The organism is Rhizobium sp. Root482, assembly GCF_001426565.1.
Classification (GTDB): Bacteria; Pseudomonadota; Alphaproteobacteria; order Rhizobiales; family Rhizobiaceae; genus Pararhizobium.
Map to the genome: position 1 here is coordinate 115434 of NZ_LMFA01000022.1, position 56448 is coordinate 171881.

Annotated in this window: 52 protein-coding genes (2 of these 52 running past the window's edge); 31 read left to right on the forward strand and 21 right to left on the reverse strand. The window is 62.8% G+C overall.

Annotation, left to right across the window (positions count from 1 at the left end):
* The 3 genes from ASD31_RS16650 to ASD31_RS16660 form a co-directional block, all read right to left on the reverse strand.
* Nucleotides 1–1112 carry the 5' portion of a PLP-dependent transferase gene (locus tag ASD31_RS16650; RefSeq protein WP_056336123.1) on the reverse strand. 58 nt of this gene lie to the left of the window's left edge, so only the first 1112 of its 1170 coding nucleotides appear in the window; its start codon is at nucleotides 1110–1112; its stop codon lies off the left edge, out of view.
* On the reverse strand, nucleotides 1109–1828 hold the full coding sequence (locus tag ASD31_RS16655) for a FadR/GntR family transcriptional regulator (protein ID WP_056336127.1): 720 nt from the start codon (nucleotides 1826–1828) through the stop codon (nucleotides 1109–1111). The genes ASD31_RS16650 and ASD31_RS16655 overlap by 4 nt, the downstream gene beginning before the upstream one ends.
* Nucleotides 1829–1995: 167 nt before the next feature.
* Nucleotides 1996–2982: a LysR family transcriptional regulator gene (locus tag ASD31_RS16660; protein WP_082520618.1), complete on the reverse strand. Its 987-nt coding sequence runs from the start codon at nucleotides 2980–2982 to the stop codon at nucleotides 1996–1998.
* A 106-nt stretch (nucleotides 2983–3088) separates the two neighbouring features.
* Between ASD31_RS16660 and ASD31_RS16665 the strand changes: the two genes are divergently transcribed.
* The 5 genes from ASD31_RS16665 to ASD31_RS16685 are packed head-to-tail and all read left to right on the forward strand — an operon-like array spanning nucleotide 3089 to nucleotide 8727.
* Complete coding sequence (locus ASD31_RS16665; RefSeq protein WP_056336130.1) at nucleotides 3089–4729, forward strand: N,N-dimethylformamidase beta subunit family domain-containing protein; 1641 nt, start codon at nucleotides 3089–3091, stop codon at nucleotides 4727–4729.
* Between the two features lie 16 nt (nucleotides 4730–4745).
* Complete coding sequence (locus ASD31_RS16670) at nucleotides 4746–6110, forward strand: aspartate aminotransferase family protein (protein WP_056336132.1); 1365 nt, start codon at nucleotides 4746–4748, stop codon at nucleotides 6108–6110.
* Nucleotides 6111–6119: 9 nt separating this feature from the next.
* Nucleotides 6120–7052 (forward strand): 3-keto-5-aminohexanoate cleavage protein, encoded by a 933-nt coding sequence (locus ASD31_RS16675; RefSeq protein ID WP_056336135.1) that lies wholly within the window; start codon nucleotides 6120–6122, stop codon nucleotides 7050–7052.
* Between the two features lie 11 nt (nucleotides 7053–7063).
* Nucleotides 7064–7702, forward strand: a complete 639-nt coding sequence (locus tag ASD31_RS26825; RefSeq protein ID WP_244483876.1) for a GNAT family N-acetyltransferase — start codon at nucleotides 7064–7066, stop codon at nucleotides 7700–7702.
* A gap of 2 nt (nucleotides 7703–7704) precedes the next feature.
* Nucleotides 7705–8727 carry a histone deacetylase family protein gene (locus ASD31_RS16685; protein ID WP_056336140.1) on the forward strand — a complete coding sequence of 341 codons (1023 nt, stop codon included), beginning with the start codon at nucleotides 7705–7707 and terminating at the stop codon, nucleotides 8725–8727.
* A 51-nt stretch (nucleotides 8728–8778) separates the two neighbouring features.
* On the opposite strand, the gene ASD31_RS16690 is transcribed toward ASD31_RS16685, so the two are convergent.
* From ASD31_RS16690 to ASD31_RS16705, 4 genes are all read right to left on the reverse strand, one after another.
* Entirely contained in the window at nucleotides 8779–9855 is a 1077-nt protein-coding gene (locus tag ASD31_RS16690; protein ID WP_056336144.1) for an alcohol dehydrogenase family protein, read from the reverse strand.
* A gap of 11 nt (nucleotides 9856–9866) precedes the next feature.
* Nucleotides 9867–11243, reverse strand: a complete 1377-nt coding sequence (locus tag ASD31_RS16695) for an aspartate aminotransferase family protein (RefSeq protein WP_056336148.1) — start codon at nucleotides 11241–11243, stop codon at nucleotides 9867–9869.
* 47 nt (nucleotides 11244–11290) lie between these two features.
* On the reverse strand, nucleotides 11291–12787 hold the full coding sequence (locus tag ASD31_RS16700; protein WP_056336152.1) for an NAD-dependent succinate-semialdehyde dehydrogenase: 1497 nt from the start codon (nucleotides 12785–12787) through the stop codon (nucleotides 11291–11293).
* Nucleotides 12788–13114: 327 nt separating this feature from the next.
* On the reverse strand, nucleotides 13115–13612 hold the full coding sequence (locus tag ASD31_RS16705) for an Lrp/AsnC family transcriptional regulator (protein ID WP_056336155.1): 498 nt from the start codon (nucleotides 13610–13612) through the stop codon (nucleotides 13115–13117).
* 105 nt (nucleotides 13613–13717) lie between these two features.
* Here ASD31_RS16705 and ASD31_RS16710 point away from each other — a divergent pair, with 105 nt between their 5' ends.
* From ASD31_RS16710 to doeB, 10 genes are all read left to right on the forward strand, one after another.
* A complete protein-coding gene (locus ASD31_RS16710) occupies nucleotides 13718–15103 on the forward strand; it encodes a PLP-dependent aminotransferase family protein (RefSeq protein ID WP_056336158.1) in 1386 nt (461 codons plus the stop codon).
* A gap of 119 nt (nucleotides 15104–15222) precedes the next feature.
* On the forward strand, nucleotides 15223–16008 hold the full coding sequence (gene ehuA / locus ASD31_RS16715) for an ectoine/hydroxyectoine ABC transporter ATP-binding protein EhuA (protein WP_056336161.1): 786 nt from the start codon (nucleotides 15223–15225) through the stop codon (nucleotides 16006–16008).
* Between the two features lie 61 nt (nucleotides 16009–16069).
* Entirely contained in the window at nucleotides 16070–16924 is an 855-nt protein-coding gene (ehuB, locus tag ASD31_RS16720; protein ID WP_056336164.1) for an ectoine/hydroxyectoine ABC transporter substrate-binding protein EhuB, read from the forward strand.
* Nucleotides 16925–17176: 252 nt separating this feature from the next.
* Nucleotides 17177–17836 carry an ectoine/hydroxyectoine ABC transporter permease subunit EhuC gene (gene ehuC, locus ASD31_RS16725; RefSeq protein ID WP_056336167.1) on the forward strand — a complete coding sequence of 220 codons (660 nt, stop codon included), beginning with the start codon at nucleotides 17177–17179 and terminating at the stop codon, nucleotides 17834–17836.
* A 2-nt stretch (nucleotides 17837–17838) separates the two neighbouring features.
* Complete coding sequence (ehuD, locus tag ASD31_RS16730) at nucleotides 17839–18501, forward strand: ectoine/hydroxyectoine ABC transporter permease subunit EhuD (protein WP_056336170.1); 663 nt, start codon at nucleotides 17839–17841, stop codon at nucleotides 18499–18501.
* A complete protein-coding gene (gene eutA, locus ASD31_RS16735) occupies nucleotides 18498–19271 on the forward strand; it encodes an ectoine utilization protein EutA (RefSeq protein ID WP_056336173.1) in 774 nt (257 codons plus the stop codon). The genes ehuD and eutA overlap by 4 nt, the downstream gene beginning before the upstream one ends.
* A 4-nt stretch (nucleotides 19272–19275) precedes the next feature.
* The gene (gene eutB, locus ASD31_RS16740) at nucleotides 19276–20280 is read left to right on the forward strand and encodes a hydroxyectoine utilization dehydratase EutB (protein WP_056336176.1); all 1005 of its coding nucleotides are present in this window, start codon (nucleotides 19276–19278) and stop codon (nucleotides 20278–20280) included.
* On the forward strand, nucleotides 20277–21266 hold the full coding sequence (gene eutC / locus ASD31_RS16745; RefSeq protein ID WP_056336179.1) for an ectoine utilization protein EutC: 990 nt from the start codon (nucleotides 20277–20279) through the stop codon (nucleotides 21264–21266). Before eutB ends, eutC begins: the two co-directional genes overlap by 4 nt.
* A 32-nt stretch (nucleotides 21267–21298) precedes the next feature.
* Nucleotides 21299–22492, forward strand: coding sequence for an ectoine hydrolase DoeA (doeA, locus tag ASD31_RS16750; protein ID WP_056336182.1), 1194 nt, complete (start codon nucleotides 21299–21301; stop codon nucleotides 22490–22492).
* A 7-nt stretch (nucleotides 22493–22499) separates the two neighbouring features.
* Nucleotides 22500–23504, forward strand: a complete 1005-nt coding sequence (gene doeB, locus ASD31_RS16755; protein ID WP_056336185.1) for a N(2)-acetyl-L-2,4-diaminobutanoate deacetylase DoeB — start codon at nucleotides 22500–22502, stop codon at nucleotides 23502–23504.
* A gap of 54 nt (nucleotides 23505–23558) precedes the next feature.
* On the opposite strand, the gene ASD31_RS16760 is transcribed toward doeB, so the two are convergent.
* Nucleotides 23559–24062 (reverse strand): pyridoxamine 5'-phosphate oxidase family protein, encoded by a 504-nt coding sequence (locus tag ASD31_RS16760; RefSeq protein ID WP_056336187.1) that lies wholly within the window; start codon nucleotides 24060–24062, stop codon nucleotides 23559–23561.
* A 33-nt stretch (nucleotides 24063–24095) separates the two neighbouring features.
* The gene (locus tag ASD31_RS16765) at nucleotides 24096–24656 is read right to left on the reverse strand and encodes a DJ-1/PfpI/YhbO family deglycase/protease (RefSeq protein ID WP_056336190.1); all 561 of its coding nucleotides are present in this window, start codon (nucleotides 24654–24656) and stop codon (nucleotides 24096–24098) included.
* Nucleotides 24657–24780: 124 nt separating this feature from the next.
* Between ASD31_RS16765 and ASD31_RS16770 the strand changes: the two genes are divergently transcribed.
* Together ASD31_RS16770 and ASD31_RS16775 are read left to right on the forward strand one after the other, a co-directional pair.
* Nucleotides 24781–26013: a putative DNA modification/repair radical SAM protein gene (locus ASD31_RS16770; protein WP_056336193.1), complete on the forward strand. Its 1233-nt coding sequence runs from the start codon at nucleotides 24781–24783 to the stop codon at nucleotides 26011–26013.
* On the forward strand, nucleotides 26013–27557 hold the full coding sequence (locus tag ASD31_RS16775) for a UdgX family uracil-DNA binding protein (protein ID WP_082520603.1): 1545 nt from the start codon (nucleotides 26013–26015) through the stop codon (nucleotides 27555–27557). Before ASD31_RS16770 ends, ASD31_RS16775 begins: the two co-directional genes overlap by 1 nt.
* On the opposite strand, the gene ASD31_RS16780 is transcribed toward ASD31_RS16775, so the two are convergent.
* Nucleotides 27531–28778: a M24 family metallopeptidase gene (locus ASD31_RS16780; RefSeq protein ID WP_056336196.1), complete on the reverse strand. Its 1248-nt coding sequence runs from the start codon at nucleotides 28776–28778 to the stop codon at nucleotides 27531–27533. The two genes, ASD31_RS16775 and ASD31_RS16780, sit on opposite strands and share 27 nt — an antisense overlap.
* 137 nt (nucleotides 28779–28915) lie before the next feature.
* On the opposite strand from ASD31_RS16780, the gene ASD31_RS16785 reads away from it, so the two are divergent.
* Nucleotides 28916–30103 carry an acyl-CoA dehydrogenase gene (locus tag ASD31_RS16785; RefSeq protein ID WP_056336198.1) on the forward strand — a complete coding sequence of 396 codons (1188 nt, stop codon included), beginning with the start codon at nucleotides 28916–28918 and terminating at the stop codon, nucleotides 30101–30103.
* Nucleotides 30104–30123: 20 nt separating this feature from the next.
* The gene (locus ASD31_RS16790; protein WP_056336201.1) at nucleotides 30124–31308 is read left to right on the forward strand and encodes a CaiB/BaiF CoA transferase family protein; all 1185 of its coding nucleotides are present in this window, start codon (nucleotides 30124–30126) and stop codon (nucleotides 31306–31308) included.
* Nucleotides 31309–31496: 188 nt separating this feature from the next.
* Here ASD31_RS16790 and ASD31_RS16795 read toward each other — a convergent pair whose 3' ends face one another.
* Both ASD31_RS16795 and ASD31_RS16800 read right to left on the reverse strand, forming a co-directional pair.
* Nucleotides 31497–32954, reverse strand: a complete 1458-nt coding sequence (locus ASD31_RS16795; protein WP_156392695.1) for an NAD-dependent succinate-semialdehyde dehydrogenase — start codon at nucleotides 32952–32954, stop codon at nucleotides 31497–31499.
* 138 nt (nucleotides 32955–33092) lie between these two features.
* Nucleotides 33093–34361: a 4-aminobutyrate--2-oxoglutarate transaminase gene (locus ASD31_RS16800; protein WP_156392696.1), complete on the reverse strand. Its 1269-nt coding sequence runs from the start codon at nucleotides 34359–34361 to the stop codon at nucleotides 33093–33095.
* Between the two features lie 252 nt (nucleotides 34362–34613).
* On the opposite strand from ASD31_RS16800, the gene ASD31_RS16805 reads away from it, so the two are divergent.
* The 3 genes from ASD31_RS16805 (at nucleotide 34614) to ASD31_RS26940 (ending at nucleotide 36081) form a co-directional block, all read left to right on the forward strand.
* Nucleotides 34614–34859, forward strand: coding sequence for a type II toxin-antitoxin system RelB/DinJ family antitoxin (locus ASD31_RS16805; protein ID WP_056336208.1), 246 nt, complete (start codon nucleotides 34614–34616; stop codon nucleotides 34857–34859).
* A 39-nt stretch (nucleotides 34860–34898) separates the two neighbouring features.
* Nucleotides 34899–35705: a MerR family transcriptional regulator gene (locus ASD31_RS16810; RefSeq protein WP_056337198.1), complete on the forward strand. Its 807-nt coding sequence runs from the start codon at nucleotides 34899–34901 to the stop codon at nucleotides 35703–35705.
* A gap of 253 nt (nucleotides 35706–35958) precedes the next feature.
* The gene (locus tag ASD31_RS26940) at nucleotides 35959–36081 is read left to right on the forward strand and encodes a hypothetical protein (protein WP_274534273.1); all 123 of its coding nucleotides are present in this window, start codon (nucleotides 35959–35961) and stop codon (nucleotides 36079–36081) included.
* Here the strand turns inward: ASD31_RS26940 and ASD31_RS16815 are convergent.
* Together ASD31_RS16815 and ASD31_RS16820 are read right to left on the reverse strand one after the other, a co-directional pair.
* A complete protein-coding gene (locus ASD31_RS16815; RefSeq protein WP_056336210.1) occupies nucleotides 36078–37478 on the reverse strand; it encodes a sensor histidine kinase in 1401 nt (466 codons plus the stop codon). The two genes, ASD31_RS26940 and ASD31_RS16815, sit on opposite strands and share 4 nt — an antisense overlap.
* The gene (locus ASD31_RS16820; protein WP_056336213.1) at nucleotides 37478–38152 is read right to left on the reverse strand and encodes a response regulator transcription factor; all 675 of its coding nucleotides are present in this window, start codon (nucleotides 38150–38152) and stop codon (nucleotides 37478–37480) included. The genes ASD31_RS16815 and ASD31_RS16820 overlap by 1 nt, the downstream gene beginning before the upstream one ends.
* Before the next feature lie 78 nt (nucleotides 38153–38230).
* Between ASD31_RS16820 and ASD31_RS16825 the strand changes: the two genes are divergently transcribed.
* The 4 genes from ASD31_RS16825 to ASD31_RS16840 all read left to right on the forward strand — a co-directional run bounded on the left by ASD31_RS16825 (nucleotide 38231) and on the right by ASD31_RS16840 (nucleotide 42512).
* Nucleotides 38231–39298, forward strand: a complete 1068-nt coding sequence (locus ASD31_RS16825) for an ABC transporter substrate-binding protein (RefSeq protein ID WP_056336215.1) — start codon at nucleotides 38231–38233, stop codon at nucleotides 39296–39298.
* Nucleotides 39299–39552: 254 nt separating this feature from the next.
* Nucleotides 39553–40497 carry a Bug family tripartite tricarboxylate transporter substrate binding protein gene (locus ASD31_RS16830; RefSeq protein ID WP_056336217.1) on the forward strand — a complete coding sequence of 315 codons (945 nt, stop codon included), beginning with the start codon at nucleotides 39553–39555 and terminating at the stop codon, nucleotides 40495–40497.
* Entirely contained in the window at nucleotides 40494–40985 is a 492-nt protein-coding gene (locus tag ASD31_RS16835; protein WP_056336219.1) for a tripartite tricarboxylate transporter TctB family protein, read from the forward strand. The genes ASD31_RS16830 and ASD31_RS16835 overlap by 4 nt, the downstream gene beginning before the upstream one ends.
* Before the next feature lie 9 nt (nucleotides 40986–40994).
* Entirely contained in the window at nucleotides 40995–42512 is a 1518-nt protein-coding gene (locus ASD31_RS16840) for a tripartite tricarboxylate transporter permease (protein ID WP_056336222.1), read from the forward strand.
* Nucleotides 42513–42934: 422 nt separating this feature from the next.
* On the opposite strand, the gene ASD31_RS16845 is transcribed toward ASD31_RS16840, so the two are convergent.
* Entirely contained in the window at nucleotides 42935–44002 is a 1068-nt protein-coding gene (locus ASD31_RS16845; RefSeq protein ID WP_056336224.1) for a DUF475 domain-containing protein, read from the reverse strand.
* Nucleotides 44003–44427: 425 nt separating this feature from the next.
* Here ASD31_RS16845 and ASD31_RS16850 point away from each other — a divergent pair, with 425 nt between their 5' ends.
* Nucleotides 44428–45375 carry a DMT family transporter gene (locus ASD31_RS16850; RefSeq protein WP_056336235.1) on the forward strand — a complete coding sequence of 316 codons (948 nt, stop codon included), beginning with the start codon at nucleotides 44428–44430 and terminating at the stop codon, nucleotides 45373–45375.
* Nucleotides 45376–45380: 5 nt separating this feature from the next.
* Here the strand turns inward: ASD31_RS16850 and ASD31_RS16855 are convergent, their stop codons facing one another.
* The 5 genes from ASD31_RS16855 to ASD31_RS16875 all read right to left on the reverse strand — a co-directional run bounded on the left by ASD31_RS16855 (nucleotide 45381) and on the right by ASD31_RS16875 (nucleotide 51740).
* Complete coding sequence (locus tag ASD31_RS16855; protein ID WP_056336239.1) at nucleotides 45381–46292, reverse strand: SMP-30/gluconolactonase/LRE family protein; 912 nt, start codon at nucleotides 46290–46292, stop codon at nucleotides 45381–45383.
* Nucleotides 46293–46435: 143 nt separating this feature from the next.
* The gene (locus ASD31_RS16860) at nucleotides 46436–48037 is read right to left on the reverse strand and encodes an ABC transporter ATP-binding protein (RefSeq protein WP_056336249.1); all 1602 of its coding nucleotides are present in this window, start codon (nucleotides 48035–48037) and stop codon (nucleotides 46436–46438) included.
* Between the two features lies 1 nt (nucleotide 48038).
* A complete protein-coding gene (locus ASD31_RS16865) occupies nucleotides 48039–49169 on the reverse strand; it encodes an ABC transporter permease (RefSeq protein WP_056336252.1) in 1131 nt (376 codons plus the stop codon).
* Entirely contained in the window at nucleotides 49162–50085 is a 924-nt protein-coding gene (gene oppB, locus ASD31_RS16870; RefSeq protein ID WP_056336255.1) for an oligopeptide ABC transporter permease OppB, read from the reverse strand. Before oppB ends, ASD31_RS16865 begins: the two co-directional genes overlap by 8 nt.
* A 56-nt stretch (nucleotides 50086–50141) precedes the next feature.
* Nucleotides 50142–51740, reverse strand: a complete 1599-nt coding sequence (locus ASD31_RS16875; RefSeq protein WP_056336258.1) for a peptide ABC transporter substrate-binding protein — start codon at nucleotides 51738–51740, stop codon at nucleotides 50142–50144.
* Between the two features lie 638 nt (nucleotides 51741–52378).
* Here ASD31_RS16875 and fba point away from each other — a divergent pair.
* The 4 genes from fba to ASD31_RS16895 all read left to right on the forward strand — a co-directional run bounded on the left by fba (nucleotide 52379) and on the right by ASD31_RS16895 (nucleotide 55687).
* Entirely contained in the window at nucleotides 52379–53425 is a 1047-nt protein-coding gene (gene fba / locus ASD31_RS16880; RefSeq protein ID WP_056336260.1) for a class II fructose-bisphosphate aldolase, read from the forward strand.
* 50 nt (nucleotides 53426–53475) lie between these two features.
* Nucleotides 53476–54243, forward strand: coding sequence for an SDR family oxidoreductase (locus ASD31_RS16885; protein ID WP_056336263.1), 768 nt, complete (start codon nucleotides 53476–53478; stop codon nucleotides 54241–54243).
* Nucleotides 54212–54763, forward strand: a complete 552-nt coding sequence (locus ASD31_RS16890) for a gluconokinase (RefSeq protein WP_056336267.1) — start codon at nucleotides 54212–54214, stop codon at nucleotides 54761–54763. Before ASD31_RS16885 ends, ASD31_RS16890 begins: the two co-directional genes overlap by 32 nt.
* An 84-nt stretch (nucleotides 54764–54847) precedes the next feature.
* Nucleotides 54848–55687 (forward strand): fumarylacetoacetate hydrolase family protein, encoded by an 840-nt coding sequence (locus ASD31_RS16895; RefSeq protein WP_056336272.1) that lies wholly within the window; start codon nucleotides 54848–54850, stop codon nucleotides 55685–55687.
* Nucleotides 55688–55747: 60 nt separating this feature from the next.
* On the opposite strand, the gene phnF is transcribed toward ASD31_RS16895, so the two are convergent.
* Nucleotides 55748–56448, reverse strand: partial view of a phosphonate metabolism transcriptional regulator PhnF gene (gene phnF, locus ASD31_RS16900; RefSeq protein ID WP_056336275.1) — the 3' portion only. The gene runs 37 nt beyond the window's last position; the window shows 701 of its 738 coding nt (coding positions 38–738); its start codon lies beyond the right edge, outside the window; the stop codon is at nucleotides 55748–55750.

Consider the following 56448-nt stretch of genomic DNA (forward strand, 5'->3'; position numbering starts at 1 on the left):
TCCAGGCCGACATGGAGCCGTACCGACCGCGAACTGATGCCGAAGGCGACCGCGGAATTGGGTTGTGCTTTTTGCGAAAGGACGACATCGCCGGGCACGATCAGGCTTTCATGCCCGCCCCAGCTGACGCCCAGCCTGAACAATTTCAGATGATCGGAAAACTTGCGGATATCGATGCCGTCCCGGAAGATGAACGAGAACAGGCCGGATGTGCCGGTAAGGCCGGGCGCCAGCTGGTTGGCAAGGCCCGGATGGCAGACGGTCTCGACCGCCTCATGTGCCTGCAGCCGCCGGGCGACGGCCAGTGCCGATTGTTCATGCGCCTTCATGCGGATCGGCAGGGTGCGAAGCCCACGGATCAGAAGCCAGGCATCGAAGGGCGAAAGCTTGCCGCCGAGATAGGGATAGGCCTCCGCGCGGATGCGGCCGATCAGTTCCTTCGATCCGGCAACGACGCCGGCGACGACGTCGCTGTGGCCGCCGAGATATTTGGAGGCCGAATGCAGGACCAGATCGACGCCGAGCGAAATCGGCTGCTGGAAGATCGGGCTCGCCCAGCTGTTGTCGATGGTGGTGATGACGCCGTGGCTGCGGGCGAGCGCCGCAAGGGCCGCGATGTCATGGGTTTCCATGACCCAGCTCGTCGGGCTTTCCAGATAGAGCAGCTTTGCGCCGGGAAGGGCGCGCGCGACCTCTTCCTCGTCGCGGCCATCGACATAGGTGACCTCGATGTTCATGCGCTTGAAGAAGGTGCCGAACAGGCGGAAGGCGTCTGGATAGAGATGCCTGACGGCGACGATCCGGTCGCCCGGTCCGACGAAGGACAGCACCGTGGAGGAAATGGCCGACATGCCGCTGGCAAAGCCGATCGCGTCTTCGGCACCTTCCAGCTTCGCCAGCATCTCCTCGAACATGCGCACGGTCGGGTTGAGGCCGCGCGTATAGATCGGCCGGATCTTTTCGCCGCGATAGGAGGCGATCATGTCGTCATAATCGGTGAAGGTGAACAGCGAAGTCTGTACGATCGGCGGCACCACCGCGTCATAGGCATTGCCCACGTCATGGGTGACGATGAGGGAGGCGTCGTTGAACGGATCGAACCCGTTGCTCATCTGGACATGTCCTTGATGTCTTCCTCGACGATGGCGAGGATTTTCAGTGTTTCGGCACGCGCCGATTCCGGATCGCCGGCGGCGATGGCATTGAATAGCGTACGATGGAAAGGAAAGGAGCGACGGGCAAAGTCGGCCCGGTTGAAGGGCTGATCCCAGAACTGCTCGAAGGCGCCGCGCATCTGCTCCAGAAGCTGCTTGAACAGTGGATTATGGGTGGCGTCATAGATGGCGAGGTGAAAGGCGAGGTCTTCCGGGCCGGATGTGCCCTTGGCGATCTGGACGCGTTCCATCTCGGCGAGCTTCTCTTCGATGACCGTGAGGTCATGTGCCGTGCGCATGCGGGCCGCAACCATGCCCGCCTCCGCCTCGATGCCGCGCCGGACTTCGAGCGTCTTCAGCAGCAGGTCGCGCAGATGGGCGGTTTCCAGAGAGAGCGGCATGTGGATGGTGGTGCCGGAGACGGCGCGCAGCAGATAGGTGCCGCTTCCCTTGCGGGCCTCGACGACGCCGAGCGCCTGGAAATGGCGGATCACCTCGCGAATGGTGGATCGCCCGACAGCCAGCGTTGCCATCAGCTCACGCTCGGCCGGAAGCCTGTCGCCGGGCTTGAGGCCCGAGCGCTGGATGTAATCGGCAACCGCCGCCGTAACCTGGCGCACCCGGTCGGCGGGCGGCAGGGGCCGGAGGACTGCTCTTGCATCCTGATGGTTCATCACTGCGTCCATCTCACACCATAATTGGTCTGACATCCGAGCAATAATGCAAATTGAGGCAGGTACGTCAAGCGGCCAGGAGCGGATGATTCGACCATCGACGGACGACAATCTCGATCAAGGGTCGCGCAATCGCCTCGATCGGATACATTCACACGAAGAATGACTTATTCCCGTCCGGACTCGGCGGTGGCAAGGTTTTGGGGGTAGGTTCGTTGTGACAGCGGAACGGTATCGATCGCTGCCAGCAGCCGCTCGATCATCAGTGTTTCCGCCAGGCTGCGCCGCGCCGCCGGCCTGGTGACGAGATAAACGTCGGCAGCCGGCGGATCGTCATAGGGCGGCAATTGCCAGAGCTGGCCGGCGTCGATATCGGCGGCCACGACATGGATCGGCAGGGGCCCGAAGCCGAGGCCGACCTTGATCAGCCGGCGGACTTCCTCCAGATTTGTGAAGAGCCCCAGTACCTGCCCATTGAAATTTTCCCGCTGTCTCAGGCGCGCGACCGGTGACAGCGCGTCGCCGAGCCGGTCCGTCTTGAAGGATACATAATCGAGGCCGGCCAGGTCGGACATCCGTGTTTCGCGCTGCCCGAAAAGCGGGTGGCCGGGCGCGCAGAAAAAGCCGAAATATTCGCGGTAGAGCACGGTGTAGCTCAGGTCTGGATGCTTTTCATGGGCAAGGCAGATGCCGAGGCAGGACTGTCCGGACAGCACGGATTCGATTACCGACTGGCTGGCGGAGACGGTCGTCGAAAAGCTGACGCGCGGGAGCGCCTTGTGGAAATCGGCCAGGAAACGATCGAGGAACGGGCATTCTATGTGGCTGGCAAAGGCCATCTCGACATGGCCGGTCACTAGGTCCGGATCGTCCTTGACGAGATCGGGAAGCCCGGTGACGATGGTCAGCATCGCCAGGCATTCGCCATAGAGCCGCTCGCCGGCCGGCGTCATGCGGAAATGGCTGGAAGACCGGTCGATGAGACGGCAGCCCATATGGGTTTCCAGCCGTCGCAGCGCGTTGCTGATCGTCGGTTGCTTCAACAGAAGTCTGTTGCCGGCGGCCGTGAGGCTCTTCTCCTCGACGATTACCGTGAAGGTGCGCAGGAGGTTCCAGTCGATCTCCCAGACAAAGCGCCGCCTCGGACCGGTCATCCGCATGCTCCATTCATTTCGTGAATGCTCCACCTTCACCTAGTGTATTTGCCTCGCCCCGTCCATCGTGGTTTGATCGTACCGGCGTGCGAATGCGGGGGACGACGTGACGGACAGGGACCAGGTTTTTCCGGATTTCGGGCTTACCGCCGAGGAACGGCGCCACGCCGTGCGCGGCCATTATTACGAATATCCGGGGATGGACGGCGCCCGTGGCGAAATCTGGTGCTACTCAAAGGCCTATGCCTATGCACGCGGCGCCGTGGTGGACCTCCATATCAGTTCGTCGGCCTCTTCCTGCCAACTGGCCATCATCCGCGACGGCGGCGTCGAGACAAGGGTCTATGGCGCCGACGGCATTGCCACCGCCTGGCAGGATACGCCCGACCAGGTTTCGGTGCTGGGCTGTGGCTGGTCACCGACCTATTCCTTTCGGATCCACGAAAGCTGGCCCTCCGGCGCCTACCGCATCACGCTGACGGCGGAAGGGCGGGACGGCAAGCCGATCACGTGCCATCACCTGATCATCGTGCTGCCGGATGCCGGCCCCAAGCCCGGCCGCATCCTGCAGGTGGCGGCCACCGGAACCTGGGCCGCCTATAATACCTGGGGCGGCTCCAACCATTACCAGGGCATTACCGGTCCGAACCGTGACCAGTTCGCGACCATGGTCAGCATCGAGCGGCCGCTCTGCCGCGGCTTTGTCGTCCTGCCCGAGGACGCGCCGCGGGTGCCGCTGGAGGTCAGCCTGCCGCCCGGAACCGTACCGCGCTATCCGCATATGGAATGGGCCTATGCCAGGGGCTATTCCAAGAAATATGCCTCTTCCGGCTGGGCAAGCTATGACAGCCGGTTCTTCCGCTGGGCGGAGCGCCAGGGTTATGGCGTCGATCTCGCCAGCCAGCACGAACTGCATTTCAATCCCGGCATTCTAAAAGACTATGACTGCGTCGTCTTTACCGGCCATGACGAATACTGGACCTGGGAGATGCGCGACGCCGTCGATGCCTATGTCGATGGCGGAGGTCGCGTCGCGCGCTTTGCCGGCAACTTCATGTGGCAGACGCGGCTGGAGGACGAGGGGCGCAAGCAGATTTGCTACAAATATATTGCGCGCAAGGAAGACCCGGCCTATCGCAGCGGCGACGTCACGCGTGCCACCAATTCCTGGGAGGCGCCGGAGATCGGCCGCCCGGGTGCCGCGACCTTCGGGCTCAATGCCACCAATGGCGTCTATGCCGGCTGGGGCGGTTGCGCGCCGCGCGGCGTGCGCGGATTTCCGGTCTATCGGCCGGGGCACTGGGCCTTTGCCGGAACCGGCCTGTTCTATGGCGATCTGCTCGGCGCCGACAGTCATATCTATGGCTATGAAGTCGATGGACTTTCCTATGAGATGCGCCACGGCCTGCCCTACCCATCCGCCGACAGCGGCGCGCCGGAGGGGCTGGAAATCCTGGCGCTCGGCATGGCAAGCCAGGTGGAGGAAAGCGACATTCTGGCGCCGGAAGATCAGTTCTTCGGCGACGAGGACGGTCGCTTCATCGCCGAGACGCTCTATGGCGAGGCGAGCGACGAGAATATGGAAAAGGTTCGCTACAGCAACGGCATGATCGTCCATTTCAAACGCGGCGAGGGTGAGGTCTTCCACGCTGGAACCTGCGAATGGGTGGCCGGCCTCAAGCGCCGCGATCCGATGGTGGAGCGCGTCACCGCCAATGTGCTGAACCGCTATCTCAACCGATCCTGACACCGAGGCAGACACAATGAACATCCAGACCGGCGAGCGGCCCCCGTCCCATCTCTTTTACGTCACGCGTCTGCGCCGGCCGCTGGTGGAGCGGGCGGAGGACATCTATTTCTGGACGCAGGACGGCCGCCGTTTCATCGATGGGTCGAGCGGGCCGATGGTCAGCAATATCGGCCATGGCAATCGCCATGTCATCGAGGCGATGAAGCGGCAGATGGAAAAGGCGAGCTTCGCCTACCGGCTGCATTTCGAAAATGAACCGGCCGAGGAACTGGCACGCGAACTGGCGGCAAGAATGCCCGGCGATCTCGACCGTATCTTCTTCGTCTCCGGCGGTTCGGAGGCGGTGGAATCGGCGATCAAGCTGGCGCGGCAATGGGCGGTCGCAATCGGTCAGCCGAAGCGCTGGAAAGTGATCTCGCGCTTTCCCTCCTATCATGGCGGCACCATGGGCGCGCTCGGTGTCACCGGCGATCTGGCTTTGACCGAAAGTTTCGCGCCGCAAATCCAGGCCATGCCGGCGATCCCCGCGCCGACGGCCTATCGCGACCGCGACAATCTCTCGATGGAAGAACGCGGCCTGCGCTACGCCGACATGCTGGAGGAAAAGATTCTCGCCGAAGGCCCCGAAAGCGTCGTCGCCTTCATCATGGAGCCGATCGGTGGGGCAGCAACGGCGGCGCTCGTGCCGCCCGACAGCTATTTTCCGCGCATCCGCGAGATTTGCGACAGATATGGCATCCTGCTCATCCATGACGAGGTGATGACCGGGGCGGCGCGCACCGGCCGCTATCTCGGCGGCGATCATTGGAATTGCCGCCCGGATATCGTCACCCTGTCGAAGGGCATCGGTTCCGGCTATGCGGCGCTCGGCGCCATGGCGGCTTCGGCAAAGCTGGTCAAGCCGGTCCTCGACATGGGCGGCTTCCAGCATGGCTATACCTATGCCGGCAATCCGCTCGCCTGCGCTGCCGGGCGCGCCGTGCTGCAGGAGATGGGCAGGCTCGGATGCGAGGCCAATGCCGCCGCCATGGGCGATCTTTTGAAATCCGAACTGGAAGCCCTGTCGAAGCGATTTCCTTTCATCGCCGGCGTGCGCGGCAAGGGGCTGCTGATCGGCTGCGACCTGGTTGCTGATCCGGTAACCTTCGAGCCGCTGCCGAAGGAAAGGGCAACCAATCAGCGTCTGCTCGATATCGCTTATGACAAGGGGCTGATCCTCTATTCCCGCCGGATCCGCGGGGATGGCGCCGAGCTCGACAATCTCATTCTCGCACCGCCGCTGATCGTCACGGCCGAACAGGTCGGCGAGATCGTCTCGATCCTCGGCGACAGTTTCGAGCAGCTGGCGGCCGAACGCGATCTTCCGGTGAACGGTTGAGGATAAGACATGGCAAAGAACAAGGTCATCATCACCTGCGCCGTCACAGGTTCCGTCCACACGCCATCGATGAGCCCCCACCTGCCGGTGACGCCGGATCAGATCGCCGAACAGGCGATCGCGGCGGCTGAAGCCGGGGCGTCGATCCTGCATCTGCATGCGCGCAATCCGGCCGATGGCCGACCGACCGCCGATCCCGCGGTCTTCATGCAGTTCCTGCCACGCATCAAGCAGGCCTGCGACGCCGTCATCAACATCTCCACCGGCGGCAGTTCGCTGATGACGCTGGACGACCGGCTGGCGGCAGCACTCAAGGCAGAGCCGGAAATGTGCTCGCTCAATATGGGCTCGATGAATTTCGGCATTTTCCCGCTCGCCAAGCCCGGCATGGAATGGCAGCACGACTGGGAGCCGCAACTCCTGGAGGCGACGCGTGGGACGATCTTCAAGAATACCTTCGCCGATATAGAGGACATAGTGAAGCGGCTGGGCGAGGGTTGCGGCACGCGCTTCGAATTCGAATGCTACGATGTCGGACATCTCTATACGCTGAAACATTTTTATGATCGCGGCCTGGTGAAAGGCCCGCTGTTCATCCAGTTCGTGCTCGGCATTCTCGGCGGCATCGGTGCCGATCCGGAAAACCTCGTCCATATGAAGCGGATTGCCGACAAGCTATTCGGCGACGACTACCGTTTCTCGGTGCTGGCCGCCGGCGGCAGGCAGATGCCGCTGATCACGATGGGATCGGTCATGGGCGGCAATGTGCGCGTCGGGCTGGAAGACAGCCTGACGCTCGGCAGGGGAGAACTGGCGACATCCAATGCGGACCAGGTGAGCCGTATCCGCCTCATTCTCGAAGCCCTGTCGCTGGAAGTGGCCACGCCGGAGGAGGCCCGCGCCATGCTGGCCCTGAAGGGCGGCGATCGGGTGGCGTTTTGATGGGGGATGTCTTGCAAAAACAGAAGTTTGAGATTCGCCTTGCGATGGCGGAGGATGCCGAGATCATCCATGCCGGCCTGCTGATGATCGCGCGTCATCTGAAGGCGGAAGGCAAGGTCACGTCCACCATCGAGGATATCAGACGTCATGGTTTTGGGCCACAGCCGGCTTTTCAGGTTTTGATCGCGGAGGTAGGGCTTGCTCCCTCTTCTCTCCAGCGGGGAGAAGGTGGCCCGCAGGGCCGGATGAGGGGGGCGATCGGCCCGGAATTTGCGGACATACCCCCTCATCTACCCCTAGGGCCTCTTCTCCCCGATGGGGAGAAGAGGGAGGCAATGTTCGCCGGCATGTGTCTGTTTTTCCCGAGTTTCTCCACATGGCGCGGGCAGAAGGGGGCCTATATCCAGGACATCGTCGTCGACGAGCGGTTTCGCGGCTTCGGCGTCGGCGTGGCCCTTGTTCGCCACACCGCTGCCCATGTGCGGGCAGAGGGCGGAACCTATCTGCGCCTGTCTGTCGATGCCGAGAATGTTTCGGCACAGCATTTCTACGAGCGTTTGGGTCTTTCCTGGTCGCGGGACGAACGTATCCATGCCGCCTACGGCGATGCCTTCGAGGCGCTTGCCGGGCAACACGAAAGCGGGGTTTGAGAATGAAGACGTTTTACGCAAAGGAGCAGAAGCGGCACGATCCCACGATGTTTCTTTCGAGCGGTGCCCAGCAGCCTAATCCGGAAAAGCCGGAACGGGTCGAGCGGCTTCTTCTCGGTGCCAGGGCTGCGGGCTGCGAGATCGTCCGGCCACGCGATCACGGGCTGAGGCCGATCGCCGCCGTGCATTCGCCGGAATATATCGAGTTCCTGCAAAACATCTTCCTGCGCTGGCAGCGGATCGAAGGTGCCTCGCCGGAGGTCATCCCCAATATCCATCCGCTGGCGCGCACCGGCCGCTATCCGGCGTCAGCCGTCGGCCAGGCCGGCTATCACATGGCCGATACCGCCTGCCCGATCTCCGCCGATACCTGGGGAAGCGCCTGCTGGAGCGCCTGGAGCGCGGTCGAGGCGGCCGAGGCGGTGCTGGCCGGCGAGAGGTCGGCCTACGCGCTCTGCCGCCCGCCCGGCCACCATGCCTTTGCCGATGTCGCCGGCGGCTTCTGCTTCCTCAACAATTCCGCCATTGCCGCCCAGCACCTGCTCGGCCACTCGAAACGGGTGGCCATCCTCGACGTCGATCTGCATCACGGCAATGGCACGCAGGGCATTTTCTACGGTCGCGGCGATGTGCTGACCGTGTCGCTGCACGCCGATCCTGTCCGCTTCTATCCCTTCTTCTGGGGGCATGCAGACGAGCGCGGCGAAGGGGCGGGACTGGGTTATAATTTCAACCTGCCGCTGCCGCGCAAGACAGCGGATGCCGGGTTTCTCGAGGCCCTGGAGACCGCCTGCCGACGCGTGGAAGCCTATGCGCCGGATGCGGTAGTCGTCGCACTCGGTCTCGATGCCTTCGAAGGCGATCCCTTCGGCGGATTGTCCGTTTCGACGCCGGGTTTCGCCCGGATCGGCGAAGCGATCGCAAGACTGGGCCTGCCGGCGGTGATCGTTCAGGAAGGCGGCTATCTCTGCGATGAACTCGGCGACAATCTCACCTCGTTCCTGACCGGATTTGCCGGGCAATAACACCGCTGGGCACCCGCGGCCTGCCCGTCAAGCCGGCCGCGGATCCCTGTCTTAGGCTCCGTCCGGAACGACCACCAGCTTGCCGACAAAGCCCTTCTGCATGAAATCTGTCTGGGCGCGGTGAAACTCCGAAAGCGGATAGACGCCGCCGACCAGCGGGCGGATCTGTCCCTTCTCGATATAGCCGACCAGCCGGCGGAAATCGGCGCGGCTGCCCTGGCTTGAGCCGTGCAGTTCCAACTGTTTAAGATACATGGTGCGCAGATCGAGCTGGACCACCGGGCCGGCAATGGCGCCGGCCGTGGTGTAACGGCCTTCGGGACGAAGGATTTTCAGGAGATCATTGAACATCGCGCCGCCGACGAGATCGGCGACGACATCAATCGGCCTGCCCCCCGATGCCGCATGCACGGCCTCGACAAGATCGCCACTACCACGCGTGACGACGGCCTCCGCGCCGATATCAAGCATGGCCTGCTCCTTGCCGGGCGCCGTTACGGCGATCGGCACGGCACCGCGCGCCCTTGCCAGCTGGATGATGCCCGAACCCACGCCGCCGGACGCGCCGGTGACGAGCACGATCTCGCCGGCGCCAAGCCGCGCCCGTTCCAGCATGCGCTCGCCGGTGAGATAGGCGCAGCAGAAGGTGGCAAGCTCGATATCGCTCATATCGGTCCTGACCAGATGGGCGTTCTCTGCCGGCAGCGCCATATAGTCCGCATAGCCGCCATCGCGGCCGTGGCCCATATAGTCGATGTCCGCGAGGCTGTCGTCGTCGCGGTTGTAGATCGAGAAATCGACCATGACTCGCTCGCCGATGCGGGCGGGATCGACACCCTCTCCGACCGCCACGACATGACCGACCGTATCGGTGCCCTGGATGCGCGGGAAGGTGAGCGTATTGCCCTGCCGGCGCCATGTGGACACGGCGGCCGGATCATCCTCGGTGCCATAAGCTCCCTGACGTACCCAGACATCGGTGTTGTTCATGCCGCAGGCGGTGACGCGGATCAGCACTTCGCCGGGTGCCGCGACCGGAACCGGCACGTCGCGGCTATAGACCAGCTTGTCCAGGCCGCCATGTCCTGTCAGACACACGGCGGCCATCGTCGTTGGAAGCGTCGTCATCGGCGCCTCCTTCAGCGCCCGAGCACGGATTCGATCGCGCCTGCCGCCGCCTTGACGACGATATCAGCTTCCTCGCGTGTCAGGCAGAGCGGCGGCGCGAAGCCGAGAATGTCGCCCTGCGGCATGGCCCGGCCGATGACGCCGCGCTCGAGAAGGGCGGCCGAGATCTGCGGGCCGATCTTCTTGCCTGGGTCGAAGAATTTGCGGTCGTCCTTGTCCTCGACGAATTCCACCGCTGCCATCAGGCCGTCGCCGCGAACCTCGCCGACATTCCTGTGGCCGGCGACCGCCTTGGCCAGTTCGGCGCGGAAATAGGCGCCGGTCGTGGCCGAATTTTCCACGAGGCCGAGTTCATCGACGAGTTCCAGATTGGCAACGCCGGCGGCGGCGCAGATCGGATGGGCGGAATAGGTCCAGCCATGGCCGATGGCACCCATCTTGTCGGAGCCTTCGACCAGCACGCGCCACATCCTGTCGGAGACGATCGAGCCGGAGAGCGGCGCATAGGCCGAGGTCAGGCCCTTGGCGATGGTGATGAGGTCCGGCTTCATGCCGTAATGATCGGAGCCGAACATCGAGCCGAGGCGGCCGAAGCCAGTGACCACTTCATCGGCGACGAGCAGGATGTCGTATTTGTCGAGCACGGCCTGGATCTTCTGCCAATAGCCCTGCGGCGGCGGCACGATGCCACCGGTGCCGAGGATCGGTTCGCCGATAAAGGCGGCGATCGTATCAGGGCCTTCGGCAAGGATCATCTCTTCCAGCTTGTCGGCGCAATGCTGCGAGAACTGCTCCTCGCTTTGTCCGCGGTCTTCGCGCCGGAAATAATAGGGCGCCTCGGTATGGAGGATCGGCGCGCGCGGCAGGTCGAACAGATTGTGGAAGAGCTCAAGGCCGGTAAGCGAGCCGGTCATGACGCCGGAGCCGTGATAGCCGCGCCAGCGGGAGATGATCTTCTTCTTCTCCGGGCGGCCGAGGATATTGTTGTAGTACCAGATCAGCTTGATATTGGTCTCGTTGGCATCCGAGCCGGAGAGGCCGAAATAGACCCTGGACATGCCTTCCGGCGCCCGGTCGATGATCATCTTCGAAAGCGTGATTGAGGCTTCCGTGCCATGGCCGACATAAGCGTGGTAATAGGCGAGGTTCTTGGCCTGGTTGGCGATCGCATCGGAAATCTTCTGGCGGCCATAGCCGACATTGACACAATAGAGTCCGGCAAAGGCGTCGAGGCTGGTGCGGCCGTTGGTATCGGTGATGTAGACGCCTTCGCCGCCGCCGATGATCCGGGTCGGTGTCTCGCCGCGCGCATGCGTGCCCATATGGGTCGATGGGTGGAAGAAGTGGTCGCGGTCCCAGGCGTTCATTTCGTTGCTGTGTTCGGACATGATCTATTTCCTTATGCGTGTTCGGATAGTTGGGGCAGCCTGGAGTGTCAGGCGGCCGTGTCGATGCAGAGATATTTGAGTTCGGTGAAGGCTTCGAGGCCGTGACGGGAGCCCTCGCGGCCGACGCCGGATTGTTTCCAGCCGCCGAAGGGAATGGGGCCACCGGTGATCTTTACCCGGTTGATCGCCACCATGCCGTATTCGAGCGCGCGGCCAAGTCGCATCTGCCTGGCGCCGTTCTCGGTGACGACATAGGCGACGAGGCCATATTCTGTATCGTTGGCGCGGGCGATGATCTCCTCTTCCGTATCGAAGGCGGTCACGGCGGCAACCGGCGCGAAGGTTTCCTCGTGCATGATCAGGGCATCGGACGGCACGTCGGTCAAAAGCGTCGGGGCGTAGAACAGCGGTCCGGCCGCGTGGCGCTTGCCGCCCGTCAGGCATTTTGCGCCGCGCCTGATGGCATCGGTCACATGCTCTTCGGCCTTTTCCACCGCCCGTTCGTGCATCAGCGGGCCGATCTCGACATCGGGCTCAAGGCCGGTACCGACCTTCAGCGTCTCGATGCGGGCCTTGAAGGCCGTGTTGAAGGCATCGAGGATCGGCCGCTGGACGAAGATACGATTGGCGGCGAGGCAATCCTGGCCGGAGGTCGCGAATTTGGCGTTAATGGCGATCTCGACGGCCTTGCCGATATCGGCATCGTCGAAGACGATCAGCGGCGCATGGCCGCCAAGCTCCATCACCAGGCGCTTCATGGTCGGCGCGCACTGTCCGGCAATCAGCCGGCCGATTTCGGTGGAGCCGGTGAAGCTCATGGCGCGGACGCGTGCATCCTCGCACATGCGGCCAACGATGGTGGCGGCGTTGCCGGTGAGCACATTGAAGACGCCGGCAGGCAGGCCGGCTCGCTCGCCGAGTTCGGCCAGTGCCAGTGCCGAAAGGGGCGTTTCGGACGAGGGATGGGCAACGACGGTACAGCCTGCGGCAAGGGCGGCGGCTGCCTTGCGGGTGACCATGGCGGAGGGGAAATTCCATGGCGTGACGATGCCCACGACGCCGAGTGCTTCGCGGCGCACGATCATTTCGGCGTCGGGAAGGTGGCTGGTCACGCTCTCGGCGTTCAGGCGCTTGCCCTCTTCCGCATACCATTCGATGAACGACGCGGCATAGGCGATCTCGCCCAGCGATTCCGCCAGCGGCTTTCCCTGCTCCAATGTCATGATCAGCGCCAGATCGTCTTTGGCGGCAAGCATCAGCTCGTACCATTTGCGCAGGATGGCGGCACGTTCCTGTGGCAGCAGGGCGCGCCATTTGGGGAAGGCGTCCGCGGCGGTCTCGATGGCCTTGCCGGTTTCGTCCGCATCGAGCGCCGCCACCCAGGCGACCGGCACGTCGGACGCGGGATCCTTGACCTCGAAGGTGCGGTTGGCGCTGTTTGCCACCCAGCGGCCGCCGACATAGGCGAGCGATTTCAACAGATGCTTGTCCTTCAGCCGTTCAAGGGCGTCGTGACAGGCGGGGCGTGCGAATACGGCGTTCATCCGGTCTCCTCTCGTCCATTTGCAAGGTCTCGCTGATGCGCCCGGTCTCAATTCTCTCCGTCATCCTCGCCCTTGTGGCGGGAATCCAGCAGCGGCGCGTCCGCGCAAGGCTCTTTCACGCGATGGACATCGCGTGGCTGGATTCCTGTGACAAGCACAGGAATGACGGGAGGTAAGTGATGCGACACCCACAGGAGCATCCCGGCACATCAATCGAAACAATTCGATCTGTGCGAAGTCTGACAGCTTCGATGCGAGAGATTGTCTGTTGAGCGGGAGGATCGAAGAGGATTGGTCCAAAAGGGCGGACCGCCGCAGAGGAATCCACTAGCCGGCGTCCGGCGCATCTCCGTCGGAAAGCAGCACCGAGAGCGGCAGGGCGGTCTCCTCCTTCACCGTCTTGGTGACGATGTAGGTGAAGTAGCGGGCGATGCCGAGTTCGCGATCGAGCAAGCCGTCGACCAGCCGCTGATAGGCGTCGATATCGGCGGCCATGATCTTCAGGATGTAATCGACGCCGCCACCGACCGACCAGCAGGCGGTGATTTCGGGGATGCCGGCAATGGCGCGCTCGAAACGGTCGAAATCCGCCTGGCGATGATTGCCGAGCGTCACCTCCATCATGACGCTGGCGACGGGTGCGACGCGCCGCACCGCGATGCGGGCGTGATAGCCGGAGACGATGCCGGCCTTTTCCAGCTTCCTCAGCCGCATCCAGCACGGCGTCGGCGACAGGCCGACCTCCTCGGCCAGCGCCACCTTGGTGATGCGGCCGTCGCGCTGGACGGCTTCAAGGATACGCAGGTCGATGGCGTCGAGCTTCATGCGGGCGGGTGTCCCAAGGTGGAAATCAAGGCAAGACTATGAAAAAGACAAGTGGAATGCAATTTCCGGATTGTCAATTGACATGAATTTAATCACTGTCAAATCATGACAAACTGGCGCCCCGATCCATTACAACTCCGCCGCCCGGCCTATCTGTCGCTTGCCGAGCAGATCGCTCGCGCCATACAGGAGGGCAAGCTGACGAGCGGCATGCAACTGCCGACGCACCGCAAGCTTGCCGACGACCTCAAACTGTCGATCCAGACCGTCAGCCGTGCCTATGACGAACTGATCCGCCGCGGCCTGGTGACCGGCGAGATCGGGCGCGGCAGCTTCGTCCAGACCCACGCCAAGGAGCCGGAGCCGCCCTATCTCCCGGAGCGGCTTGGCGAACTTATCGACTTGTCGATCCTGAAACCCGTCTGCGAGCAGCTCCATCTGGAGCAGATGCGCGAAGCCTTTGGCTGGCTTTCGGAAAACCTGCCATCGAGCTCTGCCCTTTCGTTCCGGCCGAACATGGTCTTCCCCCGGCACCGGGCCGTGGCGACCGAATGGCTGGCCCAGTGCGGGCTCGATGTCTCGCCGCTCAACGTCAACCTGACAAACGGCGCAACCTCCGGCATGACGGTGGCGCTGATGAGCGTCGCGCCGCCCGGATCGACGGTGGCGGCAGAGGCGATCAGCCATCATACGCTGGTGCCGCTCTCCACCTATCTCGGCATTCACCTCGAAGGCCTGCCGATCGACGAGAACGGCATGATTCCCGAGGCGCTCGACGATGCCTGCCGCAAGGGGCCGATCCGCGCCGTCTTCCTGCAGCCATCGGTGGTCAATCCGCGGGCGGCGCTGATGAGCGCGGAACGCAGGCAGGCGCTGGCGGCGGTCGCTGCAAAGCACGATATCGCCATCATCGAAAACGATATCCTCGGCCCCCTGGTGGAAAACCGGCCGCCGCCGGTGGCAGCCTTTGCGCCCGAGCGCACGCTCTATGTCACCAGTTTCACCAAGATCACCGTGCCTGGCCTGCGCATCGGCTATCTGGTCGCCCCCGACCGCTATGTCGCCGCCGTCGCCAACCGTCATCTGGTTTCCAACTGGATGGCAACGCCGGCGATCGCCGAAATCGCCACGCGCTGGGTAAGCAACGGCACGGCGATGGAACTGGTCGATTGGCAGCGCCGGGCGCTTTCGCTGCGCCATGAGATCGCCGCCGAAATGCTGGGCGGGCTTGCCTATCACGCCCACCCCCAGAGCCTGCATGTCTGGCTGCCGCTGTCCGGCCAGCATCGGGAGGAGGGTTTCGTGGCGCAGGCGCGCCTGCGCGGGGTGGCGATTGCGCCCGGCACCTCGTTTCGCACTGCCGACCAGGGATGGGCGCCCGCCGTGCGCATTTCGCTCGGCTCCACATCGGAAGCCGAACTGCGCGCCGGACTCGGCATCGTCGCCTCACTGGCGCAGGGAAATCCTGAAGCTCTGCTGCTGGCGATTTGAGGAATGCATGGTTTTTGGGCAACGTCAGAATAATTGTCATGATATTATTTAGGTAATTGACATGATTTACATGAGTGGTCATCGTTAGGCATCACCGGTCTCAACACGGAGAGACATGCATGCCTTCGCCTATCATCCGGATCGATACCATTACCAAGGCCTATGGGCCGCTGACGGTGCTCGACGGATTGTCGATGGAGGTCATGCCGGGCGAGAAGCTGGCGCTGATCGGCCCCTCCGGCTCAGGCAAGACGACGATCCTGCGCATTCTGATGACGCTGGAAAAGATCAATGGCGGCCATATCGAGGTCGAGGGCCAGCAGCTCTATCATATGGAGAAGGCCGGCGGCCTGGTTGACGCCGACGAGCGGCATCTGCAGAAGATGCGCGAGAAGATCGGCATGGTCTTCCAGCATTTCAATCTCTTCCCGCACAAATGCGTGCTCGACAACATCACGCTCGCGCCGATGCTGACCAAGGGTGTCGCCCGGGCCGTCGCCGAGAAGCGGGCGATGGAGCTTCTCGAGATGGTCGGCATGGCCGACAAGGCCAAGAGCATGCCCGCGCAATTGTCCGGCGGGCAGAAGCAGCGCGTCGCGATTGCCCGTGCGCTGGCGCTTTCGCCGAAGATCATGCTGTTCGACGAAGTCACCTCGGCGCTCGATCCGGAACTGGTCGAGGAGGTGCTGAACGTCATGCGCAAGCTGGCGGCGGAAACCGACATGACCATGCTGCTCGTCACCCATGAAATGGGCTTCGCGCATGATTTCGCCGACCGGGTGCTGTTCTTCGATCGGGGCAAGATCGTCGAGCAGGGCAAGCCGGACGATATTTTCCGCAATCCCAAGCAGGAGCGCACGCAGGCTTTCCTGCGCAAGATCATTGCGGCAGGGCACCGCGTCTGATCGCCCCGGCGAGCGGACAATGCCTCCCATAAAAACGGAAAAATCCAGAGGAGATGGAACGATGAAACTGAAGCATTTGATGATGATGACCGCAGCCGCCTCGGCATTGATGGCGCTTTCGACGGCAGCGCCGGCTTTCGCCGACGATGCGAAGCTGGAAGAATTGAAGGCGCAGGGCTTTGCCCGCATCGCCATTGCCAACGAACCGCCCTTCACCGCCGTCGGTGCCGACGGCAAGGTTTCGGGTGCGGCGCCGGATGTAGCCCGCGAAGTCTTCAAGCGCCTCGGCGTGGCGGATGTCGTTGCCTCGATCTCCGAATATGGCGCGATGATCCCGGGCCTGCAGGCCGGCCGCCATGACGCCGTCACCGCCGGCCTGTTCATGAAGCCGGAGCGCTGCGCCGCGGTTGCCTATTCCGAGCCGGTCCTTTGCGATGCCGAAGCGATGCTGGTCAAGAAGGGCAATCCGAAGGGCTTCAAGAGCTATGCAGACGTTGCCAAGGACCAGTCCGCCACGATCGGCGCGCCGGGTGGCGGCACGGAAGAGAAGCTGGCGCTCGAAGCCGGCGTACCGCGCGAGCGTGTCATCGTCGTGCCGGATGGCCAGAGCGGTCTGAAGATGCTGCAGGATGGTCGCATCGACGCCTATTCGCTGCCGGTGCTGTCCATCAACGACCTGGTCAAGAAGGCCAATGACCCGAATCTCGAGGTCATCGCGCCGGTCCAGGGTGCTCCGGTCTATTGCGACGGTGCCGCCTTCAAGAAGGGCGACGAGGCGCTGCGCGATGCCTTCGACGTCGAACTGGCCAAGCTGAAGGAATCGGGTGAATTCGCCAAGATTATCGAGCCCTACGGCTTCTCGGCCGCCGCCGCCATGTCGACGACCCGCGACAAGCTCTGCGCGGCTGCGCAGTAAAACGAGATGCGGGCGGAGGGTTTGCCTTCTGCCCGCGTTCGATTGACGGAGATCCATCATTCTTCTCCGTCATTCCTGTGCCTGTCACAGGAATCCAGCGGCACAAGTCTTTGGGCAAAGAGTCTTTTGACCCGACGGACGTCGGGTCGCTGGATCCCCGCCACAAGGGCGAGGATGACGGTGAGGAGTGGATGCCTGTGCACATCATCGAACTGTGGCGAATGCTGAACCGGCAAGGATAGAGAAGGCACGATGATCGACTGGTCCGGCTATATAGCGCTCATCCTCGACGGCGCATGGGTGACGATCAAGCTCACCATCATGGGCTCGGCGCTGGCGCTGGTCGTGGCCTTTGCCGCCGGTCTCGGTCGCATGTCGCGCTTTTTCGCGGTGCGGACGCTGGCGACCGTCTATATTGAGTTCTTCCGCGGCACATCGATCTTCGTCCAGTTGTTCTGGGTCTATTTCGTGCTGCCCTTTGCCGGCATCACGCTGACGCCGTTGCAGGCCGGGGTGCTGGCGCTCGGGCTGAATGTCGGTGCCTATGGTGCCGAGGTGGTGCGCGGCGCGGTGCGGGCCATCGGCCGCGAGCAGCACGAGGCCTGCGTCGCGCTCAATCTCGGCCGCTATCACCGGATGCGGTACATCATCCTGCCGCAGGCGCTGCCGCTGATGCTGCCGACCTTCGGCAACAATGCGATCGAGCTTTTGAAAGGCACGGCCGTGGTCTCGCTGATCTCGCTCTCCGACATGACCTTCCAGGCGCAGGTCGTGCGGGCCCAGACCGGCAATACGCTGGTTCCCTTCGCCACTATCCTGGTTCTCTATTTCGCCATGGCCTGGGCGATATCCGCCGGCGTCCGCTGGCTCGAGCGCCGGGCGACGCGCGGTCTTGATGGTGTGAGGGTCTGATCATGGAATGGGATTGGGCATTCGTCTGGCAGATCATGCCGACCCTTCTCGAAGGGCTGAAGATCACCATCATCGCCACGGTTCTGGGCGCGATCGTCGCCGCGGTCTTCGGCATGGTGCTGGCCATCGCCAGGCGTTCTTCCAACCGGCTCGTTTCGCGCAGCGTGGGTTTCGCCGCCGATTTCATCCGCGGCACGCCGCTGCTGGTGCAGCTTTATTTCATCTTCTATGTGCTGCCCGATATCGGCATCCGCCTGTCGCCGTTGACCGCCGGCGTGATCGGGCTCGGCATCCATTACGGCACCTATGCGGCGGAGGTCTATCGCGCCGGCATCGACAATGTCCCGCGCGGACAATGGGAAGCGGCGCGCGCCGCCAATCTCAGCATGCGGCAATCCTGGATCCATGTGGTCCTGCCGCAGGCCATTCCGCCGATGATCCCGGCGCTCGCCAATTATTTCATCGCCATGTTCAAGGAAACGCCGCTGCTTTCGGCAATCACCGTGCTGGAACTGATGAACCAGGCGAAAAGCATCGCCAACAGCAATTATCGCTATATCGAGCCGATCACCATGGTCGGCGTGTTCTTCCTCGTCATCAGCCTGATTTCCGTCGTGGCGCTTCGCTGGCTGGAAGAGCGTTATGCCCGGGTGGACGAGCGATGACCGTGACGATCGACACCGCCTCCCGCGCGCCGCGCCTCGACGACCGGCCGCTTGAAAAGCGCATCGGCCTGATCATCCTTTCGACCGACCACACGACCGAAGTCGATTTCCAGCGCATGGTGGCAAGCGGGCGGATCGGCGTCTATGTCACCCGCATCCCCTATGCCAATCCGGTGACGCCGGAGAACCTCAGGAAGATGCAGCCGTCGCTGACGGCAGCGGCGGCGCTCATCCTGCCCGACGAGCTGCTCGATGTGGTGATGTATTCCTGCACCTCGGCATCGGTCGTCATCGGCGACCAGCAGATCGAGGCGGCGGTCCAGGCCGCAAAACCGGGCGTGCCCGTCGTCACGCCGACGGCGGCGGCGGTCAAGGGCTTGCGGACACTCGGTGCGAAGCGGATTTCGGTTTTGACGCCCTATACCGTGGAGACCAGCCGGCCGATGGCCGAGTATTTCGAGCGGCTCGGTTTTACGATCGATCGTTTCACCTGCCTCGGCCTCACCGACGACCGTGAAATGGCGCGGATTTCGCATGAGGAGATCATCGGCTTTGCCGGGCAAGCCATGGCGCCGGAATCGGACGCGCTGTTCATCTCCTGCACCGCCGTGCGCGCAGCCGAAGTCGTTGCGCGGATCGAGCAGGCGATCGGCAAGCCGGTGGTGAGCAGCAATCTGGCCACCGCCTGGGCCTGCCTCAGGCTCTGCGGCGAGAGGGCGGCGCGTCCTGAACTGGGCATGCTGATGACCCGGCCCTATCCGGAAGGCTGATGGCATGGGCAGGCAATCGATACATATTTTCCTTGATGATATTCGCGCCGCGTCCGCCCGCATTGCCGGGCGTGTCCTGAAGACGCCGATGGTGCAATCGCCCGTGCTCAGCCAGTTGGCCGGCGTTCCGGTTTACCTGAAGCTCGAACATCACCAGACGACCGGCAGCTTCAAACTGCGCGGTGCCACCAATGCCGTCCTGTCCCTGAGCCCGCAGGAGCGAGCGCGTGGCGTCGTCGCGGCCTCCACCGGCAATCACGGCCGGGCACTGGCGCATGCGGCGAAAGCGGAGGGGGCTCTCGCCACCATCTGCATGTCGCGGCTGGTGCCGGACAACAAGGTTTCGGAAATCCGCCGGCTCGGTGCCGATGTGCGGATCGTCGGGCGCTCGCAGGACGAAGCGCAGGAAGAGGTCGACCGGCTGGTTGCCGCAAAGGGCATGGCCATGGTGCCGCCCTTCGACCATCCGGCCGTGATTGCCGGACAGGGTACGCTCGGGCTGGAGATCATGGAGCAATTGCCGGAGGCCGGAACCGTGCTCGTGCCCCTGTCGGGTGGCGGTCTGGCAGCCGGCGTTGCCGCCGCCGTCAAGGGATTGCGCCCAAAAACGAAAGTGATCGGCCTGACGATGGAGCGGGGGGCGGCGATGAAGGCGAGCCTCGATGCCGGCCGTCCGGTGCAGGTCGAGGAACTGCCGAGCCTTGCCGATTCGCTTGGTGGCGGCATCGGGCTCGATAACCGGTTGACCTTTGCCATGTGCCGCGACCTGCTCGACGAGGTCGTCCTGCTTTCCGAAGAAGAGATCGCTGGCGGCATGCGCCATGCCTATGCCGTGGAGCGCGAGATCGTAGAAGGTGCCGCTGCCGTGGGCATGGCCGCCCTGCTTTTCGACCGCATCCGACTGCCAGGACCGGTCGTCGTCATCCTGTCCGGCCGCAATGTCGATATGGAATTGCACCGCCGGATCATCAACGGCGCCGTGTCCCTCACCACGGAGGAAGCCGCATGAGCCGGATGATCATTCTCACCGAAGCCGAGTTGAGAGCCGTCGTAGGACTGGACCGTGAGATCGTCGATTGCATCGAGGACGCGTTTCATGCATTGGCGACGAAGGCCGTCGCCATGCCGCCGATCCTGCGGCTGGATATTCCAGAACATCGCGGCGAAGTCGATGTGAAGACCGCCTATGTGCCGGGGCTTGACGGTTTCGCCATCAAGATCAGCCCCGGCTTCTTCGACAATCCGAAGATCGGCCTGCCGAGCACCAATGGCATGATGGTGCTGCTTTCGGCAAAAACCGGTCTCGTCCAGGCGCTGCTGCTCGACAATGGCTACCTTACGGATATCCGCACGGCCGCCGCCGGCGCGGTCGCGGCCAAGCATTTGTCGCGCGAGGATTCAAGCGTGGCGGCGATCTTCGGCGGGGGCATGCAGGCGCGGCTGCAATTGCAGGCCCTGACGCTGGTGCGGCCGATCCGTGAAGCGCGGATCTGGGCGCGGGATGGTGCAAAGGCGCGGCTGGTCGCGGCCGAGCTTGCGGCAGCGCTCGGTATTCTGGTCGTCGCCCATGCGGACGCGAAACAGGCCGTCACCGGTGCCGATATCATCGTCACCACCACGCCCTCGGACATCCCGATCCTGAAGGATGAGTGGCTGCAGCCCGGCCAGCACATCACGGCCATGGGTTCGGATGCCGAGCACAAGAACGAGATCGAGCCGGCCACCGTCGTCAACGGCTACTACGTGGCCGACAGCGTCGGGCAGACGCGTCGCCTCGGCGAATTGCACCACGCGATCGCCGCCGGCCTCGCAGAGGCCGAGGTGGATTTCCCCGAACTCGGGCAGATCGTCGCCGGGCAGAGGCCAGGGCGCACCGACGCAGACCAGATCACCATCGCGGACCTCACCGGAACCGGTATCCAGGACACCGCCATCGCAACGCTTGCCTTTGCGCGTGCCGGTTCGGCAGGCGCGGGCACCGCATTTGAAAGTTGAGACCGGCATTTGCCGGAGAATGAGGGAGTGACATGACCCAACCGAATCTCAAATTCTCCTTGGGGGAATATGAAGCGCGCCTGAAAAAGACGCGGCAAGCCATGGAGAAGAAAGGCGTCGATCTTTTGATCGTCAGCGATCCCTCCAACATGGCCTGGCTCACCGGCTATGACGGCTGGTCCTTCTATGTGCACCAGGCGGTCATCGTGCCGCCGACCGGCGAGCCGATCTGGTATGGCCGCGGGCAGGACGCCAACGGCGCAAAACTCACCGCCTATCTGAAGCACGAGAACATCATCGGCTATCCGGACCACTACGTGCAGTCGACCGAGCGGCATCCGATGGACTATCTCGCCGCCAAGCTTGCCGAGCGCGGTCTCGACAAGCTGACGATCGGCGTCGAGATGGACAATTACTGGTTCTCTGCCGCCGCCTTTGCAGCGCTGATGAAACATCTGCCGAACGCGCGCTTCGTCGACGTCACCGCGCTGGTCAACTGGCAGCGCGCGGTGAAAAGCGAGACCGAGATCAAATATATGCGCAATGCCGCCCGCATCGTCGAGGGCATGCACCAGCGCATCTTCGACACGATCGAAGTGGGCATGCGCAAATGCGACCTAGTCGCGGAAATCTACGACGCCGGCATTCGCGGCACGGACGGGCCGGATGGCAAGATCGGCGGTGATTATCCGGCGATCGTTCCGCTCCTGCCATCCGGCGTCGATGCCTCCGCACCGCATCTGACCTGGGACGACCGGCCGATGAAGCGCGGCGAAGGCACCTTCTTCGAAATCGCCGGCTGCTACAACCGCTATCACGTGCCCTTGTCGCGCACCGTCTTTCTCGGCAAGCCGACGCAGGAATTCCTCGATGCCGAGAAGGCGACGCTGGAAGGCATGGACGCCGGTCTTGCCGCCGCCAAGCCCGGCAATACCTGCGAGGATATCGCCAACGGCTTCTTCGGCGTCCTGAAGAAATACGGCATCGTCAAGGATAACCGCACCGGCTACGGCATCGGTATCTCCTATCCGCCGGACTGGGGCGAGCGCACGATGAGCCTGCGTCCCGGCGACCGCACCGAGTTGAAGCCCGGCATGACTTTCCATTTCATGACCGGCCTCTGGCTCGAGACCATGGGCCTGGAGATCACCGAAAGCATCCTGATCACCGAGACCGGGGTCGAATGCCTGGCCAATGTGCCGCGCAAGCTGTTCGTCAAGGATTGATACCCAGATGAGCGAGACCGCCTTGCGCCCTTCACCTATTTCGCCCACGGTCGATTTTTCGGCCGAGGGCATCCAGCACGGTTTCCTGAGGCTGCCCCACAGCCGCGACGATTCCGCCTGGGGCTCGGTGATGATTCCGATCACCGTCATCAAGAACGGCGAGGGGCCGACGGCCCTCCTGACCGGCGGCAATCATGGCGATGAATATGAAGGGCCGATCGCGCTGTTCGATCTCGCCCGGACATTGAAACTCCAAGACGTATCGGGCCGCGTCATCATCGTGCCGGCCATGAACTATCCGGCCTTTGTTGCCGGAACGCGCACCTCGCCGATCGACAAGGGCAATCTCAACCGCAGCTTTCCGGGGCGGCCGGACGGCACGGTGACGCCGAAGATCGCCGATTATTTCCAGCGCGAGCTGTTACCGCTCGCCGATATCGTGCTCGATTTCCATTCGGGCGGCAAGACACTGGATTTCCTGCCCTTCTGTGCTGCCCATATCCTGCCCGACAAGGCGCAGGAGCAGAAAAGCTTCGATCTGGTCGAGGCTTTTTCGGCGCCCTATTCGATGAAGATGCTCGAGATCGATGCGGTCGGCATGTACGACACGGCGGCCGAGGAGATGGGAAAGGTCTTCGTCACCACCGAACTTGGCGGCGGCGGCACCGCGACGGCGAAAAGTGCGGGGATCGCCAAGCGAGGCGTCCTCAACCTTTTGCGCCGAGCCGGGATCGTCGCGGGGGAGGCGGAGGTCGTGCCGACCCAATGGCTGGACATGCCGGATGGTGATTGCTTCTCATTCGCCGAGGATGCCGGGCTGATCGAGCCGCTGGTGGATATGGGCGAGGAAGTGGTCAAGGGCCAGATCTTGGCGCGCATCTATCCGCTCGGGCGCACCGGAGCCGCGCCGTTGGAGGTCAGCGCCCGGATGGACGGCATTCTCTGCGCCCGGCATTTCCCGGGCCTGGTGAAAGCCGGCGATTGCGTCGCCGTGCTGGCTGTCGTTCTTTAGGGTATCGTGAACAGCAGGCCTCGCCAGTGTTTCGGCGAGGCCTGCAAGAGACGATCAGTGCGGTAGGGAAATATGGGTGTGTACGCCCAGGTCCGGCTCCTTGCCGGTCAGGTTGGCCTTGGCCATTTCCCAGCCGAAGCGCAGCGTGCTGTCGGTCGATGCCCAGATGGCGACATCATCGAGCCGGAGCCGGAGCATCGTCAGCGACGGGTCGTCCTTGCCGCCCTCGAACCAGGCGGAGACCATCGGCGACCAGAATTTTTCGATATGTTCGCGCGACTTGACCTCGTCGATCGTGCCGGACAGGCAGGCGTGGTAGTCATGGTCCTTGCCGATAATGCAGAAATGCGCCCGGTCGCCGGTCCGCACCGCCTTGACCAGATCGCTGTCGTCCTTCGTATAAAACCAGATGCTGTTGCTTTCCTTTTCAACGAAAGGTGCCATCGGCTGCATGTGCTGCCCGGATTCCTGCACCCCCAGCATGCCGGCATGAACGCCGTCCATGACGTCCCAGAGCTGCTGGAGCGGATCGTTTTTCGTCTTGGAGAGATCGACCATAATTCTTCCTTTCACGGGTGTTGAGAATTGTTGTCAGGCGGCGCGGCGCTCGTGCCGGCCTTCCTCGATTTCCTCTACGGTCTTGTTGACGAAGACGCCGAGATCGCCCGGGTTGCGGGAGGTGACGATGCCCTTGTCGGTGACCACCGGCTCATCCGACCAGATGGCGCCGGCGTTGATCATGTCGGTCTTGATCGAGCCATAGGAGGTCATCTTGCGGCCACGCACGGCATCGGCCTCGATCAGCAGCCAGGGCGCATGGCAGATGGCGGCGATCACCTTGCCGGAGGCGACGAAGTCGCGCACGACCCGCATCGCCTCGTCGTTGGCGCGCAATATATCCGGGTTCATTTGGCCGCCGGGCAGGACCAGCGCATCGAAATCCTCAATCCGGACATCCCCGGCGAGAAGATCGATATCGACCGTGTCGCCCCAGTCCTTTTTGTCCCAGCTCTTGATCGGGTCCTTCTTGATGGAGGCGATCTTGACGTCCGCGCCGCGTTTCGGGAATTCCTCCAGCGGCACGCGGAGTTCCGACCGCTCGTAACCATGGGTCGCCAGGATGAGTATTTTCGCTTTGTCTATGAAAGGCATTGTGCCCGTTCCTTTCGAATTTCCAGGAGAGGGTTCGGGCATACAACGGGCATGTGCGGCAATCGTTCCGATCCTTCCCAATCGGCATTGACGGAAGGCGCGAAAGAACATAACATGAACAATCATGAAGAAATCGCTGAATGAACGACTGGCAATCCTTTCGGATGCGGCCAAATACGATGCTTCCTGCGCTTCGAGCGGAACGACCAAGCGCGATTCGTCAAAGTCCGGCGGGCTGGGATCGACGGAGGGATCGGGCATCTGCCATGCCTATGCACCGGACGGACGCTGCATTTCCCTTCTGAAAATCCTGATGACGAATTTCTGCATCTATGACTGCGCCTATTGCATCAACCGCTCGTCGAGCAATGTCGAGCGGGCGCGGTTCAGCGTCGAGGAGGTCGTGTGGCTGACGCTGGAATTTTACCGGCGCAACTACATCGAGGGGCTGTTTCTTTCCTCCGGTATCATCCGGTCCTCCGATTACACGATGGAGGAAATGGTGCGTATCGCCCGCGAACTGCGGGTGACCCATAAGTTTCGCGGCTATATCCACCTGAAATCGATCCCGGAGGCATCGCCGCTTCTCATCGAGGAGGCGGGGCTTTACGCCGATCGCCTGTCGATCAATATCGAATTGCCGACCGATATGGGCCTCGCTCGCTTCGCGCCGGAAAAGCAGCCGGCCAATATCCGCAAATCCATGGGCGAGTTGCGGCTGAAGATCGAGGCAGCCGAGGACCCCACCCTGCAGACAAAGCGCCGCCAGCGCTTCGTGCCGGCCGGCCAGAGCACGCAGATGATCGTCGGCGCGGACGCCGCGAATGATTCAGTCATTCTCGGCACCAGTGCCCGGCTTTATGGCAGCTATGGTCTGCGGCGGGTCTATTATTCCGCGTTCAGCCCCATACCGGATGCCTCGAAGAACCTGCCGCTGATCAGGCCGCCGCTGATGCGGGAGCATCGGCTCTACCAGGCGGACTGGCTCTACCGGTTTTACGGATTCGGCATCGAGGAAATCACCGAAAGCCAGCCGGACGGGATGCTGGACCTGAAGCTGGACCCGAAACTTGCCTGGGCGCTTGCCAATCGCCATCGTTTTCCGGTCGATATCAATACGGGCGAGCGCGAAATGCTCCTGCGCGTGCCGGGGCTCGGCACGAAAGCCGTCAAGGCCATCCTCTCGGCACGTCGATATCGCCGGCTTCGCCTGGCCGATCTTGCGCGGTTGCATGTGTCGATAAAAAAGGTGCAGCCGTTTATCATCGCCGAGGACACGACGCCGCATCGCCTGATCGATCGCCTGGACCTGCGCGCCCGGTTCGAGCCGAAGCCGGAACAGTTGGCCTTGCTCTGATGCGCAGGGTTTGGCTGGACGGCAAGGGCGATTTCGACGAGTGGCGCATGGCGGCACGCGGCCTGCTTATAAACGGGGTTCCGCCCGATGCGGTCGAATGGCGATTGCGAGACGAGGAGGGAGCGGATCTGTTTGCCGTCGGTGAGGCGGAGACTTCGGTACCGGAACAGGCCGTCGCCCCTTTGCCCTCGCTTACCGTGCCCCGTGCCTTCATGACGCTAGCCGAAGCGGTGATATGCCATTCCGATCCGGCGCGCCTTTCGCTCCTCTACCGTACCCTCCACCGCCTGCAGGGCGAACCGGATCTTCTTGCCATACGTTCGGATGCGGATGTGGCCGCGCTCAATGCGCTGGAAAAATCGGTTCGCCGCGATTGCCACAAGATGACGGCTTTCGTCCGCTTCAAGGAGGTCGATGCGGCGATCGGCGCGACGCGTCGGCGTTTCGTCGCCTGGTTCGAGCCGGATCATCATATCGTCGCGCGTACGGCGCCGTTTTTCCAGCGCCGGTTTACCGACATGGACTGGGTAATTGCCACGCCGAAGGGAGCGGCCGCCTGGGACGGGAAGGTGCTGCATGTCTCCACGGTGCCGGCGGAAAATCCGATGCTGACGGATGCGACCGACGAATTGTGGCGCACCTATTTCGCCAATATCTTCAATCCGGCGCGGTTGAAGGTGAAGGCGATGCAGGCGGAGATGCCGAAGAAATACTGGAAGAACCTGCCGGAAGCCGGACTGATACCGGCCATGATTGCCGGCGCAGAGGCAAGCGTCGTCGCCATGGCCGAGCGCGCGGCACAGGATGCGCCGCTGTTCCACAGCCGATTGCAGGCGGCCGCGAAAATAGCCGAGGACATCGACCGCCCGCCGCCGGGAACCTTGGAGGAGGTTCGCGAGGAGGCTCGGCACTGCACGTGGTGCGCGCTTCATTGCCGGGCGACGCAGACCGTGTTCGGCGAAGGTCCCTCGACCGCCGATATCATGATCGTCGGAGAACAGCCGGGCGACCAGGAGGATCTTGCCGGACGTCCCTTCGTCGGACCGGCCGGCAGGATGTTCGATGCCATTGCGCGCGAAGTCGGTTTCAATCGCGAGGAGGCCTATGTCACCAATGCCGTCAAGCACTTCAAATACGAGCCACGCGGCAAGCGGCGCATTCACCAAAAGCCGAACAAGAGCGAGGTTCAGATGTGCAAATGGTGGCTGCGGCTGGAACTGGACCTGGTAAAGCCCAAGCTGGTCGTGGCGCTTGGAGCAACAGCGCTTTCCGCCCTTACGGACGACAGGCAGCACCTCGCTGATCTGCGCGGCCAGACCATCAAGCTCGCTCCGGATCGTTCGCTGCTGGTCACGGTGCATCCGTCCTATTTGCTCAGAATTCCGGAAGAGGGGCGAAAACAGGAGGAGATGGCGCGCTTCCGCCAGGACATGGCAAGGGTTGCCTTATTCGCCCAAGCAGCGATCCTTGGAAAGGAATTGGGAAGACAGCGCGCACGAGAATCGGAAGGGTCCCGCTCAGATGACATCCAGCCCGTAGGGTAACCGGTTCATGATCTCGTGGCCTTCCGGCGTGATCAGCAACTGGTTCTCGATGATCAGGCCGCCGACGCCATCGACATACCAGGGTGTTTCGAAGGCGAGCACCATGCCGGGTTCCAGCAGCACATCCGATTGCCGCGACAGGAAGGGCCATTCCTCGCTGCCAAGGCTAGCGCCCAGCCCATGGCCGAAATGGCCGCGCGTATAGCCGGGAAAACCGACCTTCGCCATTGCCTCGGTCGTCACCCGATGAACCTCGCTCATCGCCACCCCCGGCTTCAGAAGGGCGAGGCCGGCATGATAGGCACCTTGCAGCGTATCGAACAGACGGGCCTGAATCGGCGTGGGCGTGCCGCAGACGAAGGTCCGTCCGGTGTCGGATGTATAGCCGGCAATCAGGCAACCGACATCGACCTTGATGAGATCGCCGGCTGCGACCACGCCACCTTTCGTCCAGGGGTTCTGGCCGACCGAGATATATTCCCACAGCCCCGTCAGATTTCGGATGTCACGGCGCGCCGCCTCGGCCCGAACACCGCTTTCCCAGGCGGCGGCCAGCGCATCGCGGCTGACGCCGATCGAAACCGTCTCGCGCAGGGCGACGATTCCCGCTTCGGACAGTTCCACTGCCGTGCGCAGATGGCCGATTTCGACCACGGATTTGATCATCTTCAAACGTCGGACGAGATCGGATGCATCGACAAGCTCGGCATCGGGCAAGACCTTGGAAAGGTGCTGGAAATCGATAACGGAAAGACTGTCGAGTTCGACGCCGATCCGCCCTTTCTCCAGCCTGCGCGCGGCGAGAAGTTCTTCGGCAAGACGGAATCCCTCGGAGGCGTCGAATGTTTCGGGGCGCTGGAAGCCGGCAGGCCGGCCCTGCCTTGCCCATGCCTCTCGCAGCAGCGCCTCGGGGGACAGGGCGTCCCTTTCCAGGCCACGGATATCGCCGGTCTCGACCCAGGTCGGATTGATGCGGATATCGGTGATCGGGCTCGTCGCGCGAAACGCCGCCTCGAAAAGATCGGTCACGACGGCTGCCGGCGAAAGGGCCGGATCGGCAGGCACGACAGCCGCTACGGCGCCGGCGCGCCGCCACATCGTCGCCACTCCGGCCGGTGCGCCGGTGGCATAGGTGAAGCTTTCCGCCGACAGAAGAAGGAGTGCGTCGAGGCCCGTTTTCACCATCAGGGAGGAGGCCCGCGCCCGGTCGAGATAGGTCATGCTGTCGTCCTTGTCCCGACCGCACGGATTGCGGGTTCCATTCCCGCAACGCATGATGCAGTGCCACATTTTCGTTTGTATCGCTTTCTCCGGCTTGCCATAACGGGCAGAATAAGGAAAGCGCGGAGGACGACGACATGGCAGGCAGGCAAGAATTCCAGTGGGACGACCCCTTCATTCTGGAGGACCAGCTCTCCGAAGACGAGCGGATGATCCGCGATACGGCTCGCGCCTATGCCCAGGACAAGTTGCAGCCGCGCGTCATCGATGCCTATCGCAATGAGGCAACCGATCCCTCGATCTTCCGCGAAATGGGCGATCTCGGCCTGCTCGGCGTCACCGTTCCGGATACCTATGGCGGCGTCGGCGCCTCCTATGTGGCTTATGGTCTCGTTGCCCGCGAAGTCGAGCGGGTCGATTCCGGCTATCGCTCGATGATGAGCGTTCAGTCATCGCTGGTGATCTATCCGATCCATGCCTATGGTTCCGAGGAGCAGCGGCAGAAATACCTGCCCAAGCTGATCAGCGGCGAATGGATCGGCTGCTTCGGGCTCACTGAGCCCGATGCCGGCTCCGATCCGGGCGGCATGAAGACGCGAGCGGTGAAGACCGATGGCGGCTACCGGTTGAGCGGCTCGAAAATGTGGATCTCCAACGCGCCGATCGCCGATGTCTTCGTCGTCTGGGCGAAATCCGAGGCCCATGGCAATGCTATTCGTGGCTTCGTGCTGGAAAAGGGCATGGCGGGCCTGAGCGCGCCGAAGATCGGCGGCAAGCTGTCGCTGCGCGCCTCGATCACCGGCGAAATCGTCATGGACAATGTCGAAGTCGGCGAGGATGCGCTGCTGCCCAATGTCGAAGGCCTGAAGGGCCCGTTCGGCTGCCTCAACCGCGCCCGCTACGGCATTTCCTGGGGCGTGCTCGGTTCGGCGGAATTCTGCTGGCATGCGGCCCGCCAATATGGCCTCGACCGCAAGCAGTTCGGCAAGCCGCTGGCGCAGACGCAGCTTTTCCAGAAGAAGCTTGCCGACATGCAGACGGAAATCGCGCTCGGCCTGCAGGCCTCGCTCAGGGTCGGCCAGTTGATGGATGCCGGCCGGATGGCGCCTGAGATGATCTCGATCGTCAAGCGCAACAATTGCGGCAAGTCGCTGGATATCGCCCGCGCCGCTCGCGACATGCATGGCGGCAACGGCATTTCGGAGGATTACCAGGTCATGCGCCATATGGTGAACCTCGAAACGGTCAACACCTATGAAGGCACCCACGATGTGCACGCCCTGATTCTCGGCCGCGCCCAGACCGGGCTGCAGGCCTTTTTCTGAGCGTGATCGAGGGAAAGGGCATGGAAACGCCGTTGAAGGGCCTGAAGGTTCTCGAGCTCGCCCGTATCCTGGCCGGTCCCTGGATCGGCCAGACATTGGCGGATCTCGGCGCCGATGTCGTCAAGGTCGAGAGCCCGGCCGGCGACGATACTCGCACCTGGGGGCCACCCTTCATCGAGGCGGAAGGCGGTGGGCATCTGGATGCCGCCTATTTCCACGCCTGCAATCGCGGCAAGCGCTCCGTCGTTCTCGATTTCACCACGCCCGAGGGCCAGGAAGCGGTGCGCCGCCTGGCGGCGCAGTCGGATGTGCTAGTCGAGAACTTCAAGGTCGGCGGGCTGGCGAAATACGGATTGGACTATGAAAGCCTGAAGAAGATCAATCCGCGCCTGATCTATTGCTCAGTCACCGGTTTCGGCCAGGATGGCCCCTATGCGCACCGTGCCGGCTACGATTATATCGTCCAGGGCATGAGCGGCATCATGGACCTGACCGGTGATCCGGCCGGCGAGCCGCAGAAGATCGGCGTCGCCTTCGCCGATATCTTCACCGGTCTCTACGGCGTCATCGCCGTGCAGGCGGCCCTGCAGATGCGCGAGCGCACCGGCCAGGGCCAGCAGATCGACATGGCGCTGCTCGACAGCATGACCGGCGTCCTTGCCAACCAGGCGCTGAATTTCCTTGTTTCCGGGCAATCGCCGCGCCGGCTCGGCAATGCGCATCCGAATATCGCGCCCTACCAGGTCTTTCCCGTCTCCGACGGCCATCTGATCGTCGCGGTCGGTAACGACAGGCAATTCGTCAAGTTCTGCGGCCTGCTCGGGCGCGACGATCTTGCCACCGATCCGCGCTATCTCACCAATGCCGGCCGGGTAAAACACCGCGACAGCCTGACGCCGGACCTTGCCGCGCAAACGGCACGGTTCAGCCGTGACGACCTGCTGGCCGCGCTCGAAGCCGCCGGCGTGCCCGGCGGGCCGATCAACCAGGTTGCCGACGTCTTTTCCGACCCGCAGATCGTCCATCGCGGCATGCGGGTCGATACGCCACATACGGGATCGGCCGGCGGCACGGCCCCTGGGGTGCGCACGCCGCTGGCCTTTTCGGATGCCAAGCTTGCATTGGAACGTGGTGCTCCAAGACTTGGAGAGCATACGAATGAGGTTCTGGCCGAGATCGGGATGGCGCCGGACGCTTTCAAATAATGAGCGTTCGATAGCGGGCTTGGTAAAAAATCGGTGGTCATCCGGTACGCGTAGCAAACCCTGATACATCGCGAAGTCTCGAGACGGCTGGCGCAGATGGGCGGCAGCGATCCGGACATGGAGCCTATTCCCAGACGACGGGCTTGGAACGACGAGGCCTGATATTTCCGGCGATTGCGCCGTTCCCCTCAAATATTCCCCATGCAGAGATATTTCATCTCCAGATAATCCTCGGCGCCGTGGCGGGAGCCTTCGCGGCCGATGCCGGATTGCTTGAGGCCGCCGAAGGGGGCGGCTTCCGATGACATGCGGCCGGTATTGATGCCGATCATGCCGTATTCCAGGGCCTCGGCGACCCGCCAGACCTTCTTCAGTTCGGTCGCATAGAAATAGGCGGCAAGGCCGTAGATCGTGTCGTTGGCCTGCAGGATCACGTCTTCCATCGTCTCGAAACGGATGATCGGCGCAACCGGCCCGAAGGTCTCGTCGCAGGCGACCAGCATGGTCTTGTCGACATTCGCAAGCACCGTCGGCTCGTAAAAGGCGTCTGAAACGCGCTTGCCACCGCACAGAAGGGTCGCCCCTTTTGCGGTCGCGTCGTTCACATGCCTTTCGACCTTCTCCATCGCCTGCTCGTCGATTAGCGGGCCGATGGAAACGCCTTCGGAAAAGCCGTCGCCGACCTGGAGCTTGCGCACTTCCGCCGCCAGTTTTCGGGCAAATTCGTCGTGGACGCGGTCCTGCACATAGATGCGGTTGGCGGAGGTGCAGGTCTGGCCGGCATTGCGGAATTTCGCCTGGATGGCGCCATCCACCGCCGCGTCGATATCGGCATCGTCGAAGACGATGAAGGGTGCGCTGCCGCCAAGCTCGAGACTGACCTTCTTGATCTGGTCTGCGCATTGCCGCATCAGGATGCGGCCGACTTCGGTCGAGCCGGTGAACGAGATCTTGCGGACCCTGGCATTGGTGCAAAGCTCGCGGCCGATCGCATCGCCGCGGGAGGCGAGGATCAGGTTGAAGACGCCTTTCGGGAAGCCGGCGCGGATCGCCAGTGCATGCATGGCGAAGGCCACCAACGGCGTCTGCTCGGCCGGCTTCAGGATGACGGTACAGCCGACGGCAAGCGCCGGCGAGATTTTCCGCGCCACCATGGAGGCGGGGAAGTTCCAGGGCGTGATGGTGCCGACGACGCCGACCGGCTGCTTGATCACCAGCATGCGCCGGTCCGTCGAGGGGGCCGGGATGGTTTCGCCGTAAACGCGCTTTGCCTCCTCCGCATACCATTCGATATAGGCGGCGGCATGTTGGATTTCCGAGCGCGCTTCGTTGAGCGGCTTGCCCATTTCGGCCGTGAGAATGGCGGCAAGATCGTCCAGATGGGCGATGACGAGATCGTGCCAGCGGCGCAATATCTTGCTGCGATCGCCGGCCGGACGTTCAGCCCAGGGGAACTGGGCGGCATAGGCTTCGTCGATCGCCGCGCGAGTCTCACTCACGCCCATGTCCGGCAGGGTCGCAAGCCTGTCGCCATTGGCCGGATTGAGGACGTCGAAGGTCCGGGTGCCGGCAGGAACCGCCGCAGCGACAAGCCCGAGCTTGTGCGGTTCCGTCACGCGGGCGGTCAGCTTTTCGGTAAAGATCATCGGTGATCCTTTCTGGCTTCCCTGAAGGGGCAGGCAGACACGGCCAAGCCGCTGCGTGACAATGCCGGTAGCCGATAAACGCGGCCAGGTCCACCGGATGGGGGAGGGATTATCCGGTGGCCAAGCCTTGTGCCTTCCTCAGCCCCGCGCCTCGACGATCGAAGCTTCGAGGATATCCAGGGCCTCGGCAAAGACCGCGTCCTGGATGGTGATCGGTGCGAGGAAACGGATGACATTGCCGTGCACGCCGCAGGTCAGGAGGATCAGGCCTTTCTCCAGGGCATTCAGGCGCACGCGGTTGGCGAAGTCGGCACTTGGCAGGCCGGTCGCCTTGTCGTTGAATTCGACGGCGTTCATGAAGCCGGGGCCGCGGATATCGACAATTTCCGGAACCTGTTCGGCGATGGCGGCAAGGCGCTGCTTGAGGCGGCCGCCGAGCTGCTCGGCCCGTTCGCAAAGCTTTTCGTCCTCGATGACGTCGAGGACGGCATGCGCGGCGGCAATACCCATCGGGCTGCCACCATAGGTGCCGCCAAGCCCGCCGGGCGCCGGGGCGTCCATGATTTCGGCGCGGCCGGTAACGGCCGCCAGCGGAAAGCCGCCGGCCAGGCTTTTCGCCATGGTGACGAGATCGGCGGCCACATCATGGTGCTCCATGGCAAACAGCTTGCCGGTGCGGGCAAAGCCGGTCTGCACTTCGTCGGCGATCAGCAGGATGCCGTGCTCGTCGCAGATCTCGCGCAACGTCCGCATGAAGGATGTCGGGGCGGGATAGAATCCGCCTTCGCCCTGCACGGGTTCCAGGATGATGGCGGCGACACGGCCCGGATCGACATCGGCGGCAAACAATTTCTTCAGGGCGGTGATCGACTGATCGACGCTGACGCCATGCAACTCGATCGGGAAGGGCGCGTGGAAGACATCGCCCGGCATGGCGCCGAAGCCGACCTTGTAGGGAAAGACCTTGCCGGTCAGTGCCATGCCCATGAAGGTGCGTCCATGAAAACCGCCGCCAAAGGCGATGACCGCCTGGCGGCCGGTGGCGGCGCGCGCGATCTTGACGGCATTCTCGACCGCTTCGGCGCCGGTGGTGACGAAGATGGTCTTCTTGACGAATTTGCCTGGCGTCAGCGCATTCAGGCGTTCGGCAAGATGCACGTAATTCTCATAGGGCACGACCTGGTGACAGGTATGGGTGAACCGATCGAGCTGCGCCTTGACCGCCTCGATGACGCGCGGATGGCGGTGGCCGGTATTGACGACGGCGATGCCGGCGGCGAAATCGATATAGCGATTGCCTTCCTTGTCCCAGATCTCGGCATTCTCCGCCCGATCCGCATAGATTTGCGTGGTCATGCCCACGCCCCGGGAAATGGCTGCATTCTTGCGGTCGGTCAAACTGGTCACGGCTGGCATCCTGAGCGTTGAGAGTGGCAGATTGAGTAAATCCTATATTTTTTCTGTAGGCTTGCAAATTAATTATGGTGATCGAAACTACAGCGCCGTTGATGCTTTTTCTTGTGCCGCATGGAGAGCTGTGGCTACATTGACGCTTGGAGACGAATTCATTGTTCGAATGTCGATTTTTAAGGGTCAGTCACGGCACAGCCGGTCATGATCCCGCCTATTTGTAAAGCGTAGCATTGCAGGAGAAGATGCATGACCGCAGACACCATAATCCGTGCCCGCATCGATTCAGTGACCAAGCAGAAGGCGGTTGCAGCCCTTGAGGCCATGGGACTTTCGGTTTCCGATGCCATTCGCCTGCTGATGCTGCGCATCGCCGAAGAAAAACGTTTGCCTTTCGAATTGAAGGTGCCTGAAACGGCAGAGATGCCCGCTCTTGAACGCCCGACGCGCCGGCTCGATAGCGGCGAGGACCTGTTTCACGACCTGGAACATTGATCGCATGAGGTTTTCGTGCCGCAGCCCGCGAGCGATGCCATGACAATCCGCTACAAGGTCGCCGAGGCGGCCAGGCTCGCAGGCGTTTCCGCCTCGACCTTGCGGCTGTGGGAGGCGCAGGGCCTGGTGGTGCCGGAGCGTTCCGCCACCGGCCACCGGCAATATAGCGAAGGCGATCTCGCCCAGCTGAAGCGCATTGCCTGGTTCCGTGCCGAGCGCGGACTCAATCCGGCCGCCATTCGCGAGGCGCTCGAGGCAGAAGCCGGCGAACCCGACGATCCCAGTTCGCTCCCACCAGATGTCGCTTCAGAGGTTGGCCGCAAGCTTCGGAGCATGCGACATGCGACGGGCAGGACGCTGGAGCAGGTGGCCGGCGATATCGGTATCGCGGCCTCGGTCCTTTCGACGCTGGAACGGACCTCGCAAGGCGTATCCGTCGCGGTGCTGCATAATCTCGCCGCCTATTTCGGGACCACGGTGTCCAGTCTCTCCGGCGAGGACGAGCCGAAGGTGCGGGCGCTGGTGCGTTCGGGCGAATGGCGTGCCTGGCCGCGCACGACGCCTGGGGTCACCGTGCAATTGCTCGCCGAAGGGCACAACCAGATGGATTGCCACCGTTTCGTGCTGGAGCCCGGCGCATCCAGCGAAGGCGCCTATAAGCACGAGGGCGAGGAATTCGTCTATGTCCTTACAGGACGGGTCGAGTTCGTGCTCGATTCCGATCAGTTCCACGATCTCAATCCGGGAGATTCGCTTTATTTCGAAAGCCGCCGTCACCACGCCTGGTCGAACCGGCATGACGGCGAAACCGTGCTCCTGTGGATCAATACGCCGCCAACATTCTGATATGGATCTATTATCAGGAGCGGCAGCGAGTCTATCCGTCGGGCAAGCCCGGTTCGGCCAGGTCGTTGCGCCGCTTTTCAGCCGCCGTGTCCGATAGATTAAAATAATAAACCTACAATATTTCCGGTGTTACTTTTTCGCCATCAATACATCCTGCCATGTTTGCCACGCAGGGCTGCTTTGTTCGTTAGGGGCTTCCTCATGCGCAAATAAAATGCCATCCAGGTTTGGAAACAATCCTATGGAGTTTATCATGTTTTCGCAGCGCAAGCTGTCGAGCCCGTCTGATCGCGGTTTCATCCAGTCGATCTGGAACGCGATCCTTCTCGTTCAGACCCGTGAAACGTCCTCGCTGATGCGCGGCCGCGGCCGCTAAGGCGACCCAAGCGGAAAGACGATCGAGGCTTTCAGGCCTCGTCCGCCCGGACCATCCGCCAGCGAGAGCTGCCCGCCGAACAGGCCGGCGATTTCCTCGACGATCGGCAGACCCAATCCCATCCCGGGGCTCGCGCCCGGTGCTTCGCCGCGAAGGCCGCGCGCGAAACGCTGTCGCGCGGCCGGCCGGTTTTCCGGCGCGATGCCCGGGCCGTTGTCTTCCACATCAAGGCGAACAAACTGATCGTCCACCGCCACGCGAACGGTGACAATGGCGCCGCGACCGGCATAGGCGATGGCATTTTCGATCAGATTGCGTAAGAGTTCGCCGATCAGCAGCGGCTGGGCGCGGATCGGCGCGCTGCCCTCCCCTTCGAAACCGAGATCGACGCCGGCATCGCCGGCGCCGGGCACGTGGTCGGCGGTAATTTCCTGGGCCAGCGCCGCGAGATCAAGCAGCGCCAGCGGCTGCGCTTGCGTCGAGCCGGCCGCGTCGATCTTCGCCATCAGCAGCAATTGCGCCAGGATGCGCTCGGCATGGGCAACGGCTTCGTCGCCCTTGCGTGCCGCCTGCCTCGCCTCCTCCAGCGACGTGGCGCGGGCCGACAGCGCCAGCTGGGTGCGGATGATGGCGAGCGGCGTGCGCAGCTGATGGCTGGCATTGCCGGTGAAATGGCGCAGCGCATCGAGCGCCGATTGCAGCCGCACCATGAAGGAATTGACCGTCTCGACAAGCCCTTCGACCTCGCTCGGCACCGTCTGATCGATCGGGTGCAGGTCGTCCGGATTGCGCTCCGCGATGGCGTCGCCAAGCCGGTAGAGCGGCCGCAGCGAAAAGGTGACGGCGACCCAGACGATGATCGCTGCGCCAAGGATCATCATCAGCAGGCGAAAGGCCGAGCGCAGCAGGATGGCCTGGGTCAGTTGTCGCCGGGCGATCGTCGTTTCGGCGACGGTGACGATGAACGGAACCGAATTGATGCCCGTCGAGGCGGAACGTTCGAGCGCCGCCACCCGGATGGGCTCGCCGCGAAAGGCGGCATCGACAAAGACGGCGGATTGCCCTTTCATGTCGCCGACGGATGGCAGGGTCTGGTAGCCCGTGATGAACCGGCCGGGCGGGCCGTCGACACGGTAGAAGACGCGGTCCTGCGCCGCCGAAGTGAGCATTTCCAGCGCGACATAGGGAATGTCGACCTCGAGCGAGCCATCCTCGGCGACCACCACCCGTTCGGCAATGGCAAGCGCCGAACCGGCCAACACCCGGTCGGAAACCGTGTTCGCCGTCTTCACCGCCTCGCGGTAGGTGTCGATCAGCGCCAGGCTGCCGATGACCAGCGTTGAGATCAGCAGCCAGGCGAGCAGCCTGCCACGCAGCGAATAGGCGGTGCGTGGCATTAGCCGTCCACCCGCTTGTCGAGATAATAGCCGATGCCCCGGGCGGTGCGCACCGTCAGTCCGTGCGGCGCCAGACGCTTTCTTAGCCGGCTCACATATTGTTCGATGGCATTGGCGCTCAGGTCGTCGTCAAAGGCGGTCAGCGACTGGATGATGGCCTCCTTGGCCACCACCTTTCCGGCCCGCATGAACAGGATCTCAAGCAGGCCGAGTTCGCGCGCCGGGATATCGAGAGTGATGCCGCCGGCCGAAAATGTCCTTGAATTCAGGTCGAAGGACACCGTGCCGTAGCTGACGATCGAAGAGCGAAGACCCGCTTGCCGGCGCAACAGGACCCGCACCCGCGCTTCGAATTCACTGATGTCGAACGGCTTGATCATGTAGTCGTCGGCGCCGAGATCCAGCCCCCTGATCTTTTCCTCCTGGGTGCCGCGCGCCGTCAGGATCAGCACTGCCGCCTTGTTTTGCCGCGCCCGCATGGAACGCAGCACGTCGAGGCCATCCATTTCCGGCAGAGTCAGGTCGAGGATGACGAGGTCGAAATTTTCGGTCGCGGTCACGGCATCGGCCGAAGCGCCATCGCTGACGACATCAACCGCATAGCCGCTGCCGCGCAGGATGGCGACGAGCCCCTCCGACAGCGCCCTGTTGTCCTCGACCAGCAATATCCGCAAATCCGTCGCCTCCCTTTTACCAGTCTATCGGGCGTGCCCCGGCTTGTGAACGGGCAAGGGCTGCGGCACTATGGTTTTATGCGCGTCCTTCCCTTCCTCTGCCTTCTTGGCGGATTGTCTCTTCCCGCCAGTGCCCAGGCGGTGCTGTTTCCGGCGCTGTCGGGCGATGCCTCGGCGCAGACCGTCACCGTCTATTCCTCGCTCGACGAGCCCATGGCCCGGCCGATGATCGCCGGCTTCCAGGCCGCCAACCCGGATGTGGCGGTGCGCTACGAGGACATGCTCACCGGCGAGATCTACGACCGGATCGTCAGGGAAACCGATGCCGGGCTGAAGACGGCCGATTTCGCCTTCTCTTCGGCCATGGACCTGCAGGTCAAGCTCAGCAATGACGGCTACGCCCAGCGCAGCGACCTGCCGATGAGCGGCCGCTGGCCGGACTGGGCCAACTGGCGCAACACTGCCTATGCACTCACCTTCGAGCCCGCGGTCTTCGTCTATCACAAGCCGAGCTTCGCCGGGCAGGCACCACCCTCGACGCGGGCCGAGCTTATCGATTATCTCAGGCGCGAGGGAAGTGCTGTCTTCGGCAAGATCGGCACCTATGACATCGAGCGATCGGGCGTCGGCTTCCTGTTCATGGCGCGCGACCAGGAGCAGTTCGGCGATATCTGGTCGGTGATCCAGGCAATGGGCGCCGCCGGCGTCAAGCTCTATTCCACCAGTTCGGCCATTCTGGAGCGCGTGTCCGACGGCCGCTTCGTGCTCGGCTACAATATTCTCGGCTCCTATGCAGCCGACTGGGCCTCGCGCCATCCCGATGTCGGCATCGTGCTGCCAAGGGATTATACCGTGGTTATGTCGCGCATCGGGCTGGTGCCGCAGGCGGCCGCCTCGCCCGATCTCGGACGTCGCTATCTGGAATTCTTCATGTCGAAGGAGGGCCAGACGATCATGGCGCGCGAATTGCAGATTCCGGCCGTCAGCCCGGAGGTTGCGGGCGTCAATACCGCCAATACAATGCGTGAAATGCTCGGCGCCCAGTTGCGGCCGGTTCCCGTCAGTCCCGGGCTGATGGTCTATCTGGACCAGGTCAAACGGGCCCGACTGATCGCCCGCTGGAACGAAGTTTTGCGTCTCCAGTAGACGGCAAGGCAAAATTGGGGGAGATTATTCCGGCAAGGTGCCGCCGATGTCAGGTAGATGTCAGCTTCCTGTGGTGCCTTGTGGTTCTTCATCGCCCGTGGAGGCGGACGATCAAGGCGCATGGGAGGCGTTCATCAGATCCGGAAAGTGGCAGGCCTTGAAGGCCGCCCTATCCGCCGTCAGTGAACCAGTCCCGTCCGCAAAGATGAACATTGCGCGCCGGATCAACCAGCGCGCCTGACGGAGGACTTCCCTTGAAACAGTTTTTTCTGGCATCCATTCTCGCCGGTGCGCTCGCACTGCCGGCCGTTGCCGCCGATTATACCATCATCGCGCCGGCTAACCCGGGCGGTGGCTGGGACCAGACGGCCCGTTCCATCCAGACCGTGATGCAGGAAGAGGGCATTTCCAGCAATGTCCAGGTGCAGAACGTTCCCGGGGCCGGCGGCACGATCGGTCTTGCCCAGTTCGCCAGCCAGTCAAAGGGCAATGCCAATGCGCTCATCGTCGGCGGCTATGTCATGGTCGGCGCCATCCTTACCAACAAGTCGCCCGTCACCCTGAAGGATGTCACCCCAATCGCGCGCCTGACCGGCGAATATGAAGCCATCGTCGTTCCGGCCGCTTCGCCGCTCAAGACCATGGGCGACCTCGTCGAGGCGCTGAAGAAGGATCCGGGCGCCGTTTCCTGGGCCGGCGGTTCGGCCGGCGGTACCGACCATATCGCTGTCGGCCTGATCGCCAAGGCGGCGGGCGTCGATCCCACGAAGATCAATTATATCGCCTTTTCCGGCGGCGGCGAAGCGCTGGCCGCCATTCTCGGCAACCAGGTGACGGCCGGCATTTCCGGCTACGGCGAGTTCGAGGCACAGGTCAAGTCGGGCACGCTTCGCCTTCTGGCCGTATCGAGCGCGGAGCGCCTCGAAGGCATCGATGCGCCGACGATCAAGGAAGGCGGACTGGACGTCGTGGTTGAAAACTGGCGGATGATTGCCGCAGCGCCCGGCCTTTCCGACGAGCAGAAGGCCGCCGTTTCGGCCGATATCGAAAAGCTTGCCAAGTCGGCCGGTTGGCAGGAAACGCTGAAGACCAAGGGCTGGCAGGATACCTATCTCGCCGGTGACGCCTTCGCCGAGCAACTGGCCAAGGATATTTCCTCCACCGAAACCGTCCTCAAGGACATTGGTCTGGTTCAATGACAAAGGGTAACACCCCTTCGAATGAGAGGCGCCGCCCCGACCGGGCGGCGCTTGCCATTGCCGTCTTCCTTGCCGGTCTCGCCGGGCTGATCTTCTGGGACAGTTCGCGGCTCGCCAGGATCAACAGCTATTCCGGCATCGGTCCCTCCACCATCCCCTTCGTGATCGCCTGCGGATTGCTGCTTCTGGCCGCCTGGACTGTCTTCGAGGCATTGCGCGGTGATTTTCCCGAGCGTGAACGGCAGGAAATCGCACCGGTGGTGTGGATTATCGGCGGTCTTGCGGCGCAGATGCTGCTCCTCAAGTCGTTCGGGTTCTCGATCGCGACCGGCGTTCTTTTTGCCGCCGCCGCCGCCGGCTTCGGCAGGCGCAAGCTGTGGTTCACCATACCCGCGGGGATTTTACTCTCTCTCGGAATCTGGCTGCTCTTTGCCGGCCTCCTGCAACTGTCGCTGCCTGCCGGGCCGCTTGAACATCTGTTTTGGTAGGGGCCTGACATGTCGACATTCGAGTTTCTGCTGCAGGGCATCGTCGTCGCCGCTCAGCCGATGAACCTGTTCTACGCCCTGATCGGCGTGACGCTGGGCACCGCTGTCGGGGTCTTGCCGGGTATCGGCCCGGCGCTGACCGTGGCGCTGCTTCTGCCGGTCACCTACAAGCTTGATCCCGGCGGCTCGCTGATCATGTTCGCCGGCATCTATTATGGCGGCATGTATGGCGGCTCCACCACCTCCATCCTGTTGAACGCGCCGGGGGAAAGCGCCTCCATCGTCACCGCGCTGGAGGGCAACAAGATGGCCCGTGCGGGGCGGGGTGGGCCTGCACTGGCAACGGCGGCCATCGGCTCCTTCGTCGCCGGCCTCATCGCTACGCTGGCGCTCGCCTTCGTTGCGCCCTTCGTCGTCAAGCTGGCGCTGGTCTTCGGCCCGCGCGAATATTTCGCGCTGATGGTACTGGCCTTCGTGACGGTTTCATCGGCCTTCGGCGATTCGACCCTGCGGGGGCTGACCTCGCTGTTCATCGGCTTCACGCTCGCCATCATCGGCATCGACCAGTTGACCGGCCAGGCGCGCATGAGCTTCGGCATTCCCGATCTGCTCGATGGCATCGAGGTGACGACGCTTGCGGTCGCGATGTTCGCCATCGGCGAAGCGCTCTATATCGCCGCCCAAGGCGACCGCGGGCCGGACAAGATCGAAACGGTCAAGGGTTCGGTCTGGATGACCGGCCAGGATTGGGCACGGTCGTGGAAGGCCTGGCTGCGCGGAACGGCGATCGGTTTTCCGATCGGCGCGATGCCGGCCGGTGGCGCGGAGATCGGCACCTTCCTTTCCTATGCCGCCGAAAAGCGGCTAACCAAGCATCCGGAGGAATTCGGCAATGGCGCCATCGAGGGCGTCGCCGGGCCGGAAGCCGCCAACAACGCCTCCGCCGCCGGCACGCTGGTGCCGCTCCTGACGCTTGGCCTGCCGACAACCGCGACCGCGGCGATCATGCTGGCGGGCTTCCAGCAATACGGGCTGCAGCCCGGGCCACTGCTGTTCGCCACCAATCCGCAGCTTGTCTGGGGTTTGATCGCCAGCCTGTTGATCGCCAACCTCATGCTGCTGGTGCTGAACCTGCCGCTGGTCGGGCTTTGGGTAAAACTGCTGACCATTCCCAAGCCCTGGCTCTATGCCGGTATCCTGTTGTTTGCGACGCTCGGCACGATCGGCGCCAATCCCTCGGTGTTCGAGCTTGGCATGCTGCTCACCTTCGGCGTGCTTGGCTATGTCATGCGCATCTTCGGCTATCCGATTGCCCCGGTGGTGGTCGGCCTGATCCTGGGGCCGCTGGCCGAACAGCAATTGCGCCGCGCGCTGGCGATCAGCCAGGGCGACGTCACCGTGCTGTTCACCTCGCCGATCGCGGCCGTGCTGCTGGCGATCGCCGCTGCCGCCTTGATCGTACCGCTGATCCTGCGGGCGCGTGGCCGTGGCGAGGTGCTTTCCCAACTGGCGGCAAACGAAGACTGATCTTCTTGATCACGCAATGTAAAAGACCCGGTTGGCGATGCTGACCGGGTCTTTCTATTTGCATGGCTGGGATGAATTCCTGTGCGTTGTAAAAGAGTGGCGGGAGGACCATGTCCTAGTCATCGAACAACATAGGAAAGCGAGTACAAAAGATGTCTGCCCTTCGTAAAACCACCCGAGGCTTTCTAGGCAATGCCATCGCCGTGTTCGGCGCGGCCACGGCCGCCGCCGCGGCTGTCGAGGGCCATCGCCGACCGCTGGATCGCGACCTGCGCACGCTCGGCATCAACCCTGAGAGCTTCCATTCCGTGAGATAATTCCGTCGCGCGTTGCATGACGTTGCAGACGGACCGTTCTTAATGCGTGAAAAACCCGCCGATCCCAGGGATCGGCGGGTTTTTGTCATTTTAGCTATCCAAGCGTCAGACCTGCGCCTTCGCCTCCGCGCGCCTGTTGTGGCGGATCGACGACCAGAGCGAAATGCCGATCAGCGTCGCGCCGCCAAGGCCGGTGATGACCTCGGGAATATGCACCAGCGTCTGGCAATACATGATCACCGAGAGGATCAGGATTGCGTAGAAGGCGCCATGCTCAAGGTAGCGGTATTCGCCGAGCGTGCCTTTTTCCACCAGCATGATCGTCATCGAGCGCACATACATGGCGCCGATGCCAAGACCGATGGCGATGACGAAGAGGTTCTGCGTCAGCGCGAAGGCGCCGATCACGCCATCGAAGGAAAAGCTGGCATCCAGCACCTCCAGATAGATGAAAGCACCGAGGCCCCCTTGCGCGGCGGCGCTCATCGTCCTTTGCGAGGCGTCGAGAATGGCGCCCAGGACCTCGACGGCCAGGAAGGTCAGGAGACCATAGATGGCGCAGTAGACGAAGGTGGTCGATTCCTCGCCTTCGAGAAGCGATGAAAATACCAGGATCAAGGCCAGCACGAACGCGATCTCGACGCCCTTGATGGTGGCAAAACGCGACATGCGCTGCTCCAGGATCTTGATCCAGTGCACGTGCTTTTCATGGTCGAAGAAGTAGTTGAGCCCGACCATCATCAGGAACGTACCGCCGAAGGCGGCGATCGGCAGATGCGCCTCGTTCATGATGCGGGCATATTCATCCGGCTGCGAGGCGGCAAGCTTCAGCGCTTCCCATGGGCCGATGCTGGCCGCGATCGCCACAATGGCAAGCGGGAAGACGATGCGCATGCCGAACACGGCGATGATGATGCCCCAGGTCAGGAAGCGATGCTGCCAGACCGGTGTCATTTCCTTCAGCTTGTTGGCGTTGACGATGGCATTGTCGAAGGAGAGAGAGATTTCCAGCACGGCAAGCACCGTGCAGATGAAGAAGACCGTGGCCATGCCACTGATCGTCCCGGTCGTTGCCCAGCCGAGCCAGGCGCCGAGCGCAAGGCCTGCGGCCGTGACGATGAAGGACCATTTGAAGTAGCTGAGGGTCGATGTTTCGCTGGCTTGTGGTTTCATGTCCGTCCCTCCCGGCCGAAGGCGTGGCGGGGAGGGGCTACACGGGTAGCAAAAATACGCATGCCGGAATTGGCACGCGCTGAACGCATGAGGTGGATTTTCATCTGTTTGTAATCCGCCGGCTTATCTGCTGGCGGTACCGACATCGCGAGAGCGCCGTAAAACTCTCGCCAGAGGGGCCCGGCACCAAGGTTCGCCTCGCGGATCTGTCTTGCCCTTTGCCGCGAGGTCATCGTTTATTTAGCGATGCTGCGGCAAAGGTCAAGGTTGCGCTGCCTTCCGAGCGCCGGAATGCGAGGCTCTTAACCGTAAGTTCCGGCAATCTTCCATCCTATTCTCAACCTTCATCAACCCATCTGCAAACGGGGATGGATCACTGCGGCGGAATATGCGAGTGGCAGGCTTTCCGTCACGAGACCGATGCCATGAACGCCGAAACCATCTCCCCGGCCAGTTCCTCGAATGCCGCGCGCAACGGCGTGCTGATCATGCTGCTCGGCATGCTGATGTTTTCGCTCAACGACGTCATGGGCAAATGGCTGGTGGCGACCTATTCGGTCAGCCAACTGATGACCATCCGCAGTCTGGCAGCGCTTCTGGTGCTTTCGCCTTTCCTCTTCAGGCGCGGCTGGCGCAGCCTCATCCATGTCGATCGGCCCGGCCTGCAGGCGCTGCGGTCGCTGCTCTTTGCCGTCGATGCCTCGGCCTTCTATTTCGCAGTCGCCTATATGCCGCTTGCCGATGCCATGACCTATTGGCTGGCGGCACCGATCTATGTGGCGGCGGCATCGCCCTTCCTGCTGGGCGAGAAGGTCGGCTGGCGGCGCTGGGCGGCGATCCTCATCGGCTTTGCCGGCGTCGTCATAGCGCTCGAACCATCACGCGACAGTTTCTCCCTGCCGGCGCTGATTGCGCTGGTCGGCAGCGCCGCCTTCGCCTTTGCGCTTCTGCTCGGCCGCACGCTGCGCACCACGCCGGATACGACGCTGGTCTTCTGGCAGGTCATGGGCGCGCTGATCTTCTCGGTGATCGGCGTCGGCATCAATCCGGCCGGATGGGCGCCGCTCGATATCCAGGCCGTCCTGGCGCTTGGCCTGCTCGGGGTCGTCGCCATGCTGGCGCATATCTTCGTCAGCCGGGCGCTAAAGCTTGCCGATGCGGCCACCGTCGTGCCGCTGCAATATACGCTGCTGTTCTGGGCTGTGATCTTCGGTTGGATGTTCTTCGGCGATACGCCGCGCATGACCGTCATCGTAGGCTCCGGCCTGATCGTCGCCTCGGGCCTGTTCATCTTCTTCCGCGAGCAGCAGTTGCAGCGGCGCGGCACCCTCTCGGCGCAGGACGATTTTCCGGTGACGGGCGAGCCCCGATAGTTGTTCTAAGGCCGCTGGACGCCGGTGGCGGTGACGAAGACCGAATAGAGCGATTGCGTCGCGGTGATGAAGAGGCGGTTGCGCCGCGGGCCGCCGAAGGTGAGGTTGGACACGGCCTGCGGTATGCGGATCTTGCCGAGCAGGCGTCCGTCCGGGGCAAAGCAATGAACCGCATGGCCGCCGCTCGTCCAGAGATTGCCACTGTCATCGAACCGGAATCCGTCGGGCCGGCCCTCGTCGAGGCGGCAGAAGACGGCGGAATTTATGAGGCGCGCGCCATCGACATCATAGACGCGGATATGGGCGGGCGCCGTGCCATCCGGATTGATGCCGCTGTCGGCCACATAGAGTTTTGTCTCGTCCGGTGAAAAGGCAAGTCCGTTCGGCTGGATGAAATCGCTGGCGACGGCGCTTAGTGCCCCGGTTGCGGGGTCGAGACGGTAGATGCTGCGCTCGGCCTGCTCCGGCACGGCTTTGTAGCCTTCATAGTTGGAGAGGATGCCGTAGGTCGGGTCGCTGAACCAGATGCTGCCGTCGGAATGTACGACGACATCATTGGGCGAGTTGAGCCGCTTGCCGTTGAAACTGTCGGCCAGCACGGTGATCGATCCGTCCGGCTCTGTGCGGGTGACGCGCCTTGTCCCGTGCTCGCAGGAGATCAGCCGTCCCTGCCGGTCGCGGCTATGGCCATTGGCAAAGTTCGACGGCTGGCGGAACACCGTGACAGGGCCGTCCGGCACCCAGCGCAGCATCCGCTGGTTGGGAATGTCGCTCCACAAAAGCTGTTGTGCGTCATCGAACCAGACCGGCCCTTCCGCCCAGCGGCAGCCGGAGTGAAGTTCCTCCAGAGCGGCGTTTGCGATGATCAGCGACCGGAATCTGGGATCATGGATTTCATAGAGCGACGGATCGGACATGGCATTTCCTGTGGAGGCAAATGGACGGCGTTGCGCTCTGCGCAGCCCGGCAGGGCGAGCCGGGCAGCCTAAAGTGCCGGCCGGAAAATCACAAGAACAGGCAAAGGTGGTCGGCCCCGGCGGGTGACGCTGGGGCTTGATGTTCAGGCGGTGAAGGCGGCGCTCATCAGGGCCTGCGTATAGGTCTCGCGCGGCGCCTCGAAGATCGCCTCGGTCTCGCCCTCCTCGACGATCTTGCCGTCCTTCATCACCACCACATAGTCCGACATTGCCTTGATGACCGAGAGGTCATGGCTGATGAAGATGTAGGATAGGCCGTTCTTGTTTTGCAGGTCGCGCAGCAGATCGATGACCTGCCCCTGGACCGACCGGTCGAGGGCGGATGTCGGCTCGTCGAGGATGACCACTTTCGGCTTGAGGATGATGGCGCGGGCAATGGCGATGCGCTGGCGCTGGCCGCCGGAAAATTCGTGCGGATAGCGATTGCGCGCTGCCGGATCGAGCCCCACTTCCCTCAGGGCCTCGATGGCGCGCTTGTCGCGCGCGGCCCGGCTGAGCTGCGGCTCATGGACATAGAGGCCCTCGGTGATGATTTCGCCAACGGTCTGGCGCGGCGAGAGCGAACCGTAGGGGTCCTGGAAGACCAGCTGCAATTCGCGCCGCAACGGACGCATCGCGGCGCGGCCGAAGTCGGAAATATCGGTGGTCTCGAAATTGTAGCGGCCGCTGCTCGGCACCAGCCGCAGCAAGGCACGTCCGAGTGTGGATTTGCCGGAGCCGGATTCGCCGACGATGCCGATGGTCTGGCCCTGCCGCAAACGGATGCTGACGCCATCGACGGCACGGAATGTTCCGGCCGACCTGCCGAACAGGCCGCCGCCGGTGGCATAATCGACGGCGACATTGCGGCCTTCCAGGATGATCGGTGCATTATCCGCCGGCGCCGGTTTGTGGCCGCTCGGTTCGGCGGCAAGCAGCATCCTCGTATAATCCGCCTGTGGTCGCTCGAAAATGTCGGCCGTGGTGCCGGTTTCCACGACCTCGCCACGGCGCATGACGACGACGCGGCTGGCGAAATGGCGCACGATGCCGAGATCATGGGTGATGAGCACGACCGCCATGCCGAAGCGCGCCTGCAGCGAATTGAGCAGGTCGAGGATCTGTGCCTGGATGGTCACGTCGAGCGCCGTCGTCGGCTCGTCGGCGATCAGGATGTCGGGATCATTGGCGAGCGCCATGGCGATCATCACGCGCTGGCGCTGGCCGCCGGACAATTCGTGCGGGTAGCTGTCGATCCGGCGGCCGGGCTCGGGGATGCCCACGAGTTCGAGCAGTTCCAGCACGCGCACACGCGCTTCCTTGAAGCTGCCGCCGCGATGATGGACGATCGGCTCGGCGATCTGCCGGCCGATCGTATAGAGCGGGTCGAGCGAGGTCATCGGCTCCTGGAAGATCATGGTGATCCTGGCGCCGCGTACCTTGTTGAGGCTGTCGAGCGGCAGGCCGACCAGTTCCTGGCCGCGATATCTGGCCGAGCCCTCGACCGCGCCGTTGGCGGCAAGCAGGCCCATAATGCCCATCATCGTCTGACTCTTGCCGGAGCCCGACTCGCCGACGACGGCAATGGTCTCGCCGGCCTTGACGTCGAGATCGATGCCCTTGACCGCTTCCACCGTGCCATCCGGCGTGGAGAAGCTGACCTTGAGGTTTTTGACCGACAGAATGGTTTCCTTGTTTTCTTCCATGTCAGCGATCCTTCGGGTCGAGCGCGTCGCGCAGGCCGTCGCCGGCGAAGTTCAGCGAAAAGAGAGTGAGAACGAAGAAGATCGTCGGGAAGATCAGGAGCCAGGGCGATGACTGGATATTGTTAGCGCCCTCGGCGATCAGCGCGCCCCAGCTCGTCAGCGGCGCCTGCACGCCCAGCCCGAGGAAGGACAGGAAGCTTTCGAGCAGGATGACCTTCGGCACCACGACGGTGACGAAGACCACCACCGGGCCGATCGTATTGGGGATGATATGGCGGCGGATGATCTGCCAGTCGGTCAGGCCGAGCGCCTGCGCCGCGCTCACGAATTCGCGCCGTTTCAAGGTCAGCGTCTGGCCGCGCACGATGCGGGCCATGTCCAGCCACTCGACCGCGCCGATGACAAGGAAGATCAGGATGAAGGAGCGGCCGAAGAAGACGACCAGCACCACCACGAGAAAGACGAAGGGCAGCGAATAGAGGATTTCCACGAAGCGCATCATCACATTGTCGACGCGTCCGCCGATATAGCCGGAGGTGGCGCCGTAAAGCACGCCGATGCTGAGCGAGACGAGACTGGCCAGCAGGCCGACGGCGATCGAGATCTGGCCGCCGAGCATGACCCGGGCCATCAGGTCGCGGCCGTTGGAATCGGTGCCGAACAGGAAATATTCGCGCGAGACGCTGCCGGTGAGCTTGAGCGTCCGACCGTCGTCCTCGGTGGCTACGACCTGCGTGCCGTCGAATTCGTTGGCACGGTCGAAATAGCGGGTGGTGCGCGGATCGACCGGTTTGTCCGAGGTCACGGTCGCGGTGAAGATCTGTCCCTCGACGGCAAATTCCTTCAGCTCGACGCGCGCGCGCGACGCGACGCTCTCCATCACATCCTGAAGGCTCGACGCATCCGGCCGTGGCTCGAGGCTCGGCGGTATCGACACATAGGAGGGAAAGACCTGGTCGTAGCTGTGGCTGATGAAATAGGGGCCGACAAAGGAAAACAGGGCGATCAGCACTAGCATGATGCAGCTTGCCATGGCGGCGCGGTTGCGGCGGAAGCGCAGCGCCGCAAGCTGGAACAGGCTTCGGCTGGCGGTCTCAGGCGGCAGCGCCGCAGGGGTGAGGATGTCAGTCATGGCGAACCCTCGGATCGAGAAGGCCGTAGAGAATATCGACCAGAAGATTGAAGACGATGACGAAGATGGCGATGAGCACGACGGTCCCCATCACCAGCGTATAATCACGGTTGATGGCGCCGAGCACGAAATAGCGGCCGACCCCGGGAATGGTGAAGATCGTCTCGATGACCGCCGAGCCGGTGAGCAGGGCGGCCGCGGCCGGAGCGAGATAGGAGACCACCGGCAACATGGCCGCGCGCATGGCATGGGTAACGACGACGACGCGCGATGGCAGGCCGTAGGCGCGGGCGGTGCGGATATGGTCGGTATGCATCGCCTCGATCATCGAGCCGCGCGTCAGCCGGGCAAAGACCGCAAGCTGCGGAAGCGCCAGGGCGATCATCGGCAGGATCAGGAAGCGCAGCGAGCCGTCGCCCCAGCTGCCGGCCGGCAGCCAGGCGAGGCTGATCGCGAAGATCAGCGTCAGCACCGGACCGACGACGAAATTCGGTACGGTGACGCCGACCGTGGAGACGGACATGATCAGGAAATCGAAGGCACTGTTCTGCCGGAGCGCGGCGATTGTGCCGGCCAGCACGCCGCCGACAAGTGCCAGAAGCAACGCATAGCCGCCGAGCTGAAGCGAATAGGGCAGGCCCTTGCCGATCAGTTCGAAGACGGTGTTGTCCTTGTAGATGTAGCTCGGGCCGAAATCGCCGGTGACGGCATTGCCGATATAGGTGAGGTACTGGCTCCAGAGCGGCTGGTCGAGATGATAGGTCCGCATCAGGTTCGCCATGGTCTGCGGCGGCAGCGGACGCTCGAGATTGAAGGGGCCGCCGGGGGCGAACCGCATCAGGAAGAAGGAAATCGTGACGACGATGAACAGGGTCGGCACGGCGCTCGCGAGGCGACGCAGGACGAAGGAAATCATGGCTTTGCTCTCTGATCGTTGACGAGCGGCAGCAATCGCCGCCGCTCGTCAGTCCGTTATTCGGAAACGCTCAGGAAGCGGCTGAGATGGGCGTTGACGGCATTGTCCTGCCAGCCCTTCACCTTGTCGGAGACCAGCCAGAGATCGGCCTGGGTCAGGAACGGCGCGATCGGCTGTTCCTTCATGAGCAGCGCTTCGGCCTCGTGAAGCGTCTTCGAGCGTGCCGCCGGATCGGTCTCCTCATAGGATTTCTTCATCAGGGCGTCGAAGTCGGCATTCTCGAAATGACCGTAGTTGAAGGTCTTGTTCGAGGAGAGGCTGAGGGCCAGGAAGTTTTCGGCATCCGCATAGTCGGCGACCCAGCCGGCCCGGGCGACGTTGAACTTGCCGCCTTCCTGCAGATAGGCGTAGTGCGAGGACACGTCGAGATTGACCAGCGAGACCTTGGCGCCGAACGTGTTCTTCCACATATCGGCAACGGCGGTCGCCACGCGCTCATGGTTGGGGTTGGTATTGTAGCGGATTTCGATGTCGAGCGGCTTGCCACCCTCGCCGTAGCCGGCTTCCTTCATCAGCGCGAGCGCTTCGTCCTCGCGGTCGAGCTGGGATTTGTCGGCAAAATCGGCCTTGGACGGATCGCCGTAGCTCGCCATGCCCGGGGGCACCATGGAATAGGACGGCAGTTGCGAGCCGGAATAGATTTCCTTGGCGAGGAAGTCGCGATCGACGGCCATCGACAGGGCGCGGCGGACGCGCACGTCGCTATAGGGTTCCTGGCGCGTATCGAAGGCGTAGTAATAGGTGGCAAGCGTCGGAGACACATGGACCTGTTCGCCATAGGACTTGCGCAGGCGGTCCAGCTGGTCGGCGGAGAAATTATAGGCGAGGTCCATTTCCTTGGCCTCGAAGCGGCGCACCGATGCCGCCTGGTCGTCGATCGGGTAGAAGATCACCTTGTCGATCTTGATATTGGCCGCGTCCCAATGATTGGCGTTCTTTTCCACCGTCAGGCTGTCATTGGGCACATGCGCGGTCAATTTATAGCCGCCGTTGGAGACCATGATGCCGGGCTTGACGAAATCGGCGCCGTTCTTTTCGACGCTGGTCTTGGAAACGGGCAGGGCGGTCTGGTGGGCAAGCAGTTCGAGGAAGAAGGGCGTCGGGCGCTCGAGCGTGATTTCCAGCGTCTTTTCGTCCACGGCCTTCAAGCCCAGCTGGTCCACGGGCAGTTCACCCTTGTTGACCTTCTCGGCATTCTTGATCGGGAAAAGGATATTGGCATAACCGGCCGCCGTCTTCGGGTCCTCGACGCGGCGGATGGAGAAGACGAAGTCCTCGGCTGTCACCGGCGAACCGTCGGACCATTTGCCATCTGCACGCAGCTTGAAGGTATAGACGGTGCCGTCATCGGAGACCGTCCAACTTTCCGCCGCACCGGGAGAAACCTTGCCGGAGGCGTCATAGACGGTCAGGCCTTCATAGAGATCCTTGAGGATGAACTCCTCGATATTGATCGAGGTATGGGCCTGGTCGAGCGTCTGCGGCTCGCCGGCATTGCCGCGGTGCAGAACGGTTTCGGCAAGCACAGGGCTCGCGCCGATGAGAAACGTTGCCAGCAGGGCTGCCGTACGCAGGTTGATTTTTGCCAATGTCATTCTTGTTTTCCTTCCCCTCTTAAGGTTGCGAAGGCACGAGAGAATGCCAATTTTTTTGCAAAGGCAAGGCTCTTGTCATGGGCAAAGCCGGATCGTTTCGGCGCCGCTTGGGCGGATGCGTCTTTCCGGTTGTATTTCAATCGCGCCCTTTTTCGCTCCCTTTGCGCCGATGCTTTCGGTTCCGGAGCCGGATCATAATGGTAACACGCAACTTCGTTGATCCAAACCGCCCGTCTCGCGAAACATAGATGCGTATTCTCGTTGCGCCTCGAAAGGATCACAAAGGATCTCCGACCGTTGCAAGAGCCAGCCGACACGCCGGAAGCCAGTCAAGAAAATGACGCGTAAAATTTACGTCATTCAATTTTCGATTGTGCCTCCTGCCGTCGAGTTTCCGGAATTTTTCCACAGCCTCCAACCTAAAACGGTTTAGGTTCGGAAGGGCTCGTATTTCCGCCTTTGCGCCGGTTGCCAAACCCGGATCATCAATTATGTTGCAGGCAAATCCGCCCCATTTTTTTGACTGAGGCCCGGTTATCACTGCCAGTTCGGCGTTTGCGGTCGGCCTTCTGCTCAAGCGGAGAATAAGAGGACGCCTTGTCGCTTGGAACAATGGCGCCAGTAAACGGGAGACCTGAATGGCCTTGATCACCCTGCGGCAATTGCTCGACCACGCAGCCGAAAACAATTATGCGCTGCCCGCCTTCAACGTGAACAACCTGGAATATATTCAGGCCGTCATGCGCGCAGCCGATGCGACGGATTCGCCGGTCATCCTGCAGGCCAGCCGCGGCGCGCGCGCCTATGCCGGCGATGCCTTCCTGCGCCACCTCATTCTCGGCGCGGCGGAAGAATATCCGCATATCCCGATCTGCCTCCATCTCGATCACGGCGACCAGCCCTCCACCTGCATTTCGGCGATCACCAACGGCTTCACCTCGGTGATGATGGATGGCTCGCTGCTGGCCGACGGCAAGACGGTGGCCAGCTACGACTACAATGTCGCCGTCACCGCCGAAGTGGTGAAGTTCGCCCATGCCGCCGGCGTTTCGGTCGAAGGCGAACTTGGCTGTCTCGGAAATCTGGAAACGGGTGCCGGCGAGAAGGAAGACGGCCACGGCTTCGAGGGCAAGCTGTCGCGCGAGGAGTTGCTGACCGATCCGGAGCAGGCGTTCGATTTCGTCGAGAAGACCGGTGTCGATGCCCTGGCGGTCGCGATTGGCACCAGCCACGGCGCCTACAAGTTCACCCGCGCGCCGGACGGCGAGATCCTTTCGATCGAGACCATCGCCAAGATCCACAAGCGCCTGCCGAACACCCATATGGTCATGCACGGGTCGTCCTCCGTGCCGCAGGACCTTCAGGACCTGTTCAACGAATTCGGCGGCAAGATGAAGCAGACCTGGGGCGTGCCGGTGTCCGAAATCCAGAAGGCGATCCCGCTCGGCGTCCGCAAGGTCAATATCGATACGGATCTGCGCCTCGCCTTCACCGGCGAAATCCGCAAGCATCATCTGCAGCAGCCGGATAATTTCGATCCGCGCAACTATCTCAAGCCCGCGACCGCGCGCATGGTCGAGGTCTGCAAGGAACGCTTCCAGGCCTTCAATACGGCCGGACAGGCGTCGAAAATCCGCATCAAGCGCCTGCCCGAGATGGCGAAGGCCTATTCGAAGACGGTTTGAGGCCTTAAAGGTGGCGGGAGAAATCCCGCCATACCCCCGAAAGGCTGCCCATGCGCTCCACACTCTTTGATCTGACCGGCCGACGCGCCCTCGTCACCGGTTCCAGCCAGGGCATCGGCCTCGCGCTGGCCGAAGGGCTCGCCGCCCATGGCGCCCATGTCATCGTCAACGGTCGCGACAGGGCGAAGGTCGAGGCCGCGGTCCAAATCTTGCGTGACAAAGGTCATACCGCCGAGGCGGCCGCCTTCGACGTAACCAGCAAGGATGCCGTCGCCGATGCGGTTTCGGATATCGAGAGCCGGCATGGCTCCATCGACATCCTGATCAACAATGCCGGCATGCAGTTCCGCGCGCCGCTCGAGGATTTTCCCGCCGACCGGTGGGAGCAATTGCTGACGACGAATATTTCCAGCGTGTTCTATGTCGGACAGGCCGTCGCCCGCTTCATGATCGGCCGTGGCCGTGGCAAGATCGTCAATATCGCCTCGGTCCAGAGCGAGCTTGCCCGCCCGGGCATCGCACCCTACACCGCGACCAAGGGCGCAGTGCGCAACCTGACGCGCGGCATGTGCGCCGACTGGGCGCGCCATGGGCTGCAGGTCAACGCCATTGCCCCCGGCTATTTCAAGACGCCGCTCAATCAGGCGCTGGTCGACGATCCGGAGTTTTCAACCTGGCTGGAAAAGCGTACACCGGCGGCGCGCTGGGGCAATGTCGAGGAACTGGTCGGTTCGGCCGTTTTCCTGGCGAGCAATGCATCTTCTTTCGTGAATGGACACACACTCTATGTCGACGGCGGTCTCACAACCTCTCTTTGACGATCAGGCCCTGCCGATCGTCGTCATGGGCGTCAGCGGATGCGGCAAGACCTCGGTCGGCCAGCGGCTTTCCGAAGCGCTCCAATGCCGCTTCATCGAGGGCGACAGCCTGCATCCGCCGGCCAATATTGCAAAGATGTCTGCCGGCATCGCTCTGACGGATGAGGATCGCTGGCCCTGGCTCGACATTATCGGCGGCCTGATCGGTGAAGGCACGGGACGGCACGAGCGGGTTATCCTGTCCTGTTCGGCCTTGAAGAAGGTCTATCGGGACCGATTGCGGGCCGCGGCCGGCGGTCGGCTCGCCTTCGTCTTCCTTGAAGGGTCGCGTGCGGTCCTGGAAGAGCGGATGAAGTCCCGCAGCGGTCATTTCATGCCGCCCGCACTACTCGAAAGCCAGTTGGCCACGCTTGAGTCGCCACGCGGCGAGCCGGATGTGGTGACCGTCGATGTCGACCTGCCGCTGGCCGCGATCGTCGAAAGAGCCTTGGCCGGATTGCGGGAATTGCCCCTGGAGTAGGACGCCGGCCGCAAAAGCGCTTTACAATGCCGCTTGCCTTTGGTTTGTCAGACAACACGACAAACTTTTGCAGGGAAGAAAAGCATGAAACTTTTGCGCTACGGACCCCTCGGTTCGGAAAAGCCGGGCGTTCTCGGCACGGACGGCCAGATTCGCGATCTGAGCGGTCTGATCGCCGATGTGGGTGGAGAGGCGATCAGCGACATGGGCTGGGCCAAGAGCCTCGATATCGACGGCCTCCCGGTCGTCGCGGGCAATCCCCGGCTCGGCGCCTGCGTCGCGGGCACCGGCAAATTCATCTGCATCGGGCTGAACTACGCCGACCACGCTGCTGAAACCGGCGCCACCGTGCCGCCGGAGCCGGTGATCTTCATGAAGGCGACCTCGGCGATCGTCGGCCCGAACGACGATGTGATCATTCCGCGCGGATCCGAGGCCACGGACTGGGAAGTCGAGCTTGGCGTCGTTATCGGCAAGAAGGCCAAATATGTTGCCGAAGCCGATGCGATGGAGCATGTCGCCGGCTATTGCGTCATCAACGATGTGTCCGAGCGTGATTTCCAGACCAAGCGCTCGGGCCAGTGGACCAAGGGCAAGTCCTGCGACACGTTCGGTCCGACCGGCCCCTGGCTGGTGACCCGCGACGAAGTGGCCGACCCGCAGAAGCTGAAAATGTGGCTGACCGTCAACGGCGTCACCAAGCAGGACGGGTCCTCGAAGACCATGGTCTACGGCGTCGCCCATGTGGTGAGCTATCTCAGCCAGTTCATGACGCTGCATCCCGGCGACATCATCTCCACGGGTACGCCGCCCGGCGTCGGCATGGGCTTCAAGCCGCCGCACTATCTGAAGCCCGGCGATGTGGTCGAACTCGGCATCGAGGGCCTGGGAACCCAGAAGCAGACTTTCGTCGCCGACGTCTGAGTGCTTTTCCCGATCCATCAAAGGGCGCGGTGCAAAGGCATCGCGCCCTTTTTCGTGGCCTCAGGTTTCGATCTTGAGCTTGACCCGGTCGGCGGCGAAGCGGGTGCGGGCGAATTGGACCGGCACGCCATCCGGATCGGCATTGACCGCCGTCGCCTCGATGACGATGGCGCCGGGCGAGAGCCTCAGCAGCGACAATTCCGCGGCATCGGCATGGCGCGCGACAAGCTCCGTCGAGGCGCGTACATAGTCCGCCAGCCCATGCGCCGCGAAGGCCCGGGTGATCGAACGCGTCTTTTCGAAATGTTCGGCCATCAGCGGAAACCGTTCCGATAAAAAATAGCTGGTGGAGCAGGAAACCGGCCGCCCGTCGGCGCTGCTGACCAGTTCCAGCCTTATGCAGGGCGTGGCGGGCGCAATGGCCAGGCCGACCGCGACATCGGCCTCGGCCGGCACGATGTCGCGGGCAAGCAGTTTTACCTCGATATCGCGGGCCTGGTCGCCCAACCCCTGCGAAAAGCGGGTGCGCTTCGAAATCGGGAAACTCAGGCGTTCCTTGCGCCGGATCATCGTGCCGCGACCCTGGATCGCCTGTACAAGCCCTTCCTCGGCAAGGGCTGCCAAGGCGCTGCGAACCGTATGGCGATTGACCCCGAACTGGCCGGCGAGTACGGTTTCGGGCGGCAGGAGGCCGGTCCGGTCATGATCGCCATTGCTGATCGACAGCCGGATGAGGTCGGCAATCTGCCGCCAGAGGGCGA

Excerpts from the sequence above, each read along its gene's own strand:
- ASD31_RS16655 (WP_056336127.1), bottom strand. The coding sequence starts at position 1,828 with ATGAACCATCAGGATGCAAGAGCAGTCCTCCGGCCCCTGCCGCCCGCC.
- ASD31_RS16660 (WP_082520618.1), bottom strand. The coding sequence starts at position 2,982 with ATGACCGGTCCGAGGCGGCGCTTTGTCTGGGAGATCGACTGGAACCTC.
- ASD31_RS16670 (WP_056336132.1), top strand. The coding sequence starts at position 4,746 with ATGAACATCCAGACCGGCGAGCGGCCCCCGTCCCATCTCTTTTACGTC.
- ASD31_RS16675 (WP_056336135.1), top strand. The coding sequence starts at position 6,120 with ATGGCAAAGAACAAGGTCATCATCACCTGCGCCGTCACAGGTTCCGTC.
- ASD31_RS16685 (WP_056336140.1), top strand. The coding sequence starts at position 7,705 with ATGAAGACGTTTTACGCAAAGGAGCAGAAGCGGCACGATCCCACGATG.
- ASD31_RS16690 (WP_056336144.1), bottom strand. The coding sequence starts at position 9,855 with ATGACGACGCTTCCAACGACGATGGCCGCCGTGTGTCTGACAGGACAT.
- ASD31_RS16695 (WP_056336148.1), bottom strand. The coding sequence starts at position 11,243 with ATGTCCGAACACAGCAACGAAATGAACGCCTGGGACCGCGACCACTTC.
- ASD31_RS16700 (WP_056336152.1), bottom strand. The coding sequence starts at position 12,787 with ATGAACGCCGTATTCGCACGCCCCGCCTGTCACGACGCCCTTGAACGG.
- ASD31_RS16705 (WP_056336155.1), bottom strand. The coding sequence starts at position 13,612 with ATGAAGCTCGACGCCATCGACCTGCGTATCCTTGAAGCCGTCCAGCGC.
- ASD31_RS16710 (WP_056336158.1), top strand. The coding sequence starts at position 13,718 with ATGACAAACTGGCGCCCCGATCCATTACAACTCCGCCGCCCGGCCTAT.
- ehuA (WP_056336161.1), top strand. The coding sequence starts at position 15,223 with ATGCCTTCGCCTATCATCCGGATCGATACCATTACCAAGGCCTATGGG.
- ehuB (WP_056336164.1), top strand. The coding sequence starts at position 16,070 with ATGAAACTGAAGCATTTGATGATGATGACCGCAGCCGCCTCGGCATTG.
- ehuC (WP_056336167.1), top strand. The coding sequence starts at position 17,177 with ATGATCGACTGGTCCGGCTATATAGCGCTCATCCTCGACGGCGCATGG.
- ehuD (WP_056336170.1), top strand. The coding sequence starts at position 17,839 with ATGGAATGGGATTGGGCATTCGTCTGGCAGATCATGCCGACCCTTCTC.
- eutA (WP_056336173.1), top strand. The coding sequence starts at position 18,498 with ATGACCGTGACGATCGACACCGCCTCCCGCGCGCCGCGCCTCGACGAC.
- eutB (WP_056336176.1), top strand. The coding sequence starts at position 19,276 with ATGGGCAGGCAATCGATACATATTTTCCTTGATGATATTCGCGCCGCG.
- eutC (WP_056336179.1), top strand. The coding sequence starts at position 20,277 with ATGAGCCGGATGATCATTCTCACCGAAGCCGAGTTGAGAGCCGTCGTA.
- doeA (WP_056336182.1), top strand. The coding sequence starts at position 21,299 with ATGACCCAACCGAATCTCAAATTCTCCTTGGGGGAATATGAAGCGCGC.
- doeB (WP_056336185.1), top strand. The coding sequence starts at position 22,500 with ATGAGCGAGACCGCCTTGCGCCCTTCACCTATTTCGCCCACGGTCGAT.
- ASD31_RS16760 (WP_056336187.1), bottom strand. The coding sequence starts at position 24,062 with ATGGTCGATCTCTCCAAGACGAAAAACGATCCGCTCCAGCAGCTCTGG.
- ASD31_RS16765 (WP_056336190.1), bottom strand. The coding sequence starts at position 24,656 with ATGCCTTTCATAGACAAAGCGAAAATACTCATCCTGGCGACCCATGGT.
- ASD31_RS16770 (WP_056336193.1), top strand. The coding sequence starts at position 24,781 with ATGAAGAAATCGCTGAATGAACGACTGGCAATCCTTTCGGATGCGGCC.
- ASD31_RS16775 (WP_082520603.1), top strand. The coding sequence starts at position 26,013 with ATGCGCAGGGTTTGGCTGGACGGCAAGGGCGATTTCGACGAGTGGCGC.
- ASD31_RS16780 (WP_056336196.1), bottom strand. The coding sequence starts at position 28,778 with ATGACCTATCTCGACCGGGCGCGGGCCTCCTCCCTGATGGTGAAAACG.
- ASD31_RS16785 (WP_056336198.1), top strand. The coding sequence starts at position 28,916 with ATGGCAGGCAGGCAAGAATTCCAGTGGGACGACCCCTTCATTCTGGAG.
- ASD31_RS16790 (WP_056336201.1), top strand. The coding sequence starts at position 30,124 with ATGGAAACGCCGTTGAAGGGCCTGAAGGTTCTCGAGCTCGCCCGTATC.
- ASD31_RS16795 (WP_156392695.1), bottom strand. The coding sequence starts at position 32,954 with ATGATCTTTACCGAAAAGCTGACCGCCCGCGTGACGGAACCGCACAAG.
- ASD31_RS16805 (WP_056336208.1), top strand. The coding sequence starts at position 34,614 with ATGACCGCAGACACCATAATCCGTGCCCGCATCGATTCAGTGACCAAG.
- ASD31_RS16810 (WP_056337198.1), top strand. The coding sequence starts at position 34,899 with ATGACAATCCGCTACAAGGTCGCCGAGGCGGCCAGGCTCGCAGGCGTT.
- ASD31_RS26940 (WP_274534273.1), top strand. The coding sequence starts at position 35,959 with ATGTTTTCGCAGCGCAAGCTGTCGAGCCCGTCTGATCGCGGTTTCATC.
- ASD31_RS16815 (WP_056336210.1), bottom strand. The coding sequence starts at position 37,478 with ATGCCACGCACCGCCTATTCGCTGCGTGGCAGGCTGCTCGCCTGGCTG.
- ASD31_RS16825 (WP_056336215.1), top strand. The coding sequence starts at position 38,231 with ATGCGCGTCCTTCCCTTCCTCTGCCTTCTTGGCGGATTGTCTCTTCCC.
- ASD31_RS16835 (WP_056336219.1), top strand. The coding sequence starts at position 40,494 with ATGACAAAGGGTAACACCCCTTCGAATGAGAGGCGCCGCCCCGACCGG.
- ASD31_RS16840 (WP_056336222.1), top strand. The coding sequence starts at position 40,995 with ATGTCGACATTCGAGTTTCTGCTGCAGGGCATCGTCGTCGCCGCTCAG.
- ASD31_RS16845 (WP_056336224.1), bottom strand. The coding sequence starts at position 44,002 with ATGAAACCACAAGCCAGCGAAACATCGACCCTCAGCTACTTCAAATGG.
- ASD31_RS16850 (WP_056336235.1), top strand. The coding sequence starts at position 44,428 with ATGAACGCCGAAACCATCTCCCCGGCCAGTTCCTCGAATGCCGCGCGC.
- ASD31_RS16855 (WP_056336239.1), bottom strand. The coding sequence starts at position 46,292 with ATGTCCGATCCGTCGCTCTATGAAATCCATGATCCCAGATTCCGGTCG.
- ASD31_RS16860 (WP_056336249.1), bottom strand. The coding sequence starts at position 48,037 with ATGGAAGAAAACAAGGAAACCATTCTGTCGGTCAAAAACCTCAAGGTC.
- ASD31_RS16865 (WP_056336252.1), bottom strand. The coding sequence starts at position 49,169 with ATGACTGACATCCTCACCCCTGCGGCGCTGCCGCCTGAGACCGCCAGC.
- oppB (WP_056336255.1), bottom strand. The coding sequence starts at position 50,085 with ATGATTTCCTTCGTCCTGCGTCGCCTCGCGAGCGCCGTGCCGACCCTG.
- ASD31_RS16875 (WP_056336258.1), bottom strand. The coding sequence starts at position 51,740 with ATGACATTGGCAAAAATCAACCTGCGTACGGCAGCCCTGCTGGCAACG.
- fba (WP_056336260.1), top strand. The coding sequence starts at position 52,379 with ATGGCCTTGATCACCCTGCGGCAATTGCTCGACCACGCAGCCGAAAAC.
- ASD31_RS16885 (WP_056336263.1), top strand. The coding sequence starts at position 53,476 with ATGCGCTCCACACTCTTTGATCTGACCGGCCGACGCGCCCTCGTCACC.
- ASD31_RS16890 (WP_056336267.1), top strand. The coding sequence starts at position 54,212 with ATGTCGACGGCGGTCTCACAACCTCTCTTTGACGATCAGGCCCTGCCG.
- ASD31_RS16895 (WP_056336272.1), top strand. The coding sequence starts at position 54,848 with ATGAAACTTTTGCGCTACGGACCCCTCGGTTCGGAAAAGCCGGGCGTT.